This is a genomic window from Cupriavidus sp. 01L45, assembly GCF_056399885.1.
Window position 1 is genome coordinate 1 of record NZ_JBFTSG010000051.1, and the last position, 57671, is coordinate 57671.

Annotated in this window: 47 protein-coding genes and 1 pseudogene (1 of these 48 running past the window's edge); 25 read left to right on the forward strand and 23 right to left on the reverse strand. The window is 66.9% G+C overall.

What is annotated here, in order from left to right; all coding sequences use genetic code 11:
• Positions 1 to 262, reverse strand: a 262-nt coding sequence (locus AC1DT6_RS29235) for a DUF2252 family protein (RefSeq protein ID WP_477111814.1), incomplete at its 3' end; no start/stop codon positions are given.
• A 381-nt stretch (positions 263 to 643) separates the two neighbouring features.
• Between AC1DT6_RS29235 and AC1DT6_RS29240 the strand changes: the two genes are divergently transcribed.
• From AC1DT6_RS29240 to AC1DT6_RS29290, 11 genes are all read left to right on the forward strand, one after another.
• The gene (locus AC1DT6_RS29240) at positions 644 to 3124 is read left to right on the forward strand and encodes a heavy metal translocating P-type ATPase (protein ID WP_441628543.1); all 2481 of its coding nucleotides are present in this window, start codon (positions 644 to 646) and stop codon (positions 3122 to 3124) included.
• A 652-nt stretch (positions 3125 to 3776) separates the two neighbouring features.
• Positions 3777 to 4073, forward strand: coding sequence for a DUF3649 domain-containing protein (locus AC1DT6_RS29245; protein ID WP_441628545.1), 297 nt, complete (start codon positions 3777 to 3779; stop codon positions 4071 to 4073).
• The gene (locus AC1DT6_RS29250; protein WP_477115152.1) at positions 4070 to 5698 is read left to right on the forward strand and encodes a PepSY-associated TM helix domain-containing protein; all 1629 of its coding nucleotides are present in this window, start codon (positions 4070 to 4072) and stop codon (positions 5696 to 5698) included. Before AC1DT6_RS29245 ends, AC1DT6_RS29250 begins: the two co-directional genes overlap by 4 nt.
• Positions 5695 to 6057, forward strand: coding sequence for a DUF3325 domain-containing protein (locus AC1DT6_RS29255; RefSeq protein ID WP_441628549.1), 363 nt, complete (start codon positions 5695 to 5697; stop codon positions 6055 to 6057). The genes AC1DT6_RS29250 and AC1DT6_RS29255 overlap by 4 nt, the downstream gene beginning before the upstream one ends.
• Before the next feature lie 94 nt (positions 6058 to 6151).
• Positions 6152 to 7333 (forward strand): efflux RND transporter periplasmic adaptor subunit, encoded by a 1182-nt coding sequence (locus AC1DT6_RS29260; RefSeq protein ID WP_477115153.1) that lies wholly within the window; start codon positions 6152 to 6154, stop codon positions 7331 to 7333.
• Entirely contained in the window at positions 7330 to 9339 is a 2010-nt protein-coding gene (locus AC1DT6_RS29265; RefSeq protein ID WP_477111815.1) for a MacB family efflux pump subunit, read from the forward strand. The genes AC1DT6_RS29260 and AC1DT6_RS29265 overlap by 4 nt, the downstream gene beginning before the upstream one ends.
• Positions 9340 to 9344: 5 nt before the next feature.
• Positions 9345 to 10745 (forward strand): efflux transporter outer membrane subunit, encoded by a 1401-nt coding sequence (locus AC1DT6_RS29270; RefSeq protein ID WP_477115154.1) that lies wholly within the window; start codon positions 9345 to 9347, stop codon positions 10743 to 10745.
• 119 nt (positions 10746 to 10864) lie between these two features.
• Positions 10865 to 11374 (forward strand): sigma-70 family RNA polymerase sigma factor, encoded by a 510-nt coding sequence (locus AC1DT6_RS29275; protein WP_441628557.1) that lies wholly within the window; start codon positions 10865 to 10867, stop codon positions 11372 to 11374.
• 43 nt (positions 11375 to 11417) lie between these two features.
• Positions 11418 to 12482, forward strand: a complete 1065-nt coding sequence (locus AC1DT6_RS29280) for a FecR domain-containing protein (RefSeq protein ID WP_477102553.1) — start codon at positions 11418 to 11420, stop codon at positions 12480 to 12482.
• A 196-nt stretch (positions 12483 to 12678) separates the two neighbouring features.
• Entirely contained in the window at positions 12679 to 15207 is a 2529-nt protein-coding gene (locus tag AC1DT6_RS29285; RefSeq protein WP_477111816.1) for a TonB-dependent siderophore receptor, read from the forward strand.
• 141 nt (positions 15208 to 15348) lie between these two features.
• A complete protein-coding gene (locus AC1DT6_RS29290) occupies positions 15349 to 16104 on the forward strand; it encodes an IclR family transcriptional regulator (RefSeq protein WP_035862925.1) in 756 nt (251 codons plus the stop codon).
• Positions 16105 to 16170: 66 nt separating this feature from the next.
• On the opposite strand, the gene AC1DT6_RS29295 is transcribed toward AC1DT6_RS29290, so the two are convergent.
• The 7 genes from AC1DT6_RS29295 to AC1DT6_RS29325 form a co-directional block, all read right to left on the reverse strand.
• The gene (locus AC1DT6_RS29295; protein ID WP_045236811.1) at positions 16171 to 17259 is read right to left on the reverse strand and encodes an aromatic ring-hydroxylating oxygenase subunit alpha; all 1089 of its coding nucleotides are present in this window, start codon (positions 17257 to 17259) and stop codon (positions 16171 to 16173) included.
• Between the two features lie 181 nt (positions 17260 to 17440).
• Complete coding sequence (locus AC1DT6_RS29300; protein ID WP_441630576.1) at positions 17441 to 18232, reverse strand: glycosyltransferase family 2 protein; 792 nt, start codon at positions 18230 to 18232, stop codon at positions 17441 to 17443.
• Between the two features lie 105 nt (positions 18233 to 18337).
• A complete protein-coding gene (locus AC1DT6_RS29305) occupies positions 18338 to 19141 on the reverse strand; it encodes a lysophospholipid acyltransferase family protein (protein ID WP_477115155.1) in 804 nt (267 codons plus the stop codon).
• Between the two features lie 114 nt (positions 19142 to 19255).
• Complete coding sequence (locus AC1DT6_RS29310) at positions 19256 to 20371, reverse strand: chorismate transformation FkbO/Hyg5 family protein (RefSeq protein ID WP_441630580.1); 1116 nt, start codon at positions 20369 to 20371, stop codon at positions 19256 to 19258.
• A complete protein-coding gene (locus tag AC1DT6_RS29315) occupies positions 20368 to 21744 on the reverse strand; it encodes an NAD(P)/FAD-dependent oxidoreductase (protein WP_441630582.1) in 1377 nt (458 codons plus the stop codon). The genes AC1DT6_RS29310 and AC1DT6_RS29315 overlap by 4 nt, the downstream gene beginning before the upstream one ends.
• Positions 21745 to 21768: 24 nt before the next feature.
• Entirely contained in the window at positions 21769 to 22506 is a 738-nt protein-coding gene (fabG, locus tag AC1DT6_RS29320; RefSeq protein WP_441630584.1) for a 3-oxoacyl-ACP reductase FabG, read from the reverse strand.
• 158 nt (positions 22507 to 22664) lie between these two features.
• Positions 22665 to 22925, reverse strand: a complete 261-nt coding sequence (locus AC1DT6_RS29325; RefSeq protein ID WP_441630586.1) for a phosphopantetheine-binding protein — start codon at positions 22923 to 22925, stop codon at positions 22665 to 22667.
• A gap of 443 nt (positions 22926 to 23368) precedes the next feature.
• Between AC1DT6_RS29325 and AC1DT6_RS29330 the strand changes: the two genes are divergently transcribed.
• From AC1DT6_RS29330 to AC1DT6_RS29370, 9 genes and pseudogenes are all read left to right on the forward strand, one after another.
• Complete coding sequence (locus tag AC1DT6_RS29330; RefSeq protein WP_441630588.1) at positions 23369 to 24049, forward strand: COG4648 family protein; 681 nt, start codon at positions 23369 to 23371, stop codon at positions 24047 to 24049.
• Positions 24049 to 25862 (forward strand): annotated as a pseudogene (locus tag AC1DT6_RS29335) (ApeI family dehydratase). Before AC1DT6_RS29330 ends, AC1DT6_RS29335 begins: the two are co-directional and overlap by 1 nt.
• Positions 25859 to 26824, forward strand: a complete 966-nt coding sequence (locus tag AC1DT6_RS29340; RefSeq protein ID WP_441630590.1) for an LpxL/LpxP family acyltransferase — start codon at positions 25859 to 25861, stop codon at positions 26822 to 26824. The pseudogene AC1DT6_RS29335 and the gene AC1DT6_RS29340 overlap by 4 nt, the downstream one beginning before the upstream one ends.
• A gap of 3 nt (positions 26825 to 26827) precedes the next feature.
• The gene (locus AC1DT6_RS29345) at positions 26828 to 27481 is read left to right on the forward strand and encodes a LolA-related protein (RefSeq protein WP_441630592.1); all 654 of its coding nucleotides are present in this window, start codon (positions 26828 to 26830) and stop codon (positions 27479 to 27481) included.
• A complete protein-coding gene (locus AC1DT6_RS29350; RefSeq protein ID WP_441630594.1) occupies positions 27478 to 29949 on the forward strand; it encodes an MMPL family transporter in 2472 nt (823 codons plus the stop codon). Before AC1DT6_RS29345 ends, AC1DT6_RS29350 begins: the two co-directional genes overlap by 4 nt.
• The gene (locus tag AC1DT6_RS29355) at positions 29946 to 30776 is read left to right on the forward strand and encodes a polysaccharide deacetylase family protein (RefSeq protein WP_441630596.1); all 831 of its coding nucleotides are present in this window, start codon (positions 29946 to 29948) and stop codon (positions 30774 to 30776) included. Before AC1DT6_RS29350 ends, AC1DT6_RS29355 begins: the two co-directional genes overlap by 4 nt.
• Positions 30777 to 30852: 76 nt before the next feature.
• Positions 30853 to 32061: a beta-ketoacyl-[acyl-carrier-protein] synthase family protein gene (locus tag AC1DT6_RS29360; protein ID WP_441630598.1), complete on the forward strand. Its 1209-nt coding sequence runs from the start codon at positions 30853 to 30855 to the stop codon at positions 32059 to 32061.
• Between the two features lie 8 nt (positions 32062 to 32069).
• On the forward strand, positions 32070 to 32873 hold the full coding sequence (locus tag AC1DT6_RS29365; RefSeq protein ID WP_441630600.1) for a beta-ketoacyl synthase chain length factor: 804 nt from the start codon (positions 32070 to 32072) through the stop codon (positions 32871 to 32873).
• A 4-nt stretch (positions 32874 to 32877) separates the two neighbouring features.
• A complete protein-coding gene (locus AC1DT6_RS29370; protein WP_441630601.1) occupies positions 32878 to 33339 on the forward strand; it encodes an ApeP family dehydratase in 462 nt (153 codons plus the stop codon).
• On the opposite strand, the gene fahA is transcribed toward AC1DT6_RS29370, so the two are convergent.
• The 6 genes from fahA to AC1DT6_RS29400 all read right to left on the reverse strand — a co-directional run bounded on the left by fahA (position 33336) and on the right by AC1DT6_RS29400 (position 40102).
• On the reverse strand, positions 33336 to 34598 hold the full coding sequence (gene fahA, locus AC1DT6_RS29375) for a fumarylacetoacetase (protein WP_441630603.1): 1263 nt from the start codon (positions 34596 to 34598) through the stop codon (positions 33336 to 33338). The genes AC1DT6_RS29370 and fahA overlap by 4 nt on opposite strands.
• 82 nt (positions 34599 to 34680) lie before the next feature.
• Positions 34681 to 36021, reverse strand: coding sequence for a homogentisate 1,2-dioxygenase (hmgA, locus tag AC1DT6_RS29380; RefSeq protein WP_035862755.1), 1341 nt, complete (start codon positions 36019 to 36021; stop codon positions 34681 to 34683).
• Between the two features lie 72 nt (positions 36022 to 36093).
• Positions 36094 to 36333: a DUF2783 domain-containing protein gene (locus AC1DT6_RS29385; RefSeq protein ID WP_441630605.1), complete on the reverse strand. Its 240-nt coding sequence runs from the start codon at positions 36331 to 36333 to the stop codon at positions 36094 to 36096.
• A 20-nt stretch (positions 36334 to 36353) separates the two neighbouring features.
• On the reverse strand, positions 36354 to 38117 hold the full coding sequence (locus AC1DT6_RS29390) for an FAD-dependent oxidoreductase (RefSeq protein WP_441630607.1): 1764 nt from the start codon (positions 38115 to 38117) through the stop codon (positions 36354 to 36356).
• A 94-nt stretch (positions 38118 to 38211) separates the two neighbouring features.
• Positions 38212 to 39171 carry an MBL fold metallo-hydrolase gene (locus AC1DT6_RS29395; protein ID WP_428178644.1) on the reverse strand — a complete coding sequence of 320 codons (960 nt, stop codon included), beginning with the start codon at positions 39169 to 39171 and terminating at the stop codon, positions 38212 to 38214.
• A gap of 535 nt (positions 39172 to 39706) precedes the next feature.
• On the reverse strand, positions 39707 to 40102 hold the full coding sequence (locus AC1DT6_RS29400) for a helix-turn-helix domain-containing protein (RefSeq protein WP_081862071.1): 396 nt from the start codon (positions 40100 to 40102) through the stop codon (positions 39707 to 39709).
• A gap of 265 nt (positions 40103 to 40367) precedes the next feature.
• Here AC1DT6_RS29400 and AC1DT6_RS29405 point away from each other — a divergent pair, with 265 nt between their 5' ends.
• A complete protein-coding gene (locus tag AC1DT6_RS29405) occupies positions 40368 to 40976 on the forward strand; it encodes a TetR/AcrR family transcriptional regulator (protein WP_441630611.1) in 609 nt (202 codons plus the stop codon).
• A 258-nt stretch (positions 40977 to 41234) separates the two neighbouring features.
• Positions 41235 to 42143, forward strand: a complete 909-nt coding sequence (locus AC1DT6_RS29410) for an alpha/beta fold hydrolase (RefSeq protein ID WP_441630649.1) — start codon at positions 41235 to 41237, stop codon at positions 42141 to 42143.
• 205 nt (positions 42144 to 42348) lie between these two features.
• Here AC1DT6_RS29410 and AC1DT6_RS29415 read toward each other — a convergent pair whose 3' ends face one another.
• The 7 genes from AC1DT6_RS29415 to oxlT (AC1DT6_RS29445) form a co-directional block, all read right to left on the reverse strand.
• Positions 42349 to 43365 (reverse strand): zinc-binding alcohol dehydrogenase family protein, encoded by a 1017-nt coding sequence (locus AC1DT6_RS29415; RefSeq protein ID WP_477111817.1) that lies wholly within the window; start codon positions 43363 to 43365, stop codon positions 42349 to 42351.
• Between the two features lie 143 nt (positions 43366 to 43508).
• Entirely contained in the window at positions 43509 to 46346 is a 2838-nt protein-coding gene (gene fdhF, locus AC1DT6_RS29420) for a formate dehydrogenase subunit alpha (protein WP_441630615.1), read from the reverse strand.
• A gap of 14 nt (positions 46347 to 46360) precedes the next feature.
• On the reverse strand, positions 46361 to 48070 hold the full coding sequence (locus AC1DT6_RS29425) for an NADH-ubiquinone oxidoreductase-F iron-sulfur binding region domain-containing protein (RefSeq protein ID WP_441630616.1): 1710 nt from the start codon (positions 48068 to 48070) through the stop codon (positions 46361 to 46363).
• A 212-nt stretch (positions 48071 to 48282) separates the two neighbouring features.
• Positions 48283 to 49599 (reverse strand): oxalate/formate MFS antiporter, encoded by a 1317-nt coding sequence (gene oxlT / locus AC1DT6_RS29430; protein WP_441630618.1) that lies wholly within the window; start codon positions 49597 to 49599, stop codon positions 48283 to 48285.
• Between the two features lie 707 nt (positions 49600 to 50306).
• Complete coding sequence (locus AC1DT6_RS29435; RefSeq protein ID WP_441630620.1) at positions 50307 to 50528, reverse strand: hypothetical protein; 222 nt, start codon at positions 50526 to 50528, stop codon at positions 50307 to 50309.
• Between the two features lie 151 nt (positions 50529 to 50679).
• Positions 50680 to 51591, reverse strand: coding sequence for a LysR family transcriptional regulator (locus AC1DT6_RS29440; RefSeq protein ID WP_441630622.1), 912 nt, complete (start codon positions 51589 to 51591; stop codon positions 50680 to 50682).
• 90 nt (positions 51592 to 51681) lie between these two features.
• The gene (gene oxlT / locus AC1DT6_RS29445; protein WP_477102566.1) at positions 51682 to 53016 is read right to left on the reverse strand and encodes an oxalate/formate MFS antiporter; all 1335 of its coding nucleotides are present in this window, start codon (positions 53014 to 53016) and stop codon (positions 51682 to 51684) included.
• A 212-nt stretch (positions 53017 to 53228) separates the two neighbouring features.
• Between oxlT (AC1DT6_RS29445) and AC1DT6_RS29450 the strand changes: the two genes are divergently transcribed.
• The 3 genes from AC1DT6_RS29450 (at position 53229) to AC1DT6_RS29460 (ending at position 55308) form a co-directional block, all read left to right on the forward strand.
• Positions 53229 to 54170 carry a LysR substrate-binding domain-containing protein gene (locus tag AC1DT6_RS29450; RefSeq protein ID WP_477115156.1) on the forward strand — a complete coding sequence of 314 codons (942 nt, stop codon included), beginning with the start codon at positions 53229 to 53231 and terminating at the stop codon, positions 54168 to 54170.
• 98 nt (positions 54171 to 54268) lie between these two features.
• Positions 54269 to 54574: a LysR family transcriptional regulator gene (locus tag AC1DT6_RS29455; RefSeq protein WP_477115157.1), complete on the forward strand. Its 306-nt coding sequence runs from the start codon at positions 54269 to 54271 to the stop codon at positions 54572 to 54574.
• A gap of 167 nt (positions 54575 to 54741) precedes the next feature.
• Positions 54742 to 55308, forward strand: coding sequence for a cupin domain-containing protein (locus AC1DT6_RS29460; protein WP_441630630.1), 567 nt, complete (start codon positions 54742 to 54744; stop codon positions 55306 to 55308).
• Between the two features lie 41 nt (positions 55309 to 55349).
• Here AC1DT6_RS29460 and AC1DT6_RS29465 read toward each other — a convergent pair whose 3' ends face one another.
• Entirely contained in the window at positions 55350 to 56123 is a 774-nt protein-coding gene (locus tag AC1DT6_RS29465; protein WP_441630632.1) for a fumarylacetoacetate hydrolase family protein, read from the reverse strand.
• Between the two features lie 110 nt (positions 56124 to 56233).
• Positions 56234 to 57671: the 3' portion of an acetate--CoA ligase family protein gene (locus tag AC1DT6_RS29470; RefSeq protein ID WP_477115158.1), read on the reverse strand. Its footprint extends 692 nt past the window's final position; only the last 1438 of its 2130 coding nucleotides appear in the window; its start codon lies beyond the right edge, outside the window — the gene reads right to left on this strand; the stop codon is at positions 56234 to 56236.

Genomic DNA, 57671 nt, shown 5'->3' on the forward strand with positions numbered 1-57671 from the left:
TGGGGATGTCTGAATTCGGCGTACCGGCGAGGTCATGCGCCTGGATGATGGCGCTGCCACGGTAGAAGGTGAAAGGCGATTCGATCATGCGGCCATAGCGCAGCGGCACCAGCCGTTCGACACGGCCGGCGCTGTTGATCTCCAGCAACTCGACGGGATCTCGTTCGACGTTGCCGACCGCGACATGCGCGCTGCGGGGAACGTGTTTGCGCGTGCCCTTGCCGCGTTCGCGGCGGGATTCGATGTCTACAGGGGTGTCCACAAGCGCTCCTTGAATTTCGGCTCTGTCTCTGTGCTTTTCTGTGTTATTGCCGGTAGGGATTGCAACGCTCGCCTATCTCCGTAGCATAGGCCACCCCCGCCCCATAAGGGATCTGGTTGCGGGTGCCGCGCTGCGTCACGACGGGACTGTCGCCGCCATCGCCCGTGAGTGGAAAGAACGGGCACGCCAGAAAGCGAAGCGGTAGATCCAAGAAGAGATCGAGAATCAACCAGGGCAGACCAATTTATGCCGCATCGCGCGGAGACGCTTTTTCGGCAGATTCGGCTAAATACTCCGTCCGGATGCTTGACCTTGACATAATCGGAAGCTCTAAAGTGGCCACCGTTATGAAGGAGCTTCCCAATTTTTCAAGGAGCAGTGATGAGTTCCAGCCCGACAGGCAGTGTTGCGATCAGCATCCCGGTCGAAGGCATGACTTGCGCTTCGTGCGTGGGCCGCGTCGAAAAGGCCCTGAGGGCCGTGCCAGGCGTGAACAAGGCCAGCGTCAACCTCGCGACCGAGCGCGCCGACATCACTTTTGACGGGGTACCGAATGTCGAGGCCGCTGTGCAGGCGGTGCAGAAGTCCGGCTATAACGTGGCTTCGAGCACCATTGAGTTATCGGTAACGGGCATGACCTGCGCCTCGTGCGTGGGCCGCGTCGAAAAGGCCCTGAAAGCCGTACCGGGCGTCAACAATGCAACCGTCAACCTCGCGACTGAGCGCGCGCGGATCAGCGCCGCTGGCGGCACCTCGCCCGAAGCCCTGATCCAGGCCGTTGCCAGGGCAGGCTACGAGGCGCAGGTCATCTCGGGCGACACCAGCAACACCGATGCCGTGGCCGAGCGCCAGGCTGTCGAACTGAAGTCGCTAAGGCGCGCCCTGACGATTGCCACGCTTTTCGCCCTCCCCGTTTTCATCATGGAGATGGGCGCGCACCTGGTTCCGGCGTTTCACCACGTGATTGCAAAAAGCATCGGCACGCAGAACAGCTGGTATATCCAGTTCGTGCTCTCGAGCATCGTGCTGTTCGGGCCGGGGCTGCGTTTCTTCAAGAAGGGCATCCCGGCGCTGCTGCGGGGTGCGCCGGATATGAATTCGCTGGTGGCGGTAGGTACCTCCGCCGCCTATGCCTACTCGGCCGTGGCTACGTTTGCGTCGGGCCTGCTTCCCGCCGGCACGGTCAATGTCTACTACGAAGCCGCCGCTGTCATCGTGGCGCTGATCCTGCTTGGCCGCTATATGGAAGCCCGCGCCAAGGGCAACACCTCGGAAGCGATCAAGCGGCTGCTCGGTTTGCAGGCCAAGACCGCGCGTGTGGTGCGTGATGCCGCGACGCTTGAGGTTCCTATCGAAGAAGTGGTCGCGGGCGAGCTGATCGAAGTTCGTCCCGGCGAGCGCATTCCTGTGGACGGCGAAGTCGTGGCCGGCAATAGCTTCATCGACGAATCCATGATCAGTGGCGAACCGGTACCCGTGGAAAAGAAGCCCGGCTCGGAAGTGGTGGGGGGCACTGTCAACCAGAACGGCGCGCTGACATTCCGCGCCACCAAAGTCGGCAACGACACCGTGCTGGCGCAGATCATCCGCATGGTCGAGCAGGCGCAAGGCTCCAAGCTGCCGATCCAGGCGATGGTCGATCGCATCACCATGTGGTTCGTGCCGGCAGTCATGGCCGCCGCCGCGCTGACGTTCGTTATCTGGCTGAGTTTCGGACCGGACCCCGCCCTGACATTCGCGCTTGTCAACGCGGTTGCCGTGCTGATTATTGCCTGCCCGTGCGCGATGGGCCTGGCGACGCCGACGTCGATCATGGTGGGCACCGGGCGCGCGGCGCAAATGGGCGTGTTGTTCCGCAAGGGCGAGGCACTGCAATCCCTGAAGGACGCCAGGGTGGTGGCCGTTGACAAGACCGGAACGCTGACCAAAGGGCGTCCCGAACTGACGGATCTGATCGTTGCCCCGGGACTCGAACGGTCAGTGGTGCTGGGCAAGGTAGCCACTGTCGAAGCGAAGTCCGAACACCCGATTGCACAGGCCATCGTCGATGCCGCCAAGGCGCAAAAGATCGCCCTGGGCACCATCGGGCAGTTCGATTCGATTACGGGCTTTGGGGTCAGCGCCCGGGTGGATGGCGATCTGGTCGAGATTGGCGCCGATCGCTTCATGCGGAAGCTGGGCTTGGATGTCGAAGCGTTCAGCGCGGATGCGGCGCGCCTGGGCGACGAAGGCAAGACACCGTTGTACGCAGCTATCAATGGCCGGCTTGCAGCCATGATTGCCGTAGCCGACCCGATCAAGGAAACTACGGCGGCCGCCATCCAGGCCTTGCACGGCCTTGGCCTGAAGGTTGCCATGATCACCGGCGACAACCGTCGCACCGGCGAGGCAATCGCCCGCCAGTTGGGCATTGATGAGGTGGTTGCCGAAGTGCTGCCCGACGGCAAGGTCGAGGCGGTACAGCGGCTTAAGAAGCAGTACGGTCCTATCGCGTATGTGGGCGATGGCATCAATGACGCGCCGGCGCTGGCCGAGGCCGATGTGGGACTTGCTATCGGTACAGGCACGGACATTGCCATCGAGGCGGCGGACGTGGTGCTGATGTCCGGCGACCTGGGTGGCGTGCCCAACGCGATTGCATTGTCGAAGGCCACGATCCGCAACATCAAGCAGAACCTGTTCTGGGCGTTTGCCTACAACGCTGCCCTGATTCCGGTCGCGGCTGGCCTGCTGTACCCGGTCAACGGCAACTTGCTTTCGCCGGTGTTTGCTGCAGGCGCCATGGCCTTGTCCAGCGTGTTTGTCCTTACCAACGCGCTGCGGCTGCGCGGCTTCGTTGCCCCCTTCGCGGTCAAGGCTTGAGGCGAGACTGGTCCGGCCGGGAGGTCATAGCCGTGTAGGCGGGCTTTTTGGTTAAGCATCGCCATGGTATGAATCTCGAAGGACAGCCCAACTGGCGTGAGCGGCTACCAAGCGGCCGGCTCCCGGCGTCGCCCGGTTTGCCGCGGCGAACCCTGGCATTCCCCCGGACAACGCCAGCCTGGCAAGCAGCAATTCACCGTAGGAATTCAATGTCAGATCAGGGAGTACCGGCCCGGCAATCATCCAGTAGTCGAGGGCTCCCGTGTGACGTCTCCCATCGCGTCTGCCCATACAAGCCGGCGATGCGAAAATGAGAGGATCGGCGAGCTTCGCCGGCCGCCCCGCCGCTTCCCCTTTCCGCATTCCCCTTGCCCCATAACGGTTCCTGACCACCTGATCCGCCAAGCCCGGTCAGGGGCCGGTGGCGCTCGCCACGGCAGGCGGCAAAAATTTCTCCGGCGGCCCGGCAGATTCTCCGATCTCGTGCGTCAGGGATACAGAGACGCTGCGAGCTTATGCCCGGCGTCGCGTGAACCACCCGGCCACCACCCTGTCTCCACCCCCTTTTCGGAAAGGAAAACCGCACCTTGGCTCCCCGCCTGCCCCCGGACACCGGCCGCTCTTGCGCGCCGCCCCTTGCGAGCGCTGCCGCATGAAGCATCCCGCCCCCTCCCAAGCCATGCGGATTGCATCGCGCGCGGCCGCGGCGATCCTGGGCGGCTACCTGCTCGCCTCCGCCAGCATCCTGGCCTGCGCCGCGGTGCTGCCTGGCCTGCGGGCCGAAGCCGTCATGACCACCAGCCTGCTCAGCTACGCCATCTACACCGGCGCGGCGCTCTGGGCCTTCGCGGCCCGCTCGGCCCGCCGCGCCTGGCTGGGGCTGCTGGCGCCATCCGCCGTCCTGCTTGCAACCGCCGCGGCCGGGCACTGGACGCGAGGCCTGCCATGAAAGKGACGTTCCGCCAATCGATGGCATGGCTGCACACCTGGTGTGGCCTGTGGCTGGGCTGGCTGCTGTTCGCCGTGTTCCTGACTGGCAGCCTTAGCGTGTTCGACGGCGCCATCACGCGCTGGATGCAGCCGGAGCGGCTGGAAGTCAGCGCCGGAATGCCCGACCCGGCGCAGGCGCTGGCCCACGCCCAGCGCTACCTGGAGCGCCATGCGCCGCAATCCGGCCACTGGGAAATCGAGTTTCCCTCGCCCGAAGACGCCGCCATGCATGTGCACTGGGACGGGCAGGCCGGTGGCGAGATCCGCCTCGACCCCAACACCGGCGCCGTGCTGCCGGCACCGCGAGACACGCTGGGCGGCCATCACTTCGTGCTCTTCCACTATGAACTGCACGGCGGCATGCTGGGCGTATGGATCGTCGCCTTCGCCACCATGGCCATGCTGGTAGCGCTGGTATCGGGCATCGTCACCCATAAGCGCTTCTTCAAGGATTTCTTCACCTTCCGGCCGGGCAAGGGCCAGCGCTCCTGGCTCGATGCGCACAATGCGCTGGGCGTGCTGACGCTGCCCTTCCTGTTCATGATCTCGTACACGGGACTCATCATCTGGTGGCCCGATACCATGCCGGCGGGGATCCGGACGTACTACGAAGGCAGCGAAGCCAAGCTGTTCGGCGTGCTCGGGCGGGCCGGCTGGCTCGAGCCCAAGGTCCTGCCTCCTCCCGGCGCGCCCGCCACGCTGGTGGCATTGCCCACGCTGCTGGCCGATGCACGCGCACGGCTGGCTGCGGCGGACGACGCCGGCGCAAACGCGATCGCCTCGGTGGCGGTGGCGCGGCCCGGGCGCGGCAACGCCACTGTCAGCATTGCCGGCCTCTATCGCTACGATGGCCTCGCCTTTTCGTCGCAGCGCGAGTTCCGCTACGACGGCGTCACCGGCGCCTACTTGTCGGCCCACGCCGAGGACGAGATGCTGGGCACCGGCGGCGCGGCGCCGCTGGTCGCCGGCTCGGTCATGCGCACGCTGCATATGGCGCGCTTCGGCGGCAATGCGGTGAGGTGGCTCTACCTTGCCTGCGGCCTGGCGGGCTCCGCCATGATCGCCACCGGCCTGCTGCTGTTCTCCACCAAGCGCGGCAACCGCAAGGCGCGCGAGTTCGGCGCCGCCAGCGCGCGCGTCTACGGCACCATCGACCGCCTCAACGTGGCAGCCGTCGCCGGCCTGGCGATTGCCTGCGCTGCCTACCTTTGGGGCAACCGCCTGCTCCCGGTGGCGCTGGAGGCGCGCCACGAGTGGGAAATCGCCGTGTTCTTCTCCATCTGGCTGGCAGCCACGGTGCACGCTTTGGCCAGCCAGCCGGCCAAAGCGTGGCCGCGCCAACTGGCGCTGGCCGGCCTGCTTTGCCTGATCCTGCCGCTGCTCAATGCGCTGACCACGGGCTGGCACCTGCTGCGCTATGCCTCGCTCGGGGACTGGCAAAGCGCCGGCCTGGAACTCGGCGCCCTCACCCTTGGCACCCTGCTGCTGTGGGCCGCCGCCAGGGTGCGCCGGGCCGGCCGCCAGGCCATGCCCCGTTCGCCAGGCAGGCGTGCCGGCGCGGCGGCCACGCCGGGAGAAGCATGATGGCCCTGATATCGATGCCCCCGGCGCTGGCCGCCTCGGCAACCCTGGCCTTGTGTTACGCCGGCATGGCCAGCCTCAGCCTCGCCATGGACCGGCACCACGGACAAATCTGGCGGCGCGATCCCGCCCCTCCGGCACGCTGGCTGCTGCGCGGCTGCGGCTGGCTGCTGCTCGCCCTGGCGGCCTGGCCCTGCCTGCGCGGCTGGGGCGCCAGCATCGGCGCCGTGGTCTGGGCCGGCTCGCTCTGCGCCGGCGCCCTGGCTTACGTGCTGATACTGGCTTATCACCCCCGAACGGCAGCGGCGCTGGCCTTGCCGGCGACGGTCTTTGCCGCCGCCAGGCTGGCGGTGCCGGCGTAGGGCTTGCCAGCGTGCCTCACATGCCAGTTCAACTTCCGCGGCGCGGCCACCCCGGACCGCGCCCTCACCTGGTCAACCGGAAAACCCTTAACGCATGGCGCAGCCTCACCGACTCCTTCCCATCACCGGCATCGCCGTCCTGGCCCTCGCCGCGCTAGGCGCCGTGGCCTGGTGGAGCACGGACGCCGCACCGCGCTACGACACCGTCACCATCGCGCGCGGCGACATCGAAACCAGCGTCACCGCGCTCGGCACCCTGCATCCACGCAGCTATGTCGACGTGGGGGCGCAGGTCTCCGGGCAGATCACCCGCTTGCTCGTGCAGGTGGGCGACACCGTGGAACAAGGCCAGTCGCTGGCCGAGATCGATGCCAGCGTGCCGCGTGCCACGGTGGATGCCGGCCGCGCCGAACTGGCCGGCCTCAAGGCACAACTTGCCGAACAGGAAGCGCTGCACATGCTGGCGCAACAGCAGGATGCGCGCCAGCGCCACCTGGCTGGCCAGGAGGCCACCCGCGACGAAGACGTGCAAACCGCCGCGGCCGCGCTCAAGACCGCCGCTGCGCGCATGGCCCGCCTGCGGGCGCAGATCGAGCAAACGCAGTCCACCCTGAACGGCGACGTCGCCAAGCTGGGCTACACGCGCATCTACGCGCCCATGGCCGGCACGGTGGTCACGCTGGAAGCACGCCAGGGGCAAACCCTGAACGCCACCTACCAGACGCCCGCGCTGCTGCGCATTGCCGACCTCGCCACCATGACGGTGTGGACCGAGGTGTCGGAGGCAGACGTGCGCCGCGTGCGCCCGGGCATGCAGGTCAGCTTCACCACGCTGGGCGGCGAGCAGCGCCGCTGGCGCAGCAAGGTGCGCCAGGTGCTGCCGGCGCCGCCGACCCCGGGCAGCCAGGCCCAGCAGACGCAGGGCAACCAGCAGGCCACGCCGGCGAGCAAGGTCGTGCTGTACACCGTGCTGTTCGACGTCGGGAACAGCGATGGCGAACTGATGCCGCAGATGACCGCCCAGGTCTCCTTTGTCTCCGCCGAAGCGCGCGGCGTGGTGGTCGCCCCGCTGGCCGCGCTGCAGGCCGTGGACGGCAGGCCCGACCGCTTCCGCGCCCGTGTGCTGGACACTGCCGGCAAGGCGCAGGCGCGTGAGATCCGCGTTGGCGTGCAAGACCGCTTGCGCGCGCACATCGTCGATGGGCTGCGCGAAGGCGACCGGCTGATCACCGGCGAGCGCAAGCCTGCAGACGACATGCCGAGGTTCCGCCTGTGAACCTGCCCTTGAACCCACCGGCACTGCTGGAGCTGCGCGGCATCCGCAAGCGCTATGGCGGCGGCAGCGACGGCGCCAGCCCTGCCACCGAAGTGCTGCGCGGTATCTCGCTGCGCATCGAGGCGGGCGAGTTCGTCGCCATCGTCGGCAGTTCCGGCTCGGGCAAATCGACGCTGATGCACCTGCTGGGTTGCCTGGACCGTCCCAGCGAAGGCAGCTACCTGATCTGTGGACAGGACGTGGCGGGATTCGACGCCGACCAGTTGGCATGGCTGCGGCGCGAAGCCTTCGGCTTCGTGTTCCAGGGCTACCACCTGATCGCCACCGAAACGGCGCGCGAGAACGTGGAAGTGCCGGCCATCTATGCCGGCCAGCCCACCGCCGCCCGGCAGGCCCGCGCGGAGGCGCTGCTCACGCAGCTCGGCCTTGCCGGACGCGCCGGCCATCGCCCCGGCCAGCTCTCCGGCGGCCAGCAGCAGCGCGTGTCGATCGCGCGGGCGCTGATGAACGGCGGACGCATCATCCTGGCAGACGAACCCACCGGCGCGCTCGATTCGCGCAGCGGCGCCGAGGTCATGGCGCTGTTGTCGGGGCTGGCGGCTGCCGGGCACACGGTGATCCTGATCACGCACGATCGCGGCATCGCGGCGCAGGCCCGCCGCGTGATCGAGATCCGCGACGGGCTGGTGATATCGGACTCCGCCAGCGCTCGCCATGCGGCGCCCGAGGCCGCCGATGCCAACCCGCCCGCCCAAGGCGCCAACGACGCCGCCCAACTGCTTGCCCGCATGCGCGCGGGCAAGGACCGCCATGCCTCGCTCGCGGCCGACGTGGCCGAGGCCGCGCGCGCCGCGTGGCGCGTGATGTGGAGCAACCGTTTCCGCACCGGGCTGACCCTGCTCGGCATCGTTATCGGCGTCGCCTCGGTGATCGTCATGATGGCGATCGGCAGCGGCTCGCAGTACCAGGTGATGAAGAAGATGGCGGTGTTCGGCGCCAACAAGATGTATGTGGGCGTGCTGCCCCCGACCAGCCGCGACCGGAGCGGGCCGCTCACGCTGGCCGATGTGGAGGCCATCCGCGGCGTGCCGAATGTGGAACTCGCCATGCCGTATATCGAAGGCTTCGTGATGGCGCGGCGCGGCAATGTCGACCACCGCACCGAAGGCGGCGGCGCCACCACGGATTTTGCCGCGGCGCTGGACTGGGGGCTGGCCGAGGGCGTGTACTTCGACGCCCGCGACGAACGCGATCTCGGCAAGGTTGCGGTAATTGGCAAGCGCGTGCGCGATGCCTTGTTCGAGGACGGCAGTGACCCCATCGGCCAGACCATCCTGCTGGACAGCGTGCCGTTCCAGGTCATCGGCGTGCTCGCCGAGAAGGGTGCCCTGGCCGGCAACGCCGACGAGGACGAGCGCGTGGTGGTGCCTTTCTCCACGGCCAGCGCGCGGCTCTACGGCAATCCCTATCCCACCTGGGTCGCGGTTTCAATCCGCGACATGCAGCAAGCCAGACAGACCGAGCAGGCCATCCTGGCCGCCCTCGCCGCCCGGCGCGGCAACCAGGATGCACGCGTGTACAACCGCGCGGAGTCGATCCGCGTAAGCGCGGAGACCGAACGCACCATGACACTGATGCTCGGCCTGATTGCCGCCATCTCGCTGCTGGTCGGCGGCATCGGCGTGATGAACGTCATGCTGATGACGGTGCGCGAGCGCACCCGCGAGATCGGCATCCGCATGGCCACCGGCGCGCGCCAGCGCGACATCCTGCGCCAGTTCCTGACCGAAGCCGTGCTGGTATCGCTGCTCGGCGGCGTAACGGGCGTGGTGCTCGGCATCGCCGTGGGCCTTGCCCTGCAACTGGCCAGGGTGCCGGTGATCTTCTCGCTCACGGCCATCGCCGGCGCCTTTGGCTGCGCCGTAGCCACCGGCCTGCTGTTCGGCTACATGCCAGCCCGCCAGGCGGCTCGCCTCGACCCCGTACAAGCACTGGCAAGCGAATGACAACCATGAGCGCCCTGACTTCCCTCGCCCTGCGCGCGGCCTTGCTGGCGACCGCGCTGGCCACCGGCGGCTGCGCCACGAAGGCCACACCCGAGGCCCCGCTGCCCGCCACGCCCGCGCAATGGCGCTACGCGCCCCCGGACCGGGCCGGCGCCGATCCGGTCAGCATCGACTGGTGGCAATCGCTAGGCAATGCCGAACTGGATGCGCTGGTGCGGCGGGCCCGCGCCGACAATCCCGGCATCGCCGCCGCATACGCCCGGGTGCAGCAGGCACGCGCCAGTGTCACCATTGCCCGCGCACCGCTGTTGCCGGAGCTCACCGGCTCCGCCGACGCCCGGCGCTATGGCGGCTCGGGCATCAGCAGCAGCGACAGCTCGGCCAATTTCCGCCTCGGGCTCGCGGCCAGCTATGAAGTGGACCTGTGGGGCGGCAACCGCGCCGCCGCAGGCAGCGCCGCCGCCTCCTTGCGCGCGGCCGGTTTCGCGCAGGATGCCGTCACGCTGTCGGTGACCGGCGAAGTCGCGCTGGCCTGGCTGCAAACCGTCAGCCTGCGCGAGCGCATCGCCATTGCCACCCGCATGCTGGACAATGCCCGCGGCGTACTGGCCGTGGTCGATGCGCGCCAGCGCGCCGGCAGCGCGACCGCGCTGGAACTGGCGCAGCAGCGCGGCCTGGTGGCCGGCCGGGAGCGCACCTTGCGCCTGCTGGCGCAACGCGCCAACGACAGCCAGGTCGCGCTGGCGATCTTGCTGGGGCAGTCCGCCAGCAGCTTCGAAATCAGCACCGCCAGCCTTGCCGGCCTGCGCGATCCCGCCATCGACAGCGGCCTGCCCGCCGAACTGCTTACGCGCCGCCCCGACCTGGCCGCGGCAGAGGCCAGGCTGGCGGCCGCCGACGGCAATATCGCCGTGGCCCGCGCGCTGATGCTGCCGCGCCTCGCCCTGACCGCCAGCGCCACCGGGCAAAGCGACCGCCTGCACACCCTGTTCGAGAACCCGGTCTACGCCATCGCCGCCGGCGTGCTGGCGCCGATATTCAACGCCGGACGGCTGGCCGCCGGGCATGACATGGCCATCGCGCAGAAGCAGGAATTGCTGGCGGACTACCGCCGCGCCATCGTCGCGGCCTCGGGCGATGTGGAAGTGGCGCTCAACACCATCGCCGGCGTCGGCGCCCAGCGTATCGCACAGGATGAGGAGCTGGCGCAGGCCCGGCGCGCCTTCGCGCTGGCGGAACGCCGCTATCGCGCCGGCGCGGAAACGCTGCTGATCGTGCTGGACGCCCAACGCACCTTTTACGCCGCCGAGGACGATGCCGCCCAGTTGCGCCTGGCTGCCCTGCAAGGCTCGGTGCTCCTGTACAAGGCCCTTGGCGGCGGATGGAGGCCGGATACGCAATGGTAGGGAGATGTGCCCGCCCACTCACGGCAGAAGCACGCCTTGTTTTTGAGTAGCGACCTCGCATACAATGCGAATCATTCTCAATAGCGTTTGGCGCATGGCGCCCGCATTATCCAGGCGCCATGGCCACGGCAGACACGCTTCCCCAGTCGGAACTCCACACGCTCTACCGCAACCACCACAGCTGGCTGGTCAACCTGCTATGGCGCAAGCTGGGCAATGCGGACAACGCCGCCGACCTGGCCCAGGATACGTTCACCCGCCTGCTGGTGGCCTGCGACGCCAGCTCGCTGCGCGAGCCGCGTGCCTACCTGACCACTGTGGCGAGCCGGCTGACGGCGCAATATTTCCGCCGCCTCGCGCTTGAGCGCGCCTATCTCGAAGCGCTGGCCCTCCAGCCGGAAGCCACCGCCCCTTCGCCCGAAACCCGCGCGCTGGTGGTAGAGGCGCTGACCGCCGTGAGCACGGTACTCGACCAGCTCCCCCCACGCGTGTGCGAAGCCTTCCTGCTGTCGCAACTGGATGGCCTGGCCTACCGCGAGATCGCGCAGCGGCTCGACGTCACCGTCAACGTCGTGCAGAAATGGATGAGCAAGGCCTTCCTGCATTGCTACACCGCGGTCTACGGATGACGCCGGCATCCCCGCCCCGATTGCCCATGGCCTCGCGGCAACCATGAAACCCTTCACACCCCAGCTTGCGCCGCAGGCAAGCGATGCCCGTGCAAGCGCACGCATCGAACCGCACGTCATCGCACAGGCGGCGGACTGGATGTCGCGGCTGCAGTCGGGCGCGGCCACCGCTGCCGACCACGCCGCGTGCGAGCAATGGCGGCAAGCCGATCCTGCGCACGAACTGGCCTGGCGGCGCATGGCCCTGCTCGGGCAGGATCTGCGCGCCGGCCTGGACCAGATGCCGGCGGCCGTCGCCCGCAAGGCCCTGCACACGGCCAGCACCGCGGGCACCGCCCGCCGGGCCTCGCGGCGCGCCGCGCTGAAGTCGATTGCCGGCCTGGGTGTCGCGGCGGGCGGGGTCTGCCTGGCGCGCGAGCAACTGTCCTGGCGCAACTGGAACACCTGGACGGCGGACCACCGTACCGGCAGCGGCGAGCGCCGCACCATCGAACTGGCCGACGGCACCCGCGTCGTGCTCAACACAGGCAGCGCCATCGACGTCCGCTTTACGCCGATGCAGCGCGAACTTGTCTTCCTGGCCGGCGAGATCCAGGTGACCACCGGCCATGACCCGGCCGGAAGACCGTTCTCGGTGGCGACCCGCAACGGCAGCATCACACCCATTGGGACGCGCTTTATCGTCCGCGATGGCGTGCTGGCGCCGGACGGCAGCGGCGACAAGCGCGATCCGATCGCTGTCTCCGTGCTCGAAGGCGCGGTGCGGATCCGGGCCCGCCAGCTAAGCGCGCCGCTTCGCCTCGATGCGGGACAGGAGACTGTCTTCACCGCCACCGCCATCGACACGCCGGCCTCCGTTCACCCGCAGGCCGGCGCCTGGCTGGACGGCATGCTGGTGACGGAACAAATGCCGCTGGCCCGGTTCATCGCGGAGCTGGCGCGCTACCGCGCCGGCTCCCTGCGTTGCGATCCGTCGCTGGCCGCATTGCGCGTGTCTGGCGCCTTCCCGCTCGACGATACCGATGCGGTGCTTGCCATCCTCGAAGAAACGCTGCCTGTGCGGGTGCGTTACTTCACGCGCTACTGGGTCTCGGTGGCACCGAAATAAGGCCACGGCACGTTCCAGCGCTTCGCTCCCATGCCTTGATCCGGCAGCGGCCGGCAAGTATCCCGCCTCCTCCCTGGAAATCTTCGTCCGCGCGCGGCAGCTTTTCGCTTCTCGCGCATCAAGTGAATTAGCGGCGCTGCAGAGCCATGCAGCCCACCGCCCTTCCATCACACAAGAATCCAGAGGAACCAGCATCATGGCGCACCGCCCCAGCCCTTGCACGAACCCGCAAGGCACCACGCTACTGTCGCAGCCCCGCGGCCGCTATCGGCACACCCCGCTGGCGCTTGCGCTGCGCGCGGCTGTGCTAGGCACCACATTGGGCGTGGCCACGCTGGCGCCGACCCTCGCCCGCGCCCAGGCGGCACCGGCCAGCGGCAAGCAGTACGACATTGGCGCCGGCTCGCTGGACCAGGTGCTCGGCCGCTTTGGCCGCGAGGCGGGCGTGCTGGTCGCCATCGATCCGGAGCTCACCAAAGGCCTGCACAGCGAAGGCCTGCACGGCACCTATACCGTGACCGAAGCGCTGGCCGCGCTGCTGTCCGGCCAGCAGCTCGAAGCGGTCAGTGGGCCCAGCGGAGGCTATCGCCTGCGCAAGCGCAGCGCGCCGTCCGCGGCGGGCGCCGAAGCCGGCGGCCCCATGCTGGCGGAGGTGAAGGTCACGGCAAACGGGCCGGGCGACGGCGTCACGGAGGGCACCGGCTTGTACACCAGCGATGAGAGCAACACCGCCACCCGGCTGGCCATCACCCTGCGTGAAACACCGCAATCGGTCAGTGTCATAACCCGCCAGCAGATGGACGACCAGGGCCTGACGCAGCTCACCGACGTGATCACCCAGACGCCCGGCCTGATCCTCAACCAGAGCGGCAACCTGGGCTCCGACACCAGTTCGGTCTACTCGCGCGGCTTTCAGGTGGAGAACTACCAGCTCGACGGCGTGCTGCAGCTGAACAGCGGCTATAACTCGCTGTTCCAGACTAACGACATGGCCATCTACGACCGTGTGGAAGTGGTACGCGGTGCCACCGGGCTGATGAACGGCATCGGCTCGCCGGCGGCCACCATCAACCTGGTGCGCAAGCGCCCGGCGCGGGATTTCCAGGCCTCCGTCAGTGTCGAGGGCGGCTCGTGGGACTATCGGCGTTTTGGGGCGGATGTGTCCTCCCCGCTGAACCAGGCCGGCACCGTACGCGGCCGCCTGGTCGCCGCGTACCAGGAAAACAACGGCAACATCGAACGCCTGCATGAGCGCCGTGAAATCTTCTACGGCGTGGTCGAGGCCGACCTGACCCCATCCACGCTGGCCACCGTTGGGTTCTCGTGGCAGAGCTTCGACCTGACGGGCCACGCGCGCTCCGGCCTGCCGCTGTACTTTGCGGACGGCACGCGCACGGCATGGGCCCGCTCGAAGTCGGCGGCCGCCGACTGGGCCTATTCGGCCCGGCGCAACCAGACCGTGTTCGCCTCGCTGGAGCACAAGTTCGACAATAGCTGGCGCGTCAAGGGCACGCTTAGCCACGACACCTACGCCTACGACGAATTGATGGGATATGCCTCCAACGGATATCCCGTGCAGAGCACCGGTGCCGGCCTGGGTCTATGGGCGGGACGATGGGGCGCCAAACCGGAGCAAACCAGCTTCGATCTTTACGCGACGGGGCCCTTCAGCCTGCTCGGCCGCGAGCATGAGCTTGTGCTCGGCACCACCTTCGCACGGACCACCTACAACACACAGACGTATGGGCTCTGGCGCTTCCCTGGCTGGGACAGCAGTATCGCCAACATCTACACGTGGGACGGCCGCACCCCCGCAGCCCCCGAGACCCCGCCCAACGGCACCACCAGGTTCACCGAGCAGAGCACCAGCGCCTACGCCACCGCCCGCTTGCGCCCGACCGACAGCTTGTCCGTGCTGCTCGGTGCGCGCGTCACGAGCTGGCGCAACGACAACAGCACGCTCGACTACGCTTCCGGTACGACGTCGGTGGACAACCGCTCGGAGACCGGCAAGATCACCCCATACGTCGGCCTGGTCTACGACCTGAGCAAGCACTGGTCGGCCTACGCCAGCTATACCAATATCTTCAAGCCGCAAAACAACCGGACAGTCAACGGCAGCTTCCTCGACCCCCTGGTTGGCAACGGTTATGAAATCGGCGGCAAAGGCGCGTTCTTCAACAACCGCCTGAACCTCAGCGGCGCGCTCTACTGGGTCAAGCAGGACAACCTGGCGGTGGCCATCCCCGGCGCCCTCGCGCCCGACGGCTCGCAGGCTTACTACGGCGCATCCGGCGCCAAGACCCGCGGCTACGAGCTGGAAGTCTCGGGCGAACTGACGCGTGACTGGCAGGCAACCGCCAGCTTCGCACGCAACCTCAGCACGGACAAAGACGGCAAGGCGCTCAACACCAATATCCCGCAGGACACCCTCAAGCTGTTCACCACATACCGCATTGCCGCCATTGGCAACGGCCTGACGGTAGGTGGCGGCTTGCGCTGGCAGAACCAGACCTACAGCGACAACCAGGGGCCGCTCGGGGTGCGCTTCACGCAGGGGAGCTACTCGGTGGTGGACCTGATGGCACGTTATGCCATCACCAGGAATGTCTCAGCGACGTTCAACCTCTACAACCTGCTCGACAAGCGCTACTACACCAGCACCAGTTCGTCGTTCTACGGCACGCCGCGCAGCTTTCGCCTGGGGCTGAACGTGAGCTACTGATGCGCGCCGGGCCGGGAGGAAGAAAGTCGCTTGCCGATAGACTATGATGATCGCTTATCTTCCGGCCAACCCGGCCCGTGCCCTCCCCCCAGGCGCGCGGCCTGACCACACATGACCGCCAACGACAACAAAGCGCCGCCCATGAACGTGAAGACGGCGCTGCGCGTGCTTGAGATCATCGAGACCTTTGCCCGCGAGCGGCGCGCGCTCTCGCTATCGGAACTGGCCCGCCTGCTGGCGGTGCCGGCCTCAAGCTGCCTGGCGCTGATCCGCACCCTGACTTCGCTGGGCTATCTCTACGAGACCGGCCGCCGCCAGGGCTATTACCCCACCGGCCGGCTGCTCGCCATGGCGCAACAGATCGCGCGCCACGATCCGGTACTGGACCGCGTGCACGGCACCATGAACGAGCTGCGTGCCGCCACCGGCGAAACCGTGGTGATCGGCAAGCTGCATGAAGGCCGGTGGGTGGTGTACCTCGACGTGCTCGAATCCCCGCACGCGATCCGCTATATCGCCACCGCGGGCGAGCGGCGCGAACTCCACGCGAACTCCATCGGCAAGGCGCTGCTGTCCGTCATGGCGGAGGACGAGCGCCGCGCACTGATGGCGCAACTCAGCTTCGAGCGGTTTACGCCCCGCACGATATCGGGCGTGGCGCAGCTGGAAGCCGAATTGGAGAAGTCCGCCGAGCTGGGCTGCTTTATCAACCTGGGCGAGTCGATGCCCGATGTTGGCGCGCTGGCCTGGCCGGTGCGGCTATCGGGCGAATGCTATGGGATTTCCATTGCGGGCCCGGTCTATCGCATCGAACCCGCGCTGACGCGCTTCTCTGCCATGCTCAGGACGGCCTGCTCGGCGCTGGAACGCGACGAGCGCAGCCGGTTCGCCCAATAGCTGAAAAGCCCGATAGACCGATAGGCCGATAGACCGATAGACCGATAGACCGGCAGGAATCCGCTATCAGGCCGGGCCGGGCGCTTCCGGCTCGCCGCACTCGCGCAGCAGGTCGCGCAGCTCGTTGATGACCGGGAACACCTCGTGGTTCCAGTCCGCGCCCTGCTTGTCGTGCGCTTCCTGTTCCGCCTCCACGATCCAGCGGTCTTCCTTGAAGATCCGCTCGGTGAACCACACTAGCAGCGGCCACGCCAGGTTGAGCACGCCGGGAATGCCGGGCTTCTTGATCGACAGCAATCCGAAGGTGCGGTTGGTGCGCTGCGCCGCGTCGAGCGGCACATAGACGATCCACAAATCCATCACCAGCGTCCCTTCCGAGGTGCGGATCTGCAATGTCTGGTAGGGATAGCAGGTACGGACCGTCATCACATCCTTGCCGCTCTGCCCGCCGTTCTTGCCGCCGCCGAACACCAGCGCTTCGCCCACCGGCTGCTTGCCCTCTTCCCGCGAGAAGGTGTAGTCGACCTCGACCCACCCCTCACCCCGCCGGCGCCCGAGCGAGCGCGCGCGCATCTGGCCCATCTGCCGGCGGTGCAGGAACTGATGGTTCATATCCATCAGGTTCTCGTGCATGAACGAGTAATGGCATTTGACCTCGCGGCCGAAGCGGCGCGTCTTGTACGCCTTGTTGGCCACCGAGCCAAGGTCGGGCAGCGGCGTTTCGTCGGCGAGCACAGCACTGCCCGGGAAGACAAAGATCAGGCCCTCCACCTCGCGGCAAGGATAGGAGCGCACCCCGTTGGGCAGCCGCTCGCGGCCCAGGTAAGGGACATCGATGCAGCGGCCCGTGCAGTCGTAGGTCCAGCCGTGATAGCAGCAGCGAATCGATTCCCCATCGACCACGCCCGCATGCAGCGGCACCTGCCGGTGCGCGCAGCGATCCTCCAGCGCGAACACCGCGCCGGATTCCGTGCGCACCAGCACGATCGGCTCGCCCGCGAAGCGCACGCCATGCGCCTTGCCACGCTTGACTTCGCGCGACCAGGCTAGCGGATACCAATAGTCGGGATGAATGGTGACGCGACGCAGGTCGCGGATCGGTACTTCGGCGGGACTACCGTTGGCACTGCCATCTAGCAACGGGACTGCATGCATGGGGGACTTCTCCTTGCAAGACTGGAATCTCGATTGGCCGACTGCATGGGCTGGAGCTCATTCAGAGATCAGTCTACCTGAAGGCAAGCCGAAGCATGTGCGGCCGGACACAGCCGACGGCAAGCGAACGCCGCCGGATGGGCAGCGTTCGACAGAAACGCCATGCTTGAAGGAGGCGCCGTCAGGGCGCGGTGATGCGGGACGCCGCACCGTCCCGGGCGCACAGGCGGCGGCAGGCCAGCAGCGGCAGGCGAAGCAGGAAGCCGGCGAGCAGGCGCGCATGCATTCCGCTCAGCAAGAGGTTGTCGCGCACGTAGTTGAAGTGCGAGACGCCGCCTTCCTCGGCGCTGAAATAGCGCACCGGCGCGTCCACGTTCAGCGGCCGCACGCCATGCCAGCACATGCGCACCACCGCCTCGGGATCGAAATCGAAACGCCGCATCCAGCGCTGCTTGCGCATGACAGCACGCAGCGGCGCGATCGGGTAGACGCGAAAGCCGTAGAGCGAATCGCCGATGCCGGCCCAGAGCGTTTCCAGGTTGGCCCAGGCGTTGGAGATACGCCGCCCGTAGACCCGGGCCTTCGGCGCGCTGGCATCGAAGACCGGGCGGCCGAGCACCATGACGCCCGGATCGCGTTGCGATGCCGCCATGAAGGGGGCGATCAGGCCGGCCGGGTGCTGGCCGTCGGAATCCATGGTCAGCACGTGGGTGAACCCTTGCGCCGCGGCCTGCTCCAGCCCCTGCAGCACCGCAGCCCCCTTGCCCTGGTTGCGGGGCAGCACGAGCACCCGCAAGCCCGGGTCGGCTGCCGCCTCTTGCTGCAGCCATTGCGTGCTGCCGTCGGTGCTGCCATCCACCACCACCCACACCGGCGACCAATGGCGCCGCGCCTCGCGCACCGTGTCGCGAACCTTGGCCCCAGGGTTGTAGCTGGGAATCAGGACGAGATGGGTGTTGGAAGGCTTGATCATGCGAAGGTGGATCTGGAAACAGTGAAAAAACAAAAACGGCAAGAACAGGAGGCAGGAGGCATGCCGGCAACCCGCCGGCTAGCCCGGCCGCACAAACCTGGCCGCCTAAACGTTGTGCACCGCGGCGCCCGGACGAAGCGGCTCTCTTTCCGGGCGCGACAGTTCCGCCGCATAGTATTGCGCCAGCTCGGCCATGAAAGCGCGCTCGCTCTCGGGCGCGTCGAAGCGCCGGCCCAGCCGGACGCGATAGCAGACCGGCATATCGGGCTTGCGAAAAATCGGCCAGCCCTTCCCGAGGAACGGCGAATCGGTCTCGATAAACAGCGTCTGCAYCGGCACGTCCGCACGCTTGGCAATCAGCCCGACGCCGCCCTTGAAGGCATTGACCGGACGGCGGGTGGTGCGCGTGCCTTCAGGGAATACCAGCACCTGGCCGCCACGCCGCAGCTCCTGCACGGCACATCGGATCATGCCGGCCAGCGTGTCGTTACGGATATAGCGCGCCAGCCTGGCAGCGGCACCGAGGAAGGGATTGTCCACCACATCGGCTTTCATGATGCAGGCCGCCCCGGGCAGCCGCGACAACACCAGCAAGGCATCCAGCAAGCCAGGATGATTCGCCGCCAGCACGAGGGGCGGCCCGCCACGCAGGCTATCCAGTTCGCGCAGGTCGAAGCGGCAGGCGCCCATGCCCTCCAGGGCCCACAGATAGAAGCGGAATATGCACATGATCACGAAACGGCCGAAGCGCCGCCCCAGCCCGGCCGGCAGCAGCCAGTAGCAGGCCGCGGCGAAGGGTGCCCACAGCAGGGACACCAGCGCCAGCAACAGCAGGCCTGCATAGAACACGGCATATTCAGCTGCCACCGCAGCCAGGCCAGGCAAGGTTTCGCGTAGTTGACGCCGCATCAGGCCACCTCCACGGACGCGCGCATTCCCCGCTTTCCGCGCGGATGGCGGATTCCGCGAATATCGGGATCGAGGCCGCCCCGGCGGCCTGCGGGATGCAGTGTCATGTCGCGCTCACGCCAGCACTTCCAGCCCATGGCCGGCCGATGCCTCGATTTCCACCAGGAGATCGCCGCGGCAGATGTCGGCCTGCACATAGGCGGCCGCCACGCCGTGCCCGACCGCGCCCTCCAGTGCCGCGCGCACGCTGGCGAGGGTGCCGCGTTCCTGCGGATGGCGCACGTAAACCCGGTAGGCGAGCTGCGGCAGACCGATCCCCGCATGTCCATCGCGCGCGGCCTGCTCCAGGACGGCGGCAATATTGGCGATGCTCTCGCGCGTCTGCGCGGCCACATCGCCGGCATGCACCGTGCGATGCCCGACAATGCTGGCGGTGCCGGACACGAACAGCACGGGGGCGGCGCATTCGTCGTGCGCCCCGGCCCGCCACACGCCAGCGCGTGCAAAGGTAGGGCTGCGCGGGCCGTATTGAGCAGGATAGTGATAGGCGCTGACCTGGCGCGGATTCTCCACCGCAACCGGCGCGCGCGGGCTGGCCAGGAAGCCGATCGAGAGCGTGCGCTGCGCCACGGGCTGGCCCACCGCGCCAAGCGCGCAGGCCGCCGGCACATTGCCCACGATTTCCCGGCGGCACGCCGTGAAGGCAGCCTGCCGCCCGATATTGAACTGGCGATACCGCTCCATGCCAGACTCCTCCGCATTGATGTCGGCCACGTAATTCCACACCCGCACGAGATAGGGATAGCCCTTCGCATCCAGCAAGCCGAAGATGTCGCGATAGGCGCGCTCTGTCGCCGACTGCAGCATGCTTCCCTGCGCGTTGGCAAAATCCGCCTCGCGCAGCGTGACGCTGCCGAAGATCAGGCCCAGCGCGGCATCCGTGCGGAAATCCACCACGCCGTGCCGGCCGGTGGCAGGCTCGCCAATGGTGTCCCAGGCAGCATTGCTGCCGTGCCAGACCTCGCATACGACGGGGTCCTCGCCCAGTGGCGGCGTGGCCACGCGCGCCAGCGGCAAGTCCGTCCCGGCAAGCATCGCCGGCGGCGTACCGCCGCCATACCACACGGCCCCCAGCGCGCCATCCAGCCAGCCCGGCCGTACCGCCGCCAGTCCGCGGGCCGTGTACTGCGCCAGCCGCAGCGGTGTCGCGTTCATGGTGTCGCGCTTCATCGGCTGGTCACCGTGCCGGCGTCGTCGAGCGGGCGGATATTGCGGCGGCGTTGACGCCATGCGCCCAATGAGCGCCGCAGGTTGAACAGCGCCACGCCGTAGTAGAGCACCTTGAAGGCCAGCAGCGAGCGCCAGATCGGCGTCTTGCCGTAGATGTCGCCGGCCAGCACGGAGAGCAGTGCCTCCTTCATGCGCAACACATTGCGCGGCCCCATGAACAGGTCGCGCATGGTCGGCGTGGTAATGCGGTAGATGAACCAGGAGAACTGCCTGGGGCCGTGGCGCACTACCTTGTCGAAGCGTTGCAGCGCAACCTGCGCCCTGGCCGGCTCGCGCAGGCAGGTTTCGATGGCATCGGCGGCGGCAAAGGCGCTGGTCATGGCCAGCATCACGCCCGACGAGAACACCGGGTCGATAAAGGCATAGGCGTCGCCAAGCAGCACGTAGTTCGGGCCAAAGGTCTGCTCGGTCACATAGGAATAATTGCCGGTGGCCTCCACGTCCGCCACCAGTTCCGCCCCCGCCAGCCGCTCCGCCAGGGCCGGGCACAGCGCGATGGTGTCGGCGAAGAAATCCCTGAGCGGCTTGTCGCGGCGTTTCAGGTAATAAGGCCAAGTCACGGCGCCCACGCTGGTGGTCCCGTCTGAAAGCGGGATGAACCAGAACCAGCCGTGTTCGAACCAGAAAATGGTGATGTTGCCCTCGTTCTTGCCAGGATGGCGCCGCGCGCCGCGAAAGTGCCCGTACAGCGCGGAGCTGTTGTGCTTGGGATTGCGCAGCTTGGTCTTGAAGCGGTTGGCAAGAAACGTATCGCGGCCGGACGCGTCGACTACGAAGCGTGCCTGCCAGTCCTCCCGGCTGCCGTCGTCCCGTACCGCGTGCACCACGGCGCCCGATTCCTGCGCAAGGAACTCCACTTCCCGCACCCGGCATTGTTCGATCACCCGCGCGCCCTTGCGCGCCGCATTGCGGAACAGCAGTTCGTCAAAGGCAGAGCGGCGCACGTGGTAGGCGTATGGCATCGACTTGTCCCAGGCATCGGCGAAATCGAATGCCTGGCCGCCTTCGTGCCACGGGGAGACAAACTCGGCAGCCCACTTCTCGATGGAAATGGCCCGCACTTCATCGGCCACGCCCAGGCGCTCGAACAGCGGCAGGTTGGCGGGCAGCAAGGATTCGCCGATATGGAAACGCGGATGGCGCTCCTTTTCCAGCAGAGTGACCTGGAATCCGCGCTCGGCCAGCAAGGCTGCGGCGGTGGACCCGGCAGGGCCCCCGCCGATCACCAGCACATCGCATTGGCGCAGGCCGGACGCCGGCAACGCGGCCGGCGTTGCGCCGGCGGTGCTGCAAGGAGCATTGTTATCCATCATGTTTCCTGGAATCCCGCGGCCGCACTAGGCCATGCCGCCATTGATGGAGAGCGTCTGGCCAGTGACGTAGGCCGCCGCGTCCGACACGAGGTACGCGATCATGCCGGCGACCTCCTGCGGGCTGCCGGCGCGCTGTGCCGGCACCAGTTGCCGGATGCGCTCAACCGGAAACGCCTCGCCGGTCATGGGCGACTCGATGACGCCGGGCGCCACGGCATTGACGGTGACACCGCGCGAGGCCATCTCGATGGCCAGGGACCGCGTGGCGGCGATAATCCCGGCCTTGGCGGCAGCGTAGTTGGCCTGGCCACGATTGCCCACCAGCGCCGCCACCGAAGCCATGCTGACGATGCGGCCCCAGCGGGTGCGCATCATCGGCATCAGCAGGGGCTGGGTGACATTGAAGAATCCGTTCAGCGAGACGTCGATGACACTGCGCCACTGCTGGCGCGTCATGCCGACCATCGGTGCGTCGTCATGGATGCCGGCATTGTTGACGAGTATCTGCACCGGCCCGTGCGCCAGGATGCGCTGCAACGCAGCGTCGGTGGCATCGGCATCGGTGACATCGAAGGCGATGGCATGCGCGTGGCCGCCGGCCGCGCGAATCGTCGCGGCTACCGCCTCGGCCTGGGCAAGGTGGCGGTTGGCATGGACCCACACCTCATGGCCCGCCTGCGCCATCGCCAGGCAGATAGCCTGTCCAAGCGCGCCGCTGCCGCCGGTGACAAGCGCCAGCTTGCGCTTCTCTTGCTGCTCCATTCACGCTCCCACAAGCGGCTGCTTCGTTACGTTGACAGGGCCCCGCAGCGCATCACAGTCACCTTCCCGATGCCTGCCATTGATGCCCCTCTTCGGTATCCCTTGCCTGTCCTACGGCTTCTGACATCCGGACAAGGCCGGGCGGCCAGCCGGAGGCATCAACGCGTCCGGTTCGCTGCCGCATAGGCGGCGAGACTGCCGAGCGAGGCGAAAATCTCGTGGTTGTCGGGATTGTCGGAGCGCAACTCGAACCCGTACTTCTTAGAGATCAGCAGGGCAATCTCCAGGATGTCGATGGAATCCAGGCCAAAGCCCTCGCCATACAGAGGCGTTTCGGCAGAGACATCTTCCGGCTTGATGTCGGAGATATCGAGTTCGCCGATGATCAACTCGGCGAGTTCATGTTCCAGTTCGGTCATCGTCGCAACGTTGCAAATATCGAAGGGTTCCGCATGCACGCTACGGTAGTCGTCTCCTGCACATGATGGGCAGCCCGGGGCATGCGTGAATTCAGACGGCTATCGTATACTCCGGCATCGTCTTTGGGGCAGATGCTACCAAGCTGGGGTAAATCCCACTAGAAATGAGAAGTTTAGTAACAACATTGTTCGCCGCTTCCTGAAACATCGCTCCACTTCGGCAGTCTTCACGCTATATGCTCTCGTCTTGCTTCCCGGCGCCTGGGTCGGTACCGGGCCGTCCTGCCGGACGCATCCGGCAAGACAAGCCAAGCGCCACAGCCGTCCCCCTATAGCACCAAATGTCATCTTGTGATCCATCCACGACCTGCCGCCCCGATTGCCTGCCCGCCAGGCCTGCGGACGACTGTCACACCAGCAGCGCCACCGCCTCGCCCAAGCAAATGCCGGCCACGGCACATGCCGCTGGCCAGCACCCGCTGCGCCGTCACGGCTGGGTGATCGTTGCTGCATTTTTTGCGTTGTATGAGTACGCCTTGCACCATGTGGCCCAGCAGCCTGGCGCTCAGGAAGCCGGCCTGCTGCTGGGTGCAGCGCCTTTTATCCTGCTGGGGCTGGGCGTCAGCTGGCGCTCCCGCTGGCGGTTCCCCTTGCTTGTGCTGCTGGCGCTGGCCTGCGCCGGCCTGTGGCTGATGCGCGTACCGCTCTCGCAGCATTTCGGGTGGACCTACTACATGCAGCACATGGGTGCGAACACCGCGCTCGGATTGATGTTCGGCCGCAGCTTGCGGCGCGGGCAAACGCCGCTGTGCACCCAGTTCGCCGCCATCGTGCGGGGAGTGCTTTCCCCCGCGCTGCAACGCTACACACGCGCCGTCACGCTGGCGTGGACGCTGTTCTTCGCCATCATGGCGACGGTATCCACAGTCCTGTTCGCGCTCGCGCCCATCGCCACCTGGTCCACCTTCGCCAACCTGTGCAGCCCGGTACTGGTGGCACTGATGTTCGTGGTGGAAGCGGGTTGCCGCCGTTTTGCGCTGCCGGGAGTGGCCCATGCCGGCGTTCGCGAAGCGATCCAGGGATACCGCGCGGCCATGGCCGCGCGCGCGGGGTTGTCGCGTTGATGCCGGCCGCCCCCACCCATCGGCAGCCCGGCAACGGACGCACCTATCCGCTGGTTTCACATACCTCGCCGGATAGCATCATTGCCTGGCATCTCGGCCAGCCAGTGACGGTGCGCAGCTTCCTGGCCGACGTCATGCGGCTGGCCGCCGGGTTGCCGCCGGGCGGCCATATCTTCAATGTCTGCGCCGACCGCTATCGCTTCACCGTAGGCCTGTGCGCCGCGCTGGTGGCCGGCAAGATCAGCCTGCTGCCGTCCACCCATACGCCGGAAATGGTGCGCCAGCTCGCATCGTTCGCGCCCGACGCCTTCTGCCTGCACGACACGCCGGATTGCGATATCGCGCTGCCGCGCTTCCGCGTCCCCGGATTCGTCGGGCAAGCCGCCGCGGCCCCCCTGCCAGAGCCGAGCATACCGTCCATCCCCGGCGAGCGCGTCATGGCCTATGTGTTCACCTCCGGTTCGACGGGGCAACCGGTGCCGCACCGCAAGACCTGGGGCTTCCTGGTCAGCAACGTACGCGCCGCGGCGGCACGGCTGGGCTTGCAGGACGGCCGCGCCTATACGCTGGTGGGCACCGTGCCGCCCCAGCACATGTATGGTTTCGAGTCGACGGTACTGCTGGCCTTGCAAGGCGGTATCGCCCTGAGCGCAGCGCATACCTTCTACCCCGCGGACATCTGCGATGCGCTCGAAGCCGTGCCGCGGCCGCGCGTGCTGGTGACCTCGCCGGTGCACCTGCGCGCGCTGCTGCTCTCTCCCGCCAGGCTGCCCCCGGCAGACCTCATCCTGTCTGCCACCGCGCCCCTGTCGGAGAAGCTGGCATGCGAGGCGGAGGCACGCCTGGCGGCGCCGCTGATGGAAATCTACGGCAGCACCGAAACGGGCCAACTGGCTACGCGCCGCACCGCGCAGACCAGCGCCTGGGAACTGTTCCCTGGGGTGAGGCTGGAAGCGCGGCGGCAAGCCGGCGGCGGAAGCGACGGAAGCGGCGCAGAGGACCAGGTCTGGGCAGCGGGCGGCCATGTGGAACAACCCGTCGCCATGGGCGACGCGCTGGAACTGCTGGACGAAACCCGCTTCCTGTTGCACGGCCGCAAGGCGGACCTGATCAATATCGCCGGCAAGCGCACCTCCCTGGCTTACCTCAACCACCAGCTCAACGCCATCGAGGGCGTGGAGGACGGTGTCTTCTTCATGCCGGATGCGCCGCCGGGCGAGCAGGCCGAAGGCCATGTGCGGCGCCTGCTTGCGCTAGTGGTGGCGCCGCGCCTGCAGGCCGCGCAGATCCTGCACGCGCTGCGCGAGCGCATCGATCCGGCCTTCCTGCCACGCCCGCTGCTATTCGTCGACACGCTGCCGCGCAACGCCACGGGCAAGCTTCCGCACGAGATCCTGGCGCCACTGGTGGCAAGGCTGCAGGCGGCCCGGCAGTCCCAACCGCCCGGAGAGGGCGCATGATGCGCAAGGCCCACCTCGAACAAGGCGAAGCGCGCGCCACCGCTGGCTTCGTCATTGCGCCCGATCATCCCGCGCTGGCCGGCCACTTCCCCGGCCATCCGGTGGTGCCGGGGGTGRTGCTGCTGGATCACGCGATCGCGCTGATCGGCGCGGCGCTGGCGCAACCGCTGGAGATCTTCCAGCTCGGCTCGGTCAAGTTCCTGAGCCCGGTGTTGCCCGGCGAACCGGTGACGGTCACGCACGAAGCCGATGCACGCGGCACGATCCGCTTCACGCTCAGCGCCAGCGGCCGGGACGTGGCAAGCGGCACGCTGACCCCGGCGGCGCCGTCGTCAGGGGAAATCCGCGCATGACGTGGCCTGCCAAGCGAGCCGCCAGCGCCGACTGGGCCAGCCGTCAGGAACGCAGCAACACCACGCTGCTGCGCGTCATGAGCTGGCTCTCCTTGCGCCTCGGGCGCCGGTTCGGCCGCGCCGTGCTGCGCCTGGTCACCGCTTACTTCGTGCTGTTTTCCCCGACCGCACGCTATGCCTCGCGCGCCTACCTGGACCGCGTGCTGGGACGCGACGCGGGCTGGAGCGACGGTTTCAGACACGTCTTCACCTTCGCCTCGACCATCCACGACCGCATCTACCTGCTCAACGAACGCTTCGACCTGTTCGATATCCGCGTGCATGGCGGCGAGCTGGTGGACGAGGCGATGGCGCGAGGCGGCGGCGCCTTCCTGCTGGGTGCCCACCTGGGCAGTTTCGAAGTGATCCGCGCCGTGGGCCGCCAGCGGCCCGGCCTGCGGGTCGCGATCACCATGTACGAGGAGAACGCGCGCAAACTGAACAGCGTGCTTGAAGCCATCAACCCGGCCATGCGCCAGGATGTGATCTCGCTCGGCCGCATCGATGCCATGCTGAAGGCACGCGAATACCTGGAGCGCGGCTTCATGATCGGCATGCTGGCCGATCGCACGCTCTCGCAACGCGCCACCGATCCCGTGCAGCAGTGCGATTTCCTGGGCGCGCCGGCGGGCTTTCCCACTGGCCCGCTGCGCATGGCGGCCATGCTGCGCCGTCCTGTGATCTTCATGACCGGGCTATATCGCGGCGGCAACCGCTACGACATTCACTTCGAGGCGCTGGCGGATTTCTCCCAAGTGGCACGCGGCCAGCGTGAGCAGGAAGTCCAGGCTGCACTGACACGCTATGTCGGCATGCTGGAACGCCACTGCCACGACGCGCCATACAACTGGTTCAACTTCTACGACTTCTGGCAGTCCGGCCCGCCGCTTTCCAGCCAGCCGCCTCCCGGCAACGAGCCCTGACGCATGCCTCGATCCCCCGCCGCCCTCGCGCCTTGCCACCTGCGTGGTCTTGCGCGCCTGTCCATGCTTGCCTGCCTGGGCAGCGCGCTTATCCTGGCGGCCCCGCCTGCCGCGCAGGCCGCCGAACCGCCCGCCACCGCTTCCGCGGCCTGGGGCGTGGACCAGTTGATGTCCGCGCTGGCGCAGCGCAAATCCGGGCGCGTGCGCTTCACCGAGACGAAATATCTCGCCATGCTCGAACGTCCGGTGGAGTCATCGGGGGAGCTGGTATTCGTGGCGCCGGATCACCTGGAAAAGCGGACCGTTGCGCCCAAGCCGGAGAACCTCGTGCTCGACGGCGACATGATGACGGTGGAGCGCGGCGGCAAGCGGTTCGTGATGCCGCTGCAAAACTACCCGGAAATCGCGGCCTTTATCGAGAGCATCCGCGGCACCCTGGCGGGCAACCGCAATGCGCTGGAGCGTTACTATCGCCTCGGCATCGAGGGCCGCGCTACCCGCTGGACGCTGACCCTGACGCCGGCCGATTCGCGCATGGCGGGCATCGTCAGGCAGATCCGCATCGACGGCGCACGGGACGCGCTCGAGAGCGTGGAAATCGTGCAGGCAGACGGTGACCGCTCGGTGATGAAGATCAAGACGGCCGGCGCCCCATGACCGGACACGCTCGCCGCGACAGCTGGCGCCAGCGCCTGGCCGAACGGCCGGCGCGCATGGCCGTCGGCCTGTGGATGGTGTTCCTGCTGGCCTGCGCCGCGGTGGTTGCGCGCACCAGCTTCACGGCGGACTTGTCTGCTTTCCTGCCGCGCAGCCCGAGCGCGGAGCAGCAGTTGCTGGTGGACCAGTTGCGCGAGGGGCTGGTGTCCAGGCTGATCCTGCTTGGCATCGAAGGCGGCGACGCCGCCGGGCGGGCCGCTCTCTCCAGGGCCGTGGCGGCGAAGTTGCGGGCCGACCCGCGCTTTTCCTCGGCCAACAATGGCGAGCCGGTCAACCAGGCCAGCGACCAGCGTTTCCTCTATGCGCACCGCTACCTGCTCAGCCCCACGGTCACGCCCGAGCGCTTTTCGCCAGACGGGCTCAAGGCGGCGGTGGGCGAAAGCTTCGACCTGCTCGCCTCTCCGGCGGGACTCTTCACCAAAACGCTCTTGCCGCGCGATCCCACCGGCGAAATCACCTCCGTGCTGGGCCAGCTCGATAGCAGCCAGCGCGTGCCGCTGCGCGACGGCGCATGGATCTCGCGCGACGGCCAGCGCGCCGTGCTGCTGGCGCAGACCGCCAGCGCCGGCTCCGACACCGACGGGCAGGCAGATGCCATCGCCGCCATCCGCCGGGCCTTCGGGCAAGCCCGGCAGGCACAGCCTGCGCAGGCCGGCGCCGCACCTTACCGCCTTGTGATGACCGGCCCGGGCGTGTTCTCCGTCAGCACTCGCGACACCATCAAGCGGGAAGTGGAGCGCCTGTCCACGCTGGGCATCTGCCTTATCGTCACGCTGCTGCTGGTGGTGTACCGCTCGGTGCCCACGCTGCTGCTCGGGCTGGTGCCGGTCGTATCTGGCGCACTGGCCGGCGTGGCCGCGGTCAGCCTCGGCTTTGGCGGCACGGTGCATGGGCTGACGCTTGGCTTCGGCACCACGCTGATCGGCGAGGCGGTCGACTACTCCATCTACCTGTTCGTGCAATCCGCCCAGTACACACATGCCGGCCGGCGCGACGAACGGGCCTGGGTCGGCGCGTTCTGGCCCACGGTGCGGCTGGGCGTGCTGACGTCGGTCTGCGGTTTTGCTTCGCTGCTGCTTTCGGGCTTTCCCGGGCTCGCCCAGCTGGGGCTGTATTCCATCGCTGGGCTGACTACGGCAGCGCTGGTCACGCGCTTCGTGCTGCCGCGGCTGGCGCCGGCCAACCTGCGCATGCGCGATGTCACGCCGCTGGGCACGCGCCTGGCCCGCGCCGCCGCCCATGCCCACCGGCTGCGCTGGCCGATGGCAGCCTTGCTGCTGGCAGCCGGCGCGGTGCTGCTGATGCAGCGCGCCCCGCTGTGGAGCCAGGAACTCTCCTCGCTAAGTCCTGTGCCCGAGCGGGAGCAGGCACTCGACGCCGCGTTGCGCGCCGACCTTGGCGCGCCGGACGTGCGCTACCTGGTGGTCTTGTCCGGCCCCGACCAGGAGAGCGTGCTGCAGGGTGCCGAGCGGGTGGCGCGAGAGCTGGATCCCCTGGTGGCGCAAGGCGTCATCGCGGGCTATGAGAGCCCGGCGCGCTACCTGCCCAGCCTGGCCACCCAGCGCGCCCGGCAGGCCAGCCTGCCGCCGCGGCCGGAACTGGCGCAACGGCTGCAGGCCGCGGTAGCGGATCAACCGGTGAAGCCCGGCCTGTTTACGCCGTTCCTGGACGAAGCCGAGCAAGCGCGCGGCGCGGCGCCGCTGCGCCGGGAAGACCTGCGCGGCACCTCGATGGCCCTCGCGGTCGACGGGCTGCTGACCCGCCACGGCGAGCGCTGGAGCGCCACGCTGCCGCTGCGCGCGCCCACGGCGACGCCACAGGGCAAAACGGGACCGTCAGCGGGGCCGAGCCTCGACGCCGCTCCGATCCGCGCCGCCATTGCGCGCGCGGCCTTGGACGACACGCTCTTTGTCGACCTGAAGAACGAATCCGACCACCTGTATGCCAGCTATATGCACGAAGCGCTGCGCCTGTCGCTCGGCGGGCTCGCCGCCATCGCCGTGCTGCTGACGATCGCGCTGCGCTCGCCGCGCCGCGTGCTGAGCACCTTGCTGCCGCTGGCCGCCGCCACGCTAGTGGTAGTTGCGGGGCTCGCCGCCAGCGGGCGGCAACTCACCATCCTGCACCTGGTCGGCATGCTGCTGCTGATCGCGGTGGGATCGAACTACGCGCTGTTCTTCAACGGCAGCGGCCGGCAGGCTTCCGCTATTTCGCCACATACGCTGGTATCCCTGATGCTGGCCAACATGACCACCGTGGCGGCTTTCGGACTGCTCGCCTTCTCGAGCCTGCCGTTGCTGCAAGCCTTCGGCATGACAGTGGGCCCCGGCGCGGTGCTCGCGCTATTGTTCTCCGCTATCCTGGCGCCGCCGGCGCTGCTGTCAGCGCCGGCCAGGAGCCAACCATGAGCCGCATGACACCGACCCCTCGCCTGCAAGCGGACGCCCGCCGGTGGCGTCCTGGCGCCCTGGTCAGCGGTACGCTGGCAGTGCATGCCGGCGCCGCCGCAGCCATCGTGGCACAGCCCGCGTCCCTGCCGTGGGCTGCCGGCGGTGTGATTGCCTCGCATCTGCTGCTGACGGCGGCCGGGCTGTGGCCGCGCAGTACCTGGCTGGGACCCAACCTGCGGCGCCTCCCGCCATCGGCACAGGGTTGCGTGGCCCTGAGCTTCGACGACGGTCCCAATCCCGAGGTGACGCCACGCGTGCTGGACCTGCTGGATCAGCACCGCGTGCAGGCCACTTTCTTCTGCATCGGCGCACGCGCGGCGCAGCACCCCGCGCTAGTCCGCGAGATCGTGCAGCGCGGACACGCGGTGGAGAACCACAGCCTGGACCATCGCCATCACTTCTCCCTGTTCGGCCCGGCCCGGCAGATGCGCGATATCGCCGCGGCGCAGCAGGTACTGTCGGAACTGACCGGCACCGCGCCGCGCTTCTTCCGGGCGCCCGCCGGGCTGCGCAACCCCTTCCTCGAACCCGTGCTGTGCCGGCTGGGCCTGCACCTGGCCAGCTGGACGCGGCGGGGCTTCGACACCGCCGCCGCCGGCGATGCCGATCATGTCGCGCGCCGCTTGCTGACCGGCCTGGCCGAGCGCGACATCCTGCTGCTGCACGACGGCAACCCAGGCCATGATCGCGCCGGCCGGCCGCTGGTGCTGGCGGTGCTGCCGCGTGTGCTGCGGGCCATCGACAGCGCCGGGCTGCGCTGCATAACGCTGCGTGATGCTACGTGACGCCGTGCACCGTGCGGCTTGCCGACACAGGCCATTTGATACAATCGGCGCACCGCGCAAACGGATCCACAAAGCAGTGTCCCCCCTTCTTTTCTCGCACTACACAGCCACCAGTTGCCTAGGCCATGGCCTCGACGCCACACTGGCGGCCTTGCGCGCACAACGCGGCGGGCTGATTCCCTGCGAGTTCAGCGATATCAGGCTGGATACGTATATTGGTGAAGTCGCGCAGGTGGACGAGACGTCGCTACCCGCAGTGCTGGCTGAGTTCGACTGCCGCAACAACCGGCTGGCGCAACTGGGGCTGGAACAGGACGGCTTCGCGGAGCAGGTTCGCGCAAGCGTGGCCCGCTACGGCGCGCACCGGATCGGTGTGTTCCTTGGCACCAGCACTGCCGGCATCCTGCAGACCGAACTTGCGTACCGCCGACGCGACCCCGACACCGGTGCGCTGCCCGCGGATTTTCATTACCGCGGCAGCCACAGCCCCTACTCGCTGGCGGAATTCGTGCGGTGCTACTTCGGCCTGCGTGGGCCCGCGGCATCCATCTCCTCGGCCTGCTCGTCCGGTGCCAAAGTGTTCGCCTCGGCACGCCGCATGATCGAGGCGGGACTGATCGATGCTGCCGTGGTGGGTGGCGTCGATTCGCTGTGCCACACCACGCTGTACGGTTTCAATTCGCTGGAACTGGTATCCAGCCAGCCATGCCGCCCCTACGACGCGCACCGCAATGGCATCTCGATCGGCGAAGGCGCCGCGTTCGGCCTGCTGGAGCGCCTTCCCGCGGCAAGCGCCGCGCGCGCGAGCGAAGACATCCTGCTGCTGGGCATCGGCGAATCCAGCGATGCCCACCATATGTCAGCGCCGCACCCGCAGGGCCTGGGCGCCCGCATGGCGATGGCGCAGGCGCTGTCCAGCGCCGGCCTGACGCCGGCGCAGATCGACTACGTCAACCTGCACGGCACCGCCACGCGCAGCAATGACGCGGCCGAAGGCAAGGCCATGCTGGACCTGCTGCCCGCCGCGCCGTGCAGTTCGACCAAGGGCGCAACCGGCCACACGCTGGGCGCGGCCGGCGCCATCGAGGCGGTGATCTGCGCGCTGGCGCTGCGTCACGGCCTGCTGCCGGCGGGCATCAACACCACCGAGCCGGATCCCGAGTTGCCGCTCGACTACCTGCTGGAAAACCGCGAGCAGCCCGTGCACCGCGTACTGAGCAACGCCTTTGGCTTTGGCGGCTCCAACTGCAGCCTGTTGTTCGGGCGCGCCGATTCGCCAGGTTGAACCTATCCATGCAAGTGAGCGCATTCATCGAAGGCATCGGCCTGCTCGGACCCGGTTTCAAGGACTGGCCGCAAGGTGCCGCCGTACTTGCCGGCACGCTGCCCTATGTCGGCGAACCGACCGGGCTGCCACCACCGGCCGGCCTGCCACCGGCCGAACGGCGCCGCACCGGCCCCAGCGTCAAGCTGGCGCTGGGGCTTGGCCAGCAAGCCGCAGCGGCGAGCGGCATGGATGCGGCGGCCCTGCCAACCATATTCACCGCATCCAGCGGCGACGGCCACAACTATCACATGATCTGCGAAGCACTGGCCAGCGACGATCCGCTGATCTCGCCGACGCGCTTCCACAACTCAGTGCATAACGCAGCGGCGGGCTACTGGGGCATCGCCTCCGGTGCCATGGCAGCGTCCAATGTGCTGTGCGCCCGCGACGGCAGTTTCGGCGCCGGTCTGCTGGACGCCCTGTGCCAGGTGGCGGTGGACCGCGAAGCGTGCATGCTGATCGCCTACGACACGGACTACCCGGAGCCGCTGCGCAGCCATCGGCCGATCCCGGACGCGTTCGGCCTGGCGCTGGTGCTGCTGCCCGAGCCGACCCCGCGTTCACTCGCGCGCCTCGACGTCACGCTGGCCGAAGCCCCGGCCAGCCGGATGGCGGACCCCGCGCTGGAACGGTTGCGCCAGGGCGTGCCCGCGGCGCGGGCCCTGCCCCTGCTGCAGGCGCTGGCGCAGGGCGGCCCGCGCGAGGTGGTGATCGACTATCTGGATGATCTGCGCCTGCGGGTGGCCGTTACCCCGGCGGCGGCGGCATAACGCCATGCATCCCGACGCGGCACCGCTGGGGCGCGCGTGGATCGCGGCGCATATACCGCATCAGGGCACCATGTGCCTGCTGGACACCGTGCTCGACTGGAGCCCGGAGTTCATCCGCTGCGAAGCCAGCAGCCATACCCACCCGGACAATCCGCTGCGCGCCCACGGACGCCTGGCGGCCGTTTGCGGCATCGAATACGCCGCGCAGGCCATGGCCGCGCACGGCGCCGCCTTGCAACAGCCGGCGCAGCGCCCGCGCGTGGGCTACCTCGCCAGCGTGCGCAAGCTGGACCTGCGCGTGGCGCGCCTTGACGATATCGCCGCGCCGCTGCTGGTGGAGGCCCACCGCATCGGCGGCAGCGAGAACAACATCCTCTATGCCTTTGAAGTCAGCGCGGCCGGCCAGTTGCTGCTGGCCGGCCGCGCCGCGGTCATCCTGGATGTCCCGCTGGGCCCGGCCGCTTAGCGCGCCGGCAGGATCTTGCCGGCCACTTCGCCAAACCCGACCCGATAACCGTCGCCCTGGCACCAGCCGGCCATGACCACTTCGTCGCCGTCTTCCAGGAAGCCACGCTTGCCGCCGTCGGCCAGCGCTACCGGCTCGGCACCGTTGCGGGTCAGCTCCAGCAGGCTGCCATAGGAATCCGGCGTGGTGCCGCTGATGGTGCCGGAGCCCATCAGGTCCCCCACGCGGACATTGCAGCCCGACACCGTGTGGTGGGCCAGTTGCTGCACCATGGTCCAGTACATGGCCTTGAAGTTGGTGCGGCAGACGGTGGTGGCATGCTCGGCGCCTTCCGGGCGCAGGGAGACTTCCAGCGCGATGTCGTAGGCATTGCGCTCCGGCTGCTGCAGGTATTCCAGCGGCTCGGGCGACTGCACCGGATTGTCGCGGCGGAACGGCTCGAGCGCGTCCATCGTCACCACCCACGGCGAGATCGAGGTGCCGAAGCCTTTACTGTTGAACGGGCCCAGCGGCACATATTCCCACTGCTGGATATCGCGCGCGCTCCAGTCGTTGAGGATCACCATGCCGAAGATATGCCCGGCCGCAGCGGCGGTGGTGACCGGCTCGCCAAGCGTCGACGGCTTGCCGACGATAAAAGCCATTTCCAGTTCGTAATCGAGCTTCTGGCAGGCCGTGAAGATCGGGCGCGGCGCGTTGGGCGGCTTGATCTGCCCCTTGGGACGGTGCAGCGCCGTGCCGCTCACCACCACCGAACTGGCGCGGCCGTTGTAGCCGATGGGAATCTCCAGCCAGTTGGGCAGAAGCGCATTGTCCGGATCGCGGAACATGCGGCCAACATTGGTGGCGTGCTCGCGCGAGGAGTAGAAATCCGTATAGCCGGGGATGTCCACGGGCAAGTGCAAGGTGGCCCAGGCCATCGGCACCAGGGCTTGCTCGTGCAAGGCGGATTTTGGACGCAGGATGGTGTCGTCCGCCGACAGCAAAGCCGTCAGGCGCTGTCGGGTTTCGGTCCAGGCCGGCTTGCCGAGCGCGATGAAGGCGTTAAGCGTGGCGCCGCCGAACACGCCCTTCACCGCGGCTGGCAACAGGCCTTCCGCATCCAGCACGGACAGGTCGAGAATCAGGTCGCCGATGGCGACACCCACGCGCGGGCCCTGCCCGTTCGGGGAAAAGATGCCGTAGGGAAGGTTCTGCAGCGGGAAATGCGTAATGCCATCGTTGGCGGAATCGATCCAACTCTGCTGGACGGTAGTCATCGGGGGCTCCGGAAGGGAATGACAAAAGGTGCCGGCGGCTTCGGCCGCGCGCGCACCCGCAAGACGAAATCGTTGGTCGGAATCAGCGCTGGCCGGGGTTGAAATGCTTCTTCAATCCTTGCCAGCACGTGTAGTAGTCGGCCTGCAACTGGGCCGACTTCGCCGCATACGGCGTCGGCCGGATCACGGCCGGCGTCTCGAACATGAAGGCCATGGTATCGCTGATGTGGTGCGGCTGCGAAGTATCCCCGGTGGTGGCCTTGGCGAAGGTCTCGGCATCCGGGCCGTGACCGGTCATGCAGTTGTGCAGGCTGGCGCCGCCGGGCGCGAAGCCATCGGCCTTGGCGTCGTAGACGCCCTCGACCAGGCCCATGAATTCGCTGGCGATATTGCGGTGGAACCAGGGCGGGCGGAAGGTGTTCTGCGCCGCCAGCCAGCGCGGGCCGAAGATGACGAAATCGATGGTATCCACGCCCGGCGTGTCGGAGGGGCTTTGCAGCACCAGGAAGATCGACGGATCCGGGTGGTCGAAGCTGATCGAGCCGATCGTGTTGAAGTGGCGCAGGTCGTACTTGTACGGCGCGTAGTTGCCGTGCCAGGCCACCACGTCCAGCGGCGAGTGCCCGATCGATGCGCGCCACAGGTTGCCCTGGAATTTCGCCACCAGTTCGAAATCGCCTTCGCGATCCTCATACCAGGCGTGCGGCGTCAGGAAGTCGCGCGGATTGGCCAGGCCGTTGGAGCCGATCACGCCCAGGTCCGGCAGGCGGAACAAGGCACCGTAGTTCTCGCAGATATAGCCGCGCGCTTCGCCGTCCGGCAACTCCACGCGGAAACGCACGCCGCGCGGCACCACCACGATCTCCTGCGGCTCCACGTCCAGCACGCCCATCTCGGTGGCCACGCGCAGCCTGCCCTGCTGCGGCACGATCAGCATTTCGCCATCGGCGTTATAGAAGAAGCGATCCGTCATCGACCGGTTGGCCAGGTACAGGTGGATGCCGCAACCCGACATGGCCTCCGGGCTGCCGTTGCCGGCCATGGTGACGATGCCGTCGACAAAGTCGGTCGGCTCGGTGGGCATGGCCGGCGGGCTCCAGCGCATCTGGTTGGGCGAAGGCTGCACGGCATCGAAGCGGCTGACGATGCGCGACTGCTCGACCAGCGTGAACGGCTCGTGCATGGCCGCCGGGCGGATGCGATAGCACCAGCTGCGCCGGTTGTGCGCGCGCGGCGCCGTAAAGGCGGTGCCGGAGATCTGTTCGGCGTAGAGGCCATAGGGCGCGCGCTGGGGTGAGTTCTGCGCCACCGGCAATGCGCCGGGCAGAGCCTCGGTGGCAAACTCGTTGGCAAAACCCGACTGGTAGCCGGGCGTACCGTGGTCCGGCGCTTTGCCCGGAACGTTCAGTTGCGTCTGCGTCATGTCTTGTGTCTTCCTCTTGCGCTTACGATTTACGATGACTCTCGGTTTCTTGAAATGCGGCTGGGCGCGGCATCAGGCTGCGGCCGCCGGGTCGGTGGCGGGCTGGACGACAGCCCGTGCGAGCACGCCCGCACGGGCGAGCTCCATGGCTTCCTGCAGGATGGCAAGGTCGCCGATGTGGTTGGCCAGCAGCAGGATGAGCTGCGCGTTGGCGGACTGGCTCTGGGCGTCGGAAAGGTCGCGATGCATCTCGATCAGCGCCTCGTAGAAGTCGTCCGGGCGGGCCAGGTTGGGTTCAGTGTTCAGCGGCATCAGCATGTCTCCCTAACGTCTCAGGCCACGGTCGTGGCCGCGGCAATACGTTCGTCACCGGCGGCGCCGTCTTCCTGCCAGCCGAGCGCCCGCCGCAACGCGGCTTGCACCTGGCCGGCATCGAATGCCCGCCAGCGCGCGCACACGTGCTGGTCAGGCCGCAGCAGGTAGACCGTGCCCGGCCGCCCGTCGTAGCGGCGCGCCAGCAGGCCTTCGCTATCCTCGAACAAGCGCACGCCGGCAGGTGCGCCGGGCGTCTCGCCGCCACCTGCCGGGACCACGCACAGCACTGCCAGCCGGACCTGTCCGCAGGCCAGCGCCTGCAAGGCGGTCAGCGCCAGTGCCGGCAAAGCGCCCGCGTCCGCGAAGACCATCGCGGCGAACTGGCTGCCCAGCTGGCGCAAAAGCCACGCGGCCTGGCCGTCCACCTTCACCGGCGCATCGGCGCACGACATGCCTGGCGCCATCAGCCCCGTGAACTTCGCCTCGCCCTGCTCGTCGGCCGCATCCGGCGTGTTGAGCGGGGACGCGTGCAACACCGCCGGCACCGACAGCCGCCCGCTGTTGACGAGCTGGCGGGCAAAACCGTGCTGCCGTGCCAGCGTCAGCACGGCGTCGCGGAAGACGCGGCTTATGGGTGTCTTGGGCGTGATGAAATCGGTAGAGCGAGTTGAGTGGCGGATATTCTCGTCGGCGGCGTGCTCGCGCTCGCTGGCGTAGCTATCCAGCAAGGCATCCGGCGCGCTGCCCGCCAGCACCAGCCCAAGCTTCCAGGCGAGGTTCTCCGCGTCCTGCACGCCGCTGTTGGCGCCACGCGCCCCGAAAGGGGAAACGCGGTGCGCGGCATCGCCCGCGAACAGCACGCGGCCATGGCGGAAGCGATCCATGCGCTGGCAGGAGAAGGTATAGACACTGACCCACTCCAGTGCAAATTCGACACCATCGCCCAGCAACGCCTGGATGCGGGGGATTACCCGTTCCGGCTGCTTTTCCAGCTCCGGATCGGCGTCCCAGCCAAGCTGGAAATCGATGCGCCAGACATTGTCCGGCTGTCGATGCACCAGCACCGACTGGTTTCGGTTGAACGGCGGATCGAACCAGAACCAGCGCTCGCTCGGGAAGGGCGCCGCCATCTTCACATCGGCAATCAGGAAGCGGTCATGGAAGACGCGCCCCTTGCTTTCCAGGCCCATCGCATGGCGGACCGGGCTGCGTGCGCCGTCGGCCACCACCACGTAGCGGGCCTGCAGGGCATAGTTGCCATCGGGCGTTTCCACATCCAGCGTCACCACGTCGCCATCTTGCGTGAGCCCCGCCACGCGATGCTTCCAGCGGATCGCCAGGTTGGCCAGTTCGGCCGTGCGCTCCACCAGATAACCTTCCACATAGTATTGCTGCAGGTTGATAAAGGCCGGCCGGCCGTGCCCGCACTCGGGCAGCAGGTCGAAGCTGTAGACCAGCTCCTGGTCGAAGAAGATCTTGCCGACGTTCCAGCTCACGCCCTTGTCCACCATGCGCTGGCCGCAACCGAGGCGGTCGAAGATTTCCAGCGTGCGCTTGGCGAAGCAGATCGCGCGCGAGCCGGTGGAGAGCGTGCAGTCGTCGTCCAGCAGCACGACAGGCACACCCTGCTGGGCCAGGTCGATTGCCGTGGCCAACCCGACCGGGCCGGCCCCGATCACCACGACGGGATGGACCGGATGGCCGCCGGCGCCTGGCCGCGGCGCACTCTGCTCTGCGCAAGGCTGGTACGCGAAGGTACAGGCCTGGTAATTGGTTTCCATCTTGTCTCCATCCTCCAGCCATGACCGCTGGCGCGGTTCTCTCGGCAACGCTGCGGGTGGGCCGCGCTGCCGGCATGCCATCCCCGGCCGCGCGCTACTCCTGCAGCGCCGCCCACATATCCTTGTCACGCTGCGCGGTCCAGATACGCGGATGCTTGATGCCGCTGGCCTCGTCGTAGGCACGCGCCACGTCAAAGGGCAGGCAGTGCTCATAGATAAAGACCTGCCCGAACTTGTCGTCCATGGCAGCGCGGGTATGCGCCATGGCGCCCTTCAGGTCGAGCTTCTGCGCCACGGCTTCCTTGCCTCGCTGCAGCAGCGTGCTGACGAAGTCGCGCGTGTAGTCCAGGCCGCGCCCCACCAGTTCGGGATCGGTGAGCGCCGGGCCTCGGCCGGGGATCAGCGCCACCGGGTCCAGTGCGCGCAGCGCTTCCAGCGTAGCCGGCCATTCCTCGAGCTGCGCGTCGCCGCAATAGCAGGCCGCGTCGTACTCGACGAGGTCGCCGGAAAACAGGATCTTCTGCGACGGAATCCACACCACGGTATCGCCCTTGGTGTGACCGGCTCCGAGGTGCATGACCTTGACTTCGAGCGTGCCCAGGTACAACGTCAATTCGCGCTCGAACACCACGTTGGGCCAGGTCAGTCCAGGCACGGTCTCGACACCCGCGAACAGCCGCGGGAAACGCTCGATCTCGGACTTCATGTCGGCTTCGCCGCGCTCCACGATCATCTCGTAGGTGCCGCGGCTGGCGATCACGTTTTGCGCACCTTCCCTGAAGTAGGCCGAAGCGCCCAGCACCCGCACAGCGTGATAGTGCGACAGCACCACATGCTTGATGGGCTTGTCGGTAACAGCGCGGATGCGGGCAATCAGGTCCTGCGCCATTGCCGGCGTAGCGGTCGTATCCACGATCAGCACACTGTCGTCGCCGATGATCACGCCGGAATTCGGATCGCCTTCCGCGGTATACGCGTAAGCGTTCTCCGACAGCTTGGTGAAGGTGACCTGCTTTTCCTGCAGATCCGCCTGCGATGCAAAGGCCTTGCTCATGGCTGCTCCTGTCTCGTTCTTTCTAGTGGCGCCTGGTGAATTACACCGCCGGTGCGCTTCCAGCATTCTGGCGGGCTGGTAACATCACCTTAAATTACACAATCCGTAATTCATTTACCATATCGTAATCCGAGCCTGCGGACGTGTCAAACCCGCATCCTGCTCGCAGACCGGCTGACGGCCGAGAAATCCGGATGGCTCAGGCTTCTAGGTTAGGCGTGAAATACAGCGACGGGAGCACGGCGCGGCACGAGACAGCACGTGACGAGGCGGTGCGCGGAGATGCTCAGGCGTATACGGAGAACACGGGAGAACACGGGGAGAACGCCGGAAGGCGGCGGGCAATAGCCGACAGGCCAGCCACGGCGCAGGGGCCGAAGCCGTCAAAAGAGGGCAAGCGTCAGCCAGCCAGGCTGGCACCAGGCCATGCCAGGCAGGCGGGCAAAACTCCTTCAGCGGGCACAGGGGGGTGTGCCCGCTGAAGGTATGGCAAGCGTGCGCCGGCCCGTCCCGAAAGCGGGACCAGCACGAACACTCAGGCTGGCTTGTGACCTTCGCCCGGGCCCGACGCGAAGCCCGTGCTGACCGGGGTGGCCGGTGCAGGGCTGGTGGCGGCGGTGGGTGTCGCGGCAGGCGCCTGTCCGGCCATGGAAGCGGCCGTGACACCGCCATTGCGGCTGGCAATAAATGCGTTGACGTCTGCTGCAAGATGCTGGGGAGCCAGCACCACTTCCAGGCCCAGCGCCTCGCAAGCCGCTAGGAAAGTCGACATGCGGGGGTCGGCTTGACCCGATTCGGCCCGCAAGTAGGCTTCCCGGGAGATCCCGGCCTTACGGGCGACGTCTTCCTGCTTGAGCTTTCGCGCTCGGCGCAACGCCCGCAGTTGCCGGAACGGTTCGCTAGCGCCTCTAGGCACGGCTGTACTGTTCATGTCGGTCTCCAGTCACCAGTGAAAAAAAAGTGCGCGGACGTGCATTCGAGTATAGAGCACGCAAAGCGTTCCGTATGTAATCAGCGCAACACTTTGTGCAGATTTCTTGAGAGTACCTGAAGCAGGCATATCCACGCCTGTCAATAGGTCCAATAAAGCACAATTTTCTGCCTCCGTGGTGACATAACGGACGGCCGGGATTTAGGTTGACGAGAGCGCACTAACACAATATTGACAAACCGACCGGTCGTGCTATTCTTGCCGAATGCAAAAAGGTCAACTCACCCGCGCAGCCATCATCGAGCAAGCCCTGGACACTGCCGCGCAGGTGGGGTTCGAGCAGTTATCGCTCGCCACGCTGGCGGCCGACACCAGTATGTCGAAAAGTGGGTTGTATGCCCACTTCAAGTCCAAGGAGGCATTGCAGGAAGCCGTCCTGGCGTTGGCCCTAGAGCGCTTCTCCGATGTCGTCATCCGGCCGGCCATGCGTCAGCCGAGGGGCTCGCGGCGGGTGCAAGCCCTCTTCGAAGGCTACATGCTCTGGCTTGGCGGATCCGTCAACAGGGGCCGCTGCCTGTTCATGGCGCTGGGCCAGGAATACCGCGACCGCCCAGGCACCATCAGGGATCAGGTGGTGCAATCGCTGAAGGACTGGCACAGCCTCATCGCCCGGGCCGTGACCGACGCCATCGAGGAAGGCGACCTTTCCCAAGCGCAAGACGCGCGGCAATTCGCCTTCGAGATGGTTGGCATCGGCATGTCGTTTCAGCAGTCTTTCAAGCTGCTGGGCCGTGAGGACACCGAGATCATGGCGCGCCGTGCCTTCGAAGCCCTGCTCAGGCGTGCCGAGGTGGCGCAACCGGAGCGCAAGTAGCGCGGCACTTACGGGACCGCCTGCGAGACGCCGCGACGCCGCATGAGATAAATCAGGGCGAAATACGGGACGACCGGACGTCGTCTTTTTTTGAAATAAAAAATAGCACGACTGGTCGGTCTTACCGGATGCCACGGCCCCCGAAACCGCAGACCCCACTCAGGACATTGCAAATATTTGCTGGAGATGCCCGCCGTGACGCAAGCGACTTACCCATCCACCAAAACCCGGCAAGCCGCGCCGGTACCAAGCAGCCCGATGCGCTGGGCGCGCCTTGGCTGGCAACTGGCCGGCCTCCTCTACCCCGCCGGCGCCGCGCGCGCGCTGGAACGCGCCTGGTTCCGCCCCCCCCATGGCAAAGCCCCCGATGGCGCGGGCCGGGAGTTGCTTGCCCGTGCCCGCGTTGACTGGGCATTGGTGACCGGCCAGGGAGCGAGCCGGCGTGTGCGTGTCTATCGCTGGGGCAGCGAGGGCCCCACGGTGTTGCTGGCCCACGGCTGGGGCGGCCATGCGGCGCAATGGCAGCCCCTGGTCGCGCCGCTGCTGGCCGCAGGCATGCGCGTGGTGGCCTTCGACGCGCTATCGCACGGCGGCTCCGACGCGGGCGCGCGTGGCACTGGCCAGAGCTCCGTCGTGGAAATGTCGCGCGCGCTGCTGGCCACGGCATGGCATGCCGGACCGGTCCACGCCGTGATCGCGCATTCGCTCGGCAGCGCCGCACTGGCGCTGGCCATGCGCGAAGGCCTGCACCTGCAGGCTGCCGTGATGATCGGCCCGCCGGCGGACATGCACAACGCCGCCGCGGCATTGGCCTGGCGGCTGGGCATTGGCCCCGGTGTGCTCGCGCGCATGCAGCGCAACAGCGAGCGCTGGCTGGGCATGCCGTGGTCGGCCTTCAACGTCCCCGCGCTCGGCAACGCCGTGCCGGTCCCACCGACCCTGGTGATCCACGACCGCCAGGACAAGGAAGTGGGTTGGGAAAACGGCGCGGCAATTGCCGGCGCCTGGCCCGGTGCGCAACTGATGGCCACGGACGGGCTCGGGCATCGCCGCGTGCTACATGACGCAGCTGTCATCGCGCGCATGGTGGCGTTCATCGGCGGCACTGTCGGCACATCGTCCCTCGGTGTGCCGGCGCGCATGGCCGAGGTCGAAGCCCAAGCCTGAACCTGGACCGGCCAAACTAGCGGGAAACTGCCCCTCCTCGCCAGTTCGCCGCAGCAATCCTGTCGGCTAAGTGGGTATGTGGCATGCCACATACCCACTATTGGTGGCTGGGGAAAATTCCTGGCGGTTAATTGCTTATCGGACAGAAAACGCTGGCCGGCGTGCCGGCCAGCCCCCCGTTGCCAGACCGCCCGCCAGCCTCCCATCAAAACCCTTCGAGTACCAGCTTGCCTATTGTCTGCCCGCTCTCCAGGATGGCGTGGGCCCGGCGCAGGTTGGCCGCATCGATACGCCCGAGGTGCTCCCCCAGCGTGGTCTCCAGCCGGCCGGCATCGACCAGCCGCGCCACCTCGTTAAGCAGCCGGTGCTGCTCGACCATGTCCGGCGTGCCGAACATCGAGCGGGTGAACATGAACTCCCACACAAACGTGGCGCTCTTGCTCTTCAGGTCGCCCACGGCCAGTTCGCCGCTGTTCTCCACGATCGAGCAGATCTTGCCTTGCGGGGCGATCACGCTTGCCATGGTGCCGAAGTGGCGGTCGGTATCGTTGAAGCAAAGGATGTAATCGACTTCGGCAAACCCGAGGCTGCGTAGTTGCGCGGGCATGTCGCCGCGATGGTCGATGGTGTGGTCGGCACCGAGCTTGCGGCACCAGGCGGCCGACTCGGGCCGCGACGCCGTGGCGATGACGGTCAGCCCCGCCAGGGTCCTGGCCAACTGGATGCCGATGGAGCCCACGCCCCCTGCCCCGCCGATCACGAGCACGGAACGCCCCGCGTGCTCGCCCCGGGGCGACACGCCCAGGCGATCGAACAAGGCTTCCCAGGCCGTGATCGCAGTCAGCGGCAAGGCCGCGGCATGAGCAAAGTCGAGCGAGGCGGGCTTATGGCCGACGATGCGCTCGTCGACGAGGTGGAACTCGCTATTGGCGCCGGGCCGGGTAATGCTGCCAGCGTAGAAGACCGGATCGCCCACCTTGAACAGCGTCACATCCGGCCCGACCGCGGCGACCGTGCCGGCGGCATCCCATCCCAGGACGCGCACGGCGGGCTCCACCTTGTCTTTCGGGGCCCGTACCTTGGTATCCACGGGATTGACTGAAATCGCCGCCACCTTGACCAACAGGTCGCGGCCTTCAGGCACGGGGGTTGCAATCTCGACATCGACCAGGGATTGCGGGTCGTCGACCGGAAGGTAACGGGTCAGGCCAACAGCTTTCATTGCAGGGCTCCTTCAAGCAGGTTCTCAGCGGCGCGGGACCGCGCCATGACCATAGCGTAGTCCCGTCTGCCTGCATTGATTAGCCGGAAAATACAACAATCAATTTCCCGAAAATCCGGAAAATGGCCAAGCGTCGCCCTACCCTATTGCGTCGTCCCCGGAATCGTCCCCGCCAGGATCTGCCCGCCTCCGTAGCTGGACTGCCGCGGCATCTCTCCGCCCAGCATCATCCGGATCGCGCAGTACTTGAATTCCGGGATCTTGCCAAAAGGATCCAGCGCCGCATTGGTGAGTTTGTTGATGGCGGCCTCGTAGTAGCAGAACGGCACGAACACGGCACCGCGCGGGGTGCCATCGTCCGCGCGCGCGAACAGCGATACCTGCCCCCGGCGCGAAGCCAGCGTCACCAGGTCGCCGGGCTGGCCGCCGAGCGCGGCGAGGTCGAGGGGATGCACCAGCGCCACCGGTTCCGGCTCGATCGCGTCCAGCACGCCGGCGCGCCGCGTCATGCTGCCGGTGTGCCAGTGCTCCAGTTGCCGCCCGGTGATCAGCACCGTCGGGTATTCCTCGTCGGGCCGCTCGGCGGCGGGAATGATGTCGGCGGGCACGAAGCGGGCCTTGCCCGTCGCGGTGGGAAACGCGTCGGTGAAGATCACGGGCTCGCCGGGATCGCCTTCGGCACGGCAGGGGTAGGTCACCGCGTTCTCGCGCTGCAGGCGCTCCCAGGTAATGCCGCCGATGCTGGGCATGGCGTGGCGCATCTCATCGAACACATCGGCCACGCTCGCGTACGGCCAGTCCAGCCCGAGCCTGGCCGCCATCTGCTGGATGATCCACAGGTCCTGGCGCGCCTGCCCTGGCGGATCGATCGCCTGGCGCCCGAGCTGCACGGTGCGGTCCGTGTTGGTAAAGGTGCCGGTTTTTTCCGGAAACGCCGATGCCGGCAGCACCACGTCGGCCAGGTAGGCCGTCTCCGTCAGGAAGATATCCTGCACCACCAGGTGGTCCAGCGCCGCCAGCGCCTCGCGCGCATGGCGGGCGTCGGGATCGGACATGGCCGGATTCTCGCCCATGATGTACATGCCGCGTACTTCGCCGCGCTCGATGGCCTGCATGACTTCGACAACGGTCAGCCCCGGCTGGTGGTCCAGCGGCACGCCCCACAGCGACTCGAAACGGGTAATGGCCTCGGGATCGTCGACGCGCTGGTAGTCCGGGTACATCATCGGGATCAGGCCGGCGTCGGAAGCGCCCTGCACGTTGTTCTGCCCGCGCAGCGGATGCAGCCCCGTGCCCGGCCGGCCGATCTGCCCCGTCATCAGCGCCAGCGCGATCAGGCAACGGGCATTGTCGGTGCCGTGCACGTGCTGGGAGATGCCCATTCCCCAGAGAATCATCGAGGCTTTGGCAGTGGCATACATGCGCGCCACATAACGGATGGTGTCGGCATCGATGCCGCAGATGGGCGCCATCGCCTCCGGGCTGTAGGCGGCCACATTGCGCAGCAGTTCGTCGTAGCCGATGGTGCGGCTGGCGATGAACGCCTTGTCGACCAGCCCGTCATCCACGATGACATGCATCATCGCGTTGAGCAGCGCCACATCGGTATCGGGCTGGAATTGCAGGAAACGATGGGCGAAGCGGGCCAGGTCGGAGCGGCGCGGATCGGCCACGATCAGCCTGGTGCCGTTCTTCACCGCGTTCTTGATCCAGCTCGCCGCCACCGGATGATTGACGGAGGGATTGGCGCCGATCACGATCACCACTTCGGCGCGAGCCACATCCATCACCGGGTTGGACACCGCGCCCGAGCCGATCCCTTCAAGCAGCGCCGCCACCGACGAGGCATGGCAAAGCCGCGTGCAATGGTCCACGTTATTGCTGCCGAAGCCGGTGCGCACCAGCTTCTGGAACAGGTAAGCCTCTTCGTTGCTGCCCTTGGCGGAACCGAAGCCGGCCAGCGCGCGCTTGCCGTGCGTATCGCGAATGCCTGCCAGCTTGCCGCCCGCGAGCGCGAGCGCCTCTTCCCAGCTGGCTTCGCGGAATACGTCCATCACGCGTTCGGGGTCCATCACGAAATCGCCGCGCTTGGGGACACCCTCGCGCCGCACCAGCGGCACGGTGAGCCGGTGCGGATGCTGCGCGTAGTCGAAACCGTAGCGGCCCTTCACGCACAGGCGCTTCTGGTTGGCCGGGCCGTCGCGTCCCTCGACAAACAGGATGCGGTTGTCCTTGACGTTGTAGGTGAGCTGGCAGCCCACGCCGCAATACGGGCAGACCGAATCCACCTGGCGCTCCGGCACCGGCAGCGCCGCGTCGCGCGCGGGCATCAGCGCGCCGGTCGGACAGGCCTGCACGCACTCCCCGCAGGCCACGCAGGTGGAAGCGCCCATCGGATCGTCCATGTCGAACACAATCGCGGCGTGGTCGCCGCGAAAGGCCAGGCCGATCACATCGTTGACCTGCTCGTCGCGGCAGGCGCGCACGCAGCGGGTGCACTGGATGCAGGCATCGAGATTGACGGCGATGGCCGGATGGGACAAGTCCGCCGGCACCGCGGCGCGCGGCGCAAAGCGCGGCTTGCCGACTGCCAGCCGCGCGGACCACTGGTCCAGTTCGTTGTTGCGCGTGTAGTGCGCCTCGGACATATCGGATTGCAGCAACTCCAGCACCATGCGCTGCGCGCGCACCGCGCGCTCCGAGCCGGTCTCGACGTCCATGCCCTGAGCCGGGTAACGGCAGCAAGACGGCGCCAGCACGCGCTCGCCCTTGATCTCCACCATGCAGGCGCGGCAGTTGCCGGCGGTGTCCAGGCCGTCCTTGTAGCACAGGTGCGGCACGTCAAAGCCCTCGCGCTGCGCCACCTTGAGCAGGCTCTCGCCCGGCCTTGCGGAGACTTCCCGGCCATTCAGGCGAAAAGTCACCGTGGTGCTGGAGGAGGCTTCGACTTGCGCACGTTCGGCGCGGGTCAGTGCATTCATATCGTCCTCGCGGCTCAGGCCAGTTCCTGCGGGAAATACTTGATCACGCAATCCACCGGGTTGGGCGCGGCCTGCCCCAGCCCGCAGATCGAGGCGTCGCGCATTACCGCGGACAGGTCCGCCAGCGCGGGCAGGTCCCACTTCGGCTGCCCGATCACATCCAGCGCCTTGGCGGTGCCCACGCGGCATGGCGTGCACTGTCCGCAGGATTCCTGCTTGAAGAAATGCATCAGGTTGCGCGCCACGGCAACGGCGCTGTCCTGCTCGGAGAACACCACGATAGCGGCCGAGCCGATAAAGCAGCCGTAGGGCTGCAGCGTATCGAAATCCAGCGGGATGTCGCCCAGCGACGCCGGCAGGATGCCGCCGGAGGCGCCGCCCGGCAGGTAACCGTAGAAGCCGTGGCCGTCCTGCATGCCGCCGCAGTACTCCTCGATCAGTTCCCTTACGGTGATGCCCGCCGGCGCCAGATGCACGCCCGGCCGCCTCACCCGCCCCGACACCGAAAAGGAACGCAGGCCATGCCGGCCATTGCGCCCCTGCGCGGAGAACCATTCCGCGCCCTTCTCCAGTAGCTCGCGCACCCAGTAGAGCGTCTCGAAGTTGTGCTCCAGCGTGGGCCGGCCGAACAAGCCGACCTGCGCCACGTAAGGCGGACGCAGCCTGGGCATGCCGCGCTTGCCTTCGATCGATTCGATCATGGCCGACTCTTCGCCGCAGATATACGCACCGGCGCCGCGGCGCAGCTGGATGTCAGGCAAACCCGGCACCGGCGGATCGGCATGCAGGCGGCGCAGTTCCTCGCCAAGCACCGCCCGGCAACCGGCATACTCGTCGCGCAGGTAGAGATAGATCGCCGAGACCTGCGTCACCGCGGCGGCGATCAGCATGCCTTCCAGGAAGCGATGCGGATCCCGTTCCAGGTAGACGCGATCCTTGAAGGTGCCTGGCTCGCCCTCGTCCAGGTTGACCGCCATCAGGCGCGGCGCCGCCTCGGCCATCACGATGCGCCATTTGCGCCCGGTGGGGAAACCCGCTCCGCCCAGCCCGCGCAGGCCGGAATCCTCCATTGTGCGAAGCACGGATTCGAAATCGCGCTCGCCCGCCGCCAAGTCCCGCAGCAACTGGTAGCCGCCCTGCGCGCGATAGTCGTCGTAGCCCAGATAGGCTTCCGGCTTATGCCGCACGGCGCGCGCGGCCACCGTGCCGGCAATGGCTGGCGCGCTGGCGAAATCAACGGGATTCTGTCCGACCAGCGCCGCGGGCGCGCGCTCGCACCGGCCGATGCACGGCGCCGCCACGACCTTGACCTCGCTGCCCAGCAGGGCCGGCAGCCTGGCGAGCAGGTCGCGGGCACCCGCAAGCTCGCAGGCGATGCCTTCGCACACGCGCACCGTCACGGCCGCCGGCGGCCGGATCGCGCCATCCGGATCCTCGCGCACCACGTCGAAGTGGTGATAGAAAGTGGCGACCTCGTAGACCTCGGCCTGCGACAGCCGCATCTCGTGCGCCAGCGCCACCAGGTGCGGGATGGCGAGCTGGCCGTAATGGTCGTTGATGGCGTGCAGGTGTTCGATCAGCAGGTCGCGCCGGCGGGAGGCATCGCCCAGCAAGGCTCTCACCTCGGCCAGCGCGGCCGGATCGGCCTGCCGCCCCTTGGGTTGACGGCGCTTGCGCTGCTTGCCGATATCCTGGACCGCGATGGGAATGACGACCGGGTTCATGGCAATCTCGGTGACTGTCTCTCGTGGGTGCCGAATGGCAACGGGGCAAGCGCTTGACACGCTTGCCCGCCGCTCTGGTCTTATCCTGCCTTGCCCGCCCGGCGGCCGCGCTGCCGGGGGCGGGCGGCGCGGGCGGGGCGTTGCCTTCGATCATATCCCTATTCCCGCCACGCGCAGGCAAGCTACCGCCTGCAGCCGGCCCAACGCGCCTCTCAGGTAAGGTCCTCAGGCACCGCGCGGTATCCCATCGGCGCCGCGGTATTGGCATGCACGTACTTCCTGGCGTGCGCCTGCCGCATCGGCTTGAGCACGAACAGGGCCAGAAAGGCGGACAGCCCTGCCATGCCGGACGCAAGCATGAAGACCGCGTGCCAGTCGCCGGTCGCGGCGGTGATGACACTGGAGAACGGCACCAGCAGCGCCGCAGTGCCCTTGGCCGTGTATAGCAGCCCGGCATTGGTGGCAGCGAACTTGGGACCGAAGGTATCGCCGCAGGTGGCCGGGAACAGGCTGTAGATTTCACCCCAGGCGAAGAACACGACGCCGGTCAGCACCACGAATGCGATGGGATCCTGCCCGTACCTGGCCAGCAGCAGGATGCCGACCGCTTCGATGGCAAAAGCCAGGCACATGGTGTTCTCGCGGCCGATGTTGTCCGAGATCCAGCCGAAGAACGGACGGGTCAGGCCATTGAGCACGCGGTCGATGGTCAGGGCGAAGGTCAGGGCCGGCAGCGTGAGGCCGAGCAGCGAAACCGGCACGCCATCCAGCCCGAAGTCCTTGGCGATCGGGCCGAGCTGCGCGGTAGCCATCAGGCCGCCAGCCGCCATCATCACGAACATGGCGTACATCACCCAGAAGATCGGCGACGACAGGACCTGGCGCGGCGAGGCGTTGTAGGCGGCGGTCTTGACCGCGCTCGTGACCTGGTTCAGCACCTTGGCAGAAGGCGGATAGAGCGCCATGCCCAGGAAGAACACGATCAGGCCCTGGCCCAGTCCGAACCACAGGAAGGTGGCCTCATAGCCGCTGCTCTTGATCATGTTGGCGATCGGCACCACAGTGAGCGCCGAGCCCGCGCCAAAGCCGGCTGCGGTGATCCCCGCAGCCAGCCCGCGCCGGTTGGGGAACCACTTGAGCGCATTGCCCACGCAGGTGCCGTAGACCGCGCCCGCCCCTACCCCGCCAACCGCCGCAGCGAAGTACAGCATCGGCAGCGACGAAGCCACGGAGTTCAACGCCCACGCAATCGCGCACAGCAGGCCGCCACCCACCACCACGGGACGCGGGCCATACTTGTCGACCAGGTAGCCTTCGATCGGCACCAGCCAGGTTTCGGTGACGACGAAGATGGTGAATGCCACCTGGATCGCCGTGCGGCCCCAGTGGTACTTGTCGTCGATCGGATTGACGAACAGCGTCCAGCCGTACTGCATATTGGCGATCATCGCCATGCAGATCACGCCAAAAACGAGCTGTACCCAAGGTGAGGCAAAGCGTGACTCGGGCGCGTTTTGCTGATGTTCCATTGGTGTCTCCTTACGGCGGGCAGGGCCGCCTTATGTGGAAAGGGCGTCTTCGGACACCTCTTCGGGATGGCGCTCCTGTGCGCCATCCCAGATACTGCGGTCGTTTCATTGYTATACAGTATGTGATATATCAATATAGTCAAGACGCTTTTGGGCGACTCGGAATCCACTGAAATCGTGTGGCAAGCGCCGCGGTGGCGCACCAGAAGGCGGCACGCAGGTTACTCGTGCGCCACGCGCATCAAAGCAGGCGGCCACGCCAGAATGGCCTGCTGACGGATCAATGACTTAGAGCGCCGCGCCACATCAATGGGGCGTGGGGAATAGCGGTAAACGCAATTGGAAACGGGGCGTGCGGAGTGCTCGGGCCCAAAGCATCAAGACCCACCCTCGGGAAAGTCCCTAGATAAGGTCAGGCTCGCGAACGGGTGAATGTGCTGAATGTCTGGCCCTTCAGGAAAGAAGAGCGGAGAGGCGCAGGCTTGATGCATACGCGTGCCTGTAGCGCAGGCTGCGTTCAGACCAGTGCGCAATAGCGGCGGTCGCAACCAACCGGCACGCCAGGATATCGGACCGAACAAAGTGAAAAACGGAACCCGGGGTGGCTCTGCAGACAAGCCCAAAGGCATACTTGGCGGGTAGGGCCTCAACCAAAGCGTAGTGGCAGCGATCGGCAGCCGGGCTCTGCCGATCACACCACGCCAACATCAGGCGCGGGCCAACTGAGGTTGCACACTCACGCCGGTTGCGGCGGGACTGGCGCGGCCAACACCGGCAGTTTCCTGCGACGCGCCGAGGCCGGCAAAGCGACCGTGCTCCTGGGCGCGGATCAGCACGAGGGTAGGCACGCGGGTGGCGATCAGGAAGGTGACACCGACGCCAAGCGAAACCAGGCCAAGGGCGAGACCGAGAAGAAGAGCGCTGTCCATCAGAAAACTCCAGTAAGGATGGTGGGTAGGAGTTTTCATTATATGCTGCGTCGCACTATGTGTAAATATCCTGTATGTAATATATCAGAACAAGTTTGACATCTCAGCAACAGCCCCTGTGCCGCTCCCCGCAGGCGGTGGCCGCTCCGCCCTACCCCACCCGCGCCACCAACGCCTGCTCATACTCCATCCCACGCAGCGCATCCCAGATGGCGGCAGCATTAGGCTTGAGCGAACGGCTCTTGCGCCGCACCAGCATCACCGAAGACGTGACCTGCGGCCGCAATGGCCTCATCACCGCAGCTGGGCTCAAGCCAGCCGAATTGGCCCGCGACGGCACGATCCCGATGCCCAGCCCCAACGCCACCATGCCGAAAATCGCCGCAAAATGCCCCAGCGCCTGCAGCGACCCCGCGCGCACGTGATAAACGCCAAACGCCTGCTCCACGGCCGGCTGGATCCCCGAGTGCTGGTCCAGCATCAACACGTTGGCATCGTTGAGATCGCCCCATCCTATCGTCTCCCGCGAGGCCAGCGGATGCTGCGAAGGCAGCACAGCGTGAAACGGATCCGAACACAGCGCTTCGCAAAACAGATCGTCTCCCGCCTCCGGATTGGTGGAGATGCCGAAGTCCACCTCGCCGCTGCGCACGCATTGCAACACGGACTCGTGCGAGCGGTCCTTCAGGCAGATGCCAATCCCTGGCCATGCCGCCCGGCAACCCGCCAGCCAGCCAGGCAGCGACATCGACGACAACACCGGATCGGACGCAATCTGCACCGTGCCCTGGCACGGCTTGCCAGCACCCTGGCTCTCGCGCAGCGTCTGCTCGACTTCTTCGATCAGGTGGCAGATGCGCTGCGACAGGTGCTCGCCGGCATCAGTGAGTTCGACCTGGCGTGTGGTGCGGTCGAACAGGCGCTGGTCGATCTCGTCTTCCAGCTCGCGCACGCTGCGGCTGATGGCGGACTGCGTGAGTCCAAGCTCGGCTGCGGCGCGGGTAAAGCTCTTCTGTCGCGCCACGGCGGCAAAGGCCTTCAACTGCGGAAGCGAAATATTCATGATTACCCCTTCTGTATGCATGAGGCGCGGCGCATCGTGATGGCAATCGGGCCCGGATTCGCTTGACGCGGTCCGGGCCCGGCTGGGGATTCAGTCGCTCTTGCGGGGGGATAGTCCCGCCAGGTAGGCCGGGCTGTCGGCCGCCGGCACCAGGGACTCGACATGACCGGTGATAAACCGCCTTCGCATCGGGGCCAGCACGAACTTGGCGGACAGTCCGGCGGCGATGGTCACGGCCGCCGCTACCGTAAAGACCGCGTCCCACCCGCCTCGCGCCGACAGGACCGAGGCCAGCGGTACCAGCATCGCTGCCGTGCCCTTGGCGGTGTACAGGGTGCCCGCGTTGGCCGCAGCGAACTTGCTGCCGAAGGTGTCGGCGCACAGCGCGGGAAAGATCGAGAAAATCTCGCCCCAGAACAGGAATGTGAGTGCCGCGAACGTCATGAACCAGTACGGGTTGTGGCCGAACTGCATCAGGCCGAGCAGCGACAGCCCCTCGCCGATGAAGATAAAGAACATGGTGTTCTCGCGCCCGATGCGGTCCGAGATGAATCCGCACAGCGGCCGCGTCAGGCCATTGCACAGGTTATCGATCGACAGCGTCATGGTAAGCAGCGGCAGCGTGAATCCCAGCATCGTCACCGGCATCGATGCGAAACCGAAGTCCCGGGCGATCGGTCCCAACTGCGCGGTGGCCATGATGCCGCCCGCCGCTACCGCCACAAAGGACGCGTAGATGACCCAGAACACAGGCGTCTTCACCATCCGCCCCGGCGTGAACTCGATGGGATTGGTCAGCACCGCCTTGGCGGCCACGGCGCCGGCGGGCGGACGCGGCTTGACCAGCAGCAAGGCCATCAGCAGGATGCAAATGCCTTGCAGGATGCCGAAGGTGATAAAGGCGTGCTCGTAGCCGGAGCGCTGGATCATGTTGGCGATGGGGATCACGGTGAGCGCCGAGCCCGCGCCGAAGCCGGCAGCAGTCAGGCCGGCGGCCAGCCCGCGCTTGTCCGGAAACCACTTGAGCGCATTGCCCACGCAGGTACCGTAGACGCCGCCGGCGCCGATGCCGGCAATCACCGCCGCGAGGTAAAGCTGCGGCAGGCTCGTCGCATAGGCGTTGATGACCCAGGCCAGCCCCGCGCACAGCGCGCCGCCCGCCACCACCGGGCGCGGGCCGATCTTGTCGACCAGCCAGCCTTCCAGCGGCACCAGCCAGGTCTCGGTCACGATGAAGATGGAAAAGGCCACCTGGATGGCGGACTCGCCCCAGTGGTGCTTGGCATTCATCGGGCCCACGAATAAAGTCCAGCCGTACTGCAGGTTCGCCACCAGCCCCATGCAAACCACACCGATTGCCAGCTGGAACCAGCGATTGCCAAGCCAGCCCGAACGGCCCGGGGCCGCCATATTGTCATGCGCCATGTCGTGTCTCCTGCATAGTGCGTATCGCGCTCTGCGGCGCGACGGGTAGGCTTCTCTGTGAGGGGGAGCCCTTGGTCACTACTTGATTGAGCGCGCCTGACATTGCGGCACGTGCATCCGTGGACTGATGCTAGTTCAAACTAAGTTCGGCTAAGCATAAAGTTTTTTATTATGATCATTTACGATCCTTTATAGATTGGGCGGATGAGTGCATGAAGAACGCGACGCTGCGCCAGCTCAAGGTTTTCGAGACGGTTGCCCGGCACCTGAGCTTTTCGCGGGCGGCGGAAGAGCTACACCTGACGCAGCCGGCGGTATCGACGCAGGTGCGGCAGCTCGAAGGCCATGTCGGACTCCCGCTGTTCGAACAGCTCGGCAAGAAGATCTATCTCACGCGGGCCGGGATTGAAATGCTGCACTACAGCCGCAGCATCATGCAGCAATTCCGCGAAGCGGAAGACGCCATGTCGCAGCTCAAAGGGATCTCCGGCGGGCGGCTCAATGTGGCCGTGATCAGCGCCGGCGATTACTTTTTTCCGCGGTTGCTGGCGGAATTCATGCAACGGCATGCCGGCGTGACGCTCAATCTCGCAGTGCACAATCGCGAGGAATTGCTGCACCAGCTTGCCGGCAACCTGACCGACCTGGCGGTGATGGTTCGCCCGCCGGAAGGCATGGACACCATCAGCGAATCGTTCGCGCCCCACCCCTATGTCATCGTTGCCGCGCCCAACCACCGCCTGGTGGGCGAGCGCAACGTCCCGCTCGCGGCTCTGGCAGACGAAGCCTTCGTCGCGCGCGAGAAAGGGTCCGACACCTGGAACTCCATGCAGGAAGGCTTCGCCGGGCGACTGTCCAACCTGCGCATCGCCATGGAGATCAAGAGCACCGAAACCATCAAGCAGGCGGTGATCGCCAACATGGGCATCGCCTTCCTGTCGGCGCATACCGTAGGGCTGGAACTGCAGACAGGCAATCTCGCCGTGCTGGATATCGAGGGGTTCCCGGTAATGCTCAACTGGTATGTGGTGCATCGCAAAAACAAGCGGCTGCCGCCGGTGGCGCTCGCCTTCAAGCATTTCCTGATGGAAGAAGGGGCCAGCCTGATCCAGCGCATCACCGGTGTGGACAGGCTGATAAAGCATAAGCGATAACTTATGGTTATTCAGTTAAACTTTAATTATCGTTAATTGATCGGCAAACCTATCCTCAGCTCAGGCCCACCTTTGATAGCCGCCCGAGGAGTCCGATCATGAACCAGGTCCAGTTCGAAGCCCGCCCCGCCGCCCAAGCCGACGCCGCAGCCCCGCGCGCCAACGACGAATCGCAACTCGCAGCCTACAACGCCGCATTCACCGAGCTTGGCCTGCGCTTTCGCTGGGACAGCGAGATGTACGCGTGGCTGTGCGGTATCGAATGCGAACAGAGCCGGATCGCGCGCTATATCGAGGAGTACCACGCGCACCTGCTCAACGCCTACGATGCTGACTTCCTCAGCCGCCTGATTCTCGACAAAAAGTGCGATTACCTTCGCGCGATGGRCCAGAAAGCGAACTAAGGCAGCGGTAGCCCGACACGACGCAGCAGGCAGAAAAGGGCGCGGGAAAGCGCCCTTTTCTGCCTGCTGCGTGCCGTATTGCGCGCGCCGAATGTGCGCCAGCGCACTGCCGCCGGCGAACGTGGCGCGCTATGGTCTGCCCACTACGCACAGGAACGGAGACTGGCATGGGACAGAACATGTTCGAAGCCGGCGCACCAGCCGGTGCCCGCGCTCAGCGCCGCGAGGGGACGTTCGCCAGCTCCCGTGCGCTTGCATTGCAGAACTGTCCGATCGAACCATCCTGGATCCGTACCGGTGCCCCGCGGACGCATGCCGCCCAGCACTCGGGCGCGATCGATGGCCTGGCATCCACCAATATCTGGGAATGCACCACCGGCACCTTCGAGTGGTACTACGGCTGGGAGGAAACCGTGTTTATCCTGGATGGGCAGGTGAAGGTAACCAGCCCGGGCGGCCAGGTCCATGTGCTCAAGGCCGGCGACATCGGCTATTTCCCCGCCGACACCACCTGGCTGTGGGAAGTCGATGGCTATGTGCGCAAGATCGCCTTCTGCCGCAAGCATGTGCCACTGGTGCTGAATGTCCCCCTGCGGGTACTTGCACGGCTGGGGCTCAGTCGCCGCCTGCGCAAGGGATGCGCCGCGGCATGCAACGCATTGCGCTGGCTGGCCGGGCGCGTCCGGCTGCGCGACACCTCCGCCCTGACCCTGCTGCTGACACTGCCGCTCTGACGCCTGCCGGGCGCTGGCCTTGCCCGCGCCCGCGCACCCGCTCAGCCGCGCATGTGGTTGACCAGTGAACCGATGCCCTCGATCGTCACCTCGACCACGGCGCCATCCTTCATCGATCCGACACCGAGTGAAGTGCCGCAGGCGATCACGTCGCCAGGCATCAGCGTGAGATCCTGCGAGATCAGGCTGACCTGCTGCTCAGGCGAGAAGATCAGGTCCGACAGCGGGTAGTTCTGCCGCTCCGCCCCGTCCAGCCGCGTCACCACGCACGCGGCACGCCAGTCGAAATTCGTGACGATGGCCGGCCCCAGGCAGCCGAAGGTATCGAAGCCCTTGGCGCGGCACCATTGCGGGAAAGCGGGATCCTCGGCAATGATCTCTCCGGCGGTCACGTCGTTGACCACGGTATAGCCAAAGATATGCGAGGCGGCCTCTTCCGGCGACACGTTGCGGCAACGGCGCCCGATCACGATGCCCAGTTCGCCCTCGTAGACGATCTTGCCCCCATAGCTGCGCGGCCGCAGGATGGCATCGCCCGGGCCAGCCACCGAGCTCGCCGGCTTGATCAGGAACAGCGGGTGCGCCGGCACCGGTTTTTCGAGCTTGCGCGCCAGCGCATGGAAGTTGTTCCATAGCGCCACGATCTTGCCCGGGTCGCACGGGCTCAGCAGGCGCAGCCCCTCGCGCGGCAAAGCCGCGCCGGTGGGTTCCGGCCGCGCGTAGCCGGGGCCGTCGTACTCGATGACATGATCCCCCTCGATACGGCCAAAACCGATCTCCCCGTCCCCGGTCTGGAAGCGAATCCACGTTTGCACAGTCCACTCCTCCGGCGGGCGCGGCATGCTGCCCGCGTCCACCCTTGTCCCACATTGTCGAAAGCCGGGCCCGCGCGCGGCGGGCCCGGCCTTGCCGCTGGGTCTTGCCCTCAGATCTTGCCGGCGCCGCGAGCCCACYTGTATTTGGCGCCCAGCACCGCGACCGGGATCTCTGTGGAGTAGGCATACGACGGCACGCCGTGTTCGTACAGGTACTCGGCTGCCTCCTCCACCTGCACGTCGCCTGCCAGCGAGGCCACGATCGGCTTCTCGATGCCACGCGCCGCCATTTCCTCCTTCACCTCCACCACCAGCTTCGCGAACACCATCGGTGGCGTGATGATGGTGTGCCAGTAGCCCAGGATGATGGCGTGGATGCGCGGGTCCTCCATGCCCAGGCGCAGGGTGTTCTTGTAGGTGGATGGCGGTTCGCCGCCGGTGATATCGACCGGGTTGCCCGCCGCGCCAAAGGGCGGGATGAACTTGCGGAAGGCCGCGTCGAGATCGTCCGGCATGGTCATCAGCGACAGGTTGTTGTCCACGCACGCATCCGACAACAGCACGCCCGAGCCGCCTGCGCCCGTGATGATCACCACGTTCTCGCCCTTGGGCGTCGGCAGCTTCGGAATCCCCCGCGCATACTCCAGCAGATCGCGCAGCGAGCGCGCACGGATCACGCCGCACTGCCGGAACACGTCCTCGTAGATCTTATCGTTGCCGGCCAGCGCGCCGGTGTGCGAACTGGCGGCGCGCGCGCCCATGCTGGTGCGTCCGGCCTTGAGCACCACCACCGGCTTCTTCTTCGACACCCGCTTTGCGGCTTCGGCGAAGGCGCGGCCGTCCTTCAGGTCCTCGCAGTGCTGGGCGATGATCTCGGTGTTGTCGTCCTGCTCGAAGAAGGTAAGCAGGTCGTCCTCATCGATATCGGACTTGTTGCCCAGCCCGACAATGGCCGAAACGCCCATCTTGGCCGAACGCGAGAAGCCGATGATGGCCATGCCGATGCCGCCGGACTGCGACGACAGCGCCGCCTTGCCCTTGACATCGTAAGGCGTGCAGAAGGTCGCGCACAGGTTCTTTGGCGTGTAGTAGAAGCCGTAGATATTCGGCCCCATCAAGCGGATATCGTGCTTGCGCGCGATGGCGACGATCTCTTCCTGCCCTTCCACGTTGCCGGTCTCGGCAAACCCTGAGGGAATCAGCACCGCGCCTGGAATATGCTTCTCGCCCACCTCTTCCAGCGCCCCGGCCACCAGCTTGGCGGGAATGGCGAACACCGCCACATCCACCTCGCCCGGCACGTCGAGCACGCTCTTGTACGCGGTCATGCCCATGATCTCGCCACCCTTGGGATGGATCGGGTAGATCTTGCCCCAGTAGCCGCCGTTGATCAGGTTCTTCATCACCGAGTTGCCGATCTTGCCGTCCTCGTTTGATGCGCCGATCACGGCCACCGAATCGGGACGCATGATGCGGTTCATCTGCCTGACGATGTCTTCCTGGCTGGGGCGATAGCGCTCCGGCTGCGGCGCGAAGTCCACCACGATG

Excerpts from the sequence above, each read along its gene's own strand:
- AC1DT6_RS29240 (WP_441628543.1), top strand. The coding sequence starts at position 644 with ATGAGTTCCAGCCCGACAGGCAGTGTTGCGATCAGCATCCCGGTCGAA.
- AC1DT6_RS29245 (WP_441628545.1), top strand. The coding sequence starts at position 3,777 with ATGAAGCATCCCGCCCCCTCCCAAGCCATGCGGATTGCATCGCGCGCG.
- AC1DT6_RS29255 (WP_441628549.1), top strand. The coding sequence starts at position 5,695 with ATGATGGCCCTGATATCGATGCCCCCGGCGCTGGCCGCCTCGGCAACC.
- AC1DT6_RS29260 (WP_477115153.1), top strand. The coding sequence starts at position 6,152 with ATGGCGCAGCCTCACCGACTCCTTCCCATCACCGGCATCGCCGTCCTG.
- AC1DT6_RS29270 (WP_477115154.1), top strand. The coding sequence starts at position 9,345 with ATGAGCGCCCTGACTTCCCTCGCCCTGCGCGCGGCCTTGCTGGCGACC.
- AC1DT6_RS29275 (WP_441628557.1), top strand. The coding sequence starts at position 10,865 with ATGGCCACGGCAGACACGCTTCCCCAGTCGGAACTCCACACGCTCTAC.
- AC1DT6_RS29280 (WP_477102553.1), top strand. The coding sequence starts at position 11,418 with ATGAAACCCTTCACACCCCAGCTTGCGCCGCAGGCAAGCGATGCCCGT.
- AC1DT6_RS29285 (WP_477111816.1), top strand. The coding sequence starts at position 12,679 with ATGGCGCACCGCCCCAGCCCTTGCACGAACCCGCAAGGCACCACGCTA.
- AC1DT6_RS29290 (WP_035862925.1), top strand. The coding sequence starts at position 15,349 with ATGAACGTGAAGACGGCGCTGCGCGTGCTTGAGATCATCGAGACCTTT.
- AC1DT6_RS29295 (WP_045236811.1), bottom strand. The coding sequence starts at position 17,259 with ATGCATGCAGTCCCGTTGCTAGATGGCAGTGCCAACGGTAGTCCCGCC.
- AC1DT6_RS29300 (WP_441630576.1), bottom strand. The coding sequence starts at position 18,232 with ATGATCAAGCCTTCCAACACCCATCTCGTCCTGATTCCCAGCTACAAC.
- AC1DT6_RS29310 (WP_441630580.1), bottom strand. The coding sequence starts at position 20,371 with ATGAAGCGCGACACCATGAACGCGACACCGCTGCGGCTGGCGCAGTAC.
- AC1DT6_RS29315 (WP_441630582.1), bottom strand. The coding sequence starts at position 21,744 with ATGATGGATAACAATGCTCCTTGCAGCACCGCCGGCGCAACGCCGGCC.
- fabG (WP_441630584.1), bottom strand. The coding sequence starts at position 22,506 with ATGGAGCAGCAAGAGAAGCGCAAGCTGGCGCTTGTCACCGGCGGCAGC.
- AC1DT6_RS29325 (WP_441630586.1), bottom strand. The coding sequence starts at position 22,925 with ATGACCGAACTGGAACATGAACTCGCCGAGTTGATCATCGGCGAACTC.
- AC1DT6_RS29330 (WP_441630588.1), top strand. The coding sequence starts at position 23,369 with ATGCCGGCCACGGCACATGCCGCTGGCCAGCACCCGCTGCGCCGTCAC.
- AC1DT6_RS29340 (WP_441630590.1), top strand. The coding sequence starts at position 25,859 with ATGACGTGGCCTGCCAAGCGAGCCGCCAGCGCCGACTGGGCCAGCCGT.
- AC1DT6_RS29345 (WP_441630592.1), top strand. The coding sequence starts at position 26,828 with ATGCCTCGATCCCCCGCCGCCCTCGCGCCTTGCCACCTGCGTGGTCTT.
- AC1DT6_RS29350 (WP_441630594.1), top strand. The coding sequence starts at position 27,478 with ATGACCGGACACGCTCGCCGCGACAGCTGGCGCCAGCGCCTGGCCGAA.
- AC1DT6_RS29355 (WP_441630596.1), top strand. The coding sequence starts at position 29,946 with ATGAGCCGCATGACACCGACCCCTCGCCTGCAAGCGGACGCCCGCCGG.
- AC1DT6_RS29365 (WP_441630600.1), top strand. The coding sequence starts at position 32,070 with ATGCAAGTGAGCGCATTCATCGAAGGCATCGGCCTGCTCGGACCCGGT.
- AC1DT6_RS29370 (WP_441630601.1), top strand. The coding sequence starts at position 32,878 with ATGCATCCCGACGCGGCACCGCTGGGGCGCGCGTGGATCGCGGCGCAT.
- fahA (WP_441630603.1), bottom strand. The coding sequence starts at position 34,598 with ATGACTACCGTCCAGCAGAGTTGGATCGATTCCGCCAACGATGGCATT.
- hmgA (WP_035862755.1), bottom strand. The coding sequence starts at position 36,021 with ATGACGCAGACGCAACTGAACGTTCCGGGCAAAGCGCCGGACCACGGT.
- AC1DT6_RS29385 (WP_441630605.1), bottom strand. The coding sequence starts at position 36,333 with ATGCCGCTGAACACTGAACCCAACCTGGCCCGCCCGGACGACTTCTAC.
- AC1DT6_RS29390 (WP_441630607.1), bottom strand. The coding sequence starts at position 38,117 with ATGGAAACCAATTACCAGGCCTGTACCTTCGCGTACCAGCCTTGCGCA.
- AC1DT6_RS29395 (WP_428178644.1), bottom strand. The coding sequence starts at position 39,171 with ATGAGCAAGGCCTTTGCATCGCAGGCGGATCTGCAGGAAAAGCAGGTC.
- AC1DT6_RS29400 (WP_081862071.1), bottom strand. The coding sequence starts at position 40,102 with ATGAACAGTACAGCCGTGCCTAGAGGCGCTAGCGAACCGTTCCGGCAA.
- AC1DT6_RS29405 (WP_441630611.1), top strand. The coding sequence starts at position 40,368 with ATGCAAAAAGGTCAACTCACCCGCGCAGCCATCATCGAGCAAGCCCTG.
- AC1DT6_RS29410 (WP_441630649.1), top strand. The coding sequence starts at position 41,235 with ATGCGCTGGGCGCGCCTTGGCTGGCAACTGGCCGGCCTCCTCTACCCC.
- AC1DT6_RS29415 (WP_477111817.1), bottom strand. The coding sequence starts at position 43,365 with ATGAAAGCTGTTGGCCTGACCCGTTACCTTCCGGTCGACGACCCGCAA.
- fdhF (WP_441630615.1), bottom strand. The coding sequence starts at position 46,346 with ATGAATGCACTGACCCGCGCCGAACGTGCGCAAGTCGAAGCCTCCTCC.
- AC1DT6_RS29425 (WP_441630616.1), bottom strand. The coding sequence starts at position 48,070 with ATGAACCCGGTCGTCATTCCCATCGCGGTCCAGGATATCGGCAAGCAG.
- oxlT (WP_441630618.1), bottom strand. The coding sequence starts at position 49,599 with ATGGAACATCAGCAAAACGCGCCCGAGTCACGCTTTGCCTCACCTTGG.
- AC1DT6_RS29435 (WP_441630620.1), bottom strand. The coding sequence starts at position 50,528 with ATGGACAGCGCTCTTCTTCTCGGTCTCGCCCTTGGCCTGGTTTCGCTT.
- AC1DT6_RS29440 (WP_441630622.1), bottom strand. The coding sequence starts at position 51,591 with ATGAATATTTCGCTTCCGCAGTTGAAGGCCTTTGCCGCCGTGGCGCGA.
- oxlT (WP_477102566.1), bottom strand. The coding sequence starts at position 53,016 with ATGGCGCATGACAATATGGCGGCCCCGGGCCGTTCGGGCTGGCTTGGC.
- AC1DT6_RS29450 (WP_477115156.1), top strand. The coding sequence starts at position 53,229 with ATGAAGAACGCGACGCTGCGCCAGCTCAAGGTTTTCGAGACGGTTGCC.
- AC1DT6_RS29460 (WP_441630630.1), top strand. The coding sequence starts at position 54,742 with ATGGGACAGAACATGTTCGAAGCCGGCGCACCAGCCGGTGCCCGCGCT.